Raw genomic sequence first — 56,449 nt, 5'->3', positions numbered from 1 at the left:
TCCTCGGCGGTGTTCGTCCCCCGCGTCAGATTGCCCTCGACGTAGGCGTCCCGGCCGTCGGTCAGCGGGGCGCCGGCCACGAAGTAGCGGCCGGGCGGGACGAGGTCGAGGTGGACGAGGGTGCGTGCGGCGTCCTTGCGCAGGACGGACACGGCGAGGGCGGTCAGCCCCTCGGTCAGGGCTCGTTGCACACCGGCGGGCAGCGCGGGGTCGGTGACGGTGACACGGAAGTACGGCATGGCTCTCCCGGGGAGACGGTGGACGGGGCGGGGCGCCGGGAGCGGCCCCCGACCGCGGGCCCGCCCAGCCTCACCGGCGCGGCATCATGAGGCCAACGCATCCCCGTCATCGCTCCATGAGGCCGCCGCATGTCCGTGAACCTTCCCCAGCTCAGAGCCTTCCTCGCGGTCGTGGAGACGGGCGGGTTCGGCGCCGCCGCGGACGAGTTGGGGGTGAGCCAGTCCGCGGTCTCGCACGCGGTCGCCACCCTGGAGCGGACGCTGGGCGGCCCGCTCCTCGTACGGGCCTCTCCGGCGCGGCCCACCGCCCTCGGCCGGCGGGCGCTGCCGCATGCCCGTGCCGCGCTGGCGGCGGTCGGTTCGCTGGAGCGGATCGGTGACGACGGGGCGCTGCGCGGTACGGTCCGGCTGGCGGCCACCCCCACCGTCCGCCGGGGCCTCCTCCCGGAGCTGCTGCGGCACTGGCGGGCGGAGCTGCCCGGCGTGACGGTGCGGGTCTTCGAGGGCGACAGCAAGGAGCTGGCCGACTGGCTGGCGAACGGCACGGCGGACGCCACGGTCCTCGTCGACCCGCCGCCCGGACCGGGCCTCGCCCTGGCCTCGGACGGCTACCGCGCCCTGCTCCCCCGCGACCACCCCCTGGCCGACGAGCCGCACATCGCCCTCGCGGACCTCGCCGACGACGCGTTCCTGGTCTCGCCGGACGGCTGCGAGGAGCGGGTGCGGAAGCTCCATGCCCCGGCCGGTGCCCGGTTCGCGCCCGCGCGGCGGGTCCGCGACCTCGCCACGCTGATCAGCATGGTGCAGGCGGGACTGGGCGTGACCGTCCTGTCGGAGGTGTCCCGGCCGCTGATCGGGCCGGATCTCGTACTGCTGCCGCTCGATCCGCCCGCCGCGCGCCGCCTGGTGCTCGACGGGCCGCGGTCCGGGCCCTGGCATCCGGCGGTACGCCCGCTGGCGACGGCGGCAGCGGAGCATCTGGCCGGGGACGCAGATCCCGGAAAGGGCGACTGACCCGGGCGGTCACCGCCCCCGCTTCCGTCTGCGGGCCGCCGTGGCGCCCGGTGGCCAGCGGTGGGCGGCCTCGCCGGGGGCGAGGCGGTCGACCACCTCGGCCAGCTCCCGGCAGGCGTCCTCGATCTTCTCCCGGACGGCGTTCTGCTCGGCGACGAGCGCGGCGAGCAGCAGCGCGGTGAGCGCCGCCGCGCCGTTCAGGGCCTGGAGGTTGACCATCACCAGCAGAAAGCTGTGCCCGGCGAACGGGCCCGCCCGGTCGTTGGCCGCCGTGATGGCCAGGAGGGAGACGATCAGCGCGACGGGCGCGGCACCGGCCAGCTGGAACCGTACCGCCGCCCACACGATCAGCGGGAAGACCAGGAACAGCAGCGACAGCGAACTGCGGGTGCACAGCAGCGCGACGCCGACGGCGGCGAGCAGCAGCACCGCCGCCTCCGCGGCACGCGCCGGGCGGACCGCGCGCGGCAGGCGGGCGTGCCACGCCACCAGCAGCAGCGGTGTGACGATCAGTACGCCCATCGCGTCCCCCGCCCACCAGGCGGCCCACGCGGGCCAGAACTGCGCGGCCGGGAGATGGCCGATCAGCACCTGGTTCCCGGCCCCGAACGTCGCACTGACCAGCATTCCGGCCAGCGCGCCGAGCACCACCAGCACCACCCCGTCGCGCAGCCGGTCCAGCTCGGTACGGAACCCGGCCCGGCGCAGCAGCAGTGCGGCGCAGACCGGGGCGAGGGTGTTGCCCACGAGATTGCCCAGGATTCCGGCGTCCACCGGGCCGATGCCCGCGATGACGAAGAACGTGCCGAGCAGGATGCCCGGCCAGATGCGCAGCCCGAAGACGAGCAGGCAGCTCAGCGCGATACCGGTGGGCGGCCACATCGGCGTGACCACCGTCCCGTCGATCACCACCTGCTCCAGCAGACCGATCCGGGCGCCCACGAAGTAGGCGACGGCCAGGGCGAGGATCTTCAGGGCGTCGGCAGCGAGAGGGGGCACTTTCCCGGTGCGCATCCCCCCAGCATCGGGCAACGGTCCCGAGCCCGCGCGGCCACCGCCACGGACGGCGGCACCGTGTTCACCCGTTGTCGCGGTCCGCCCGGTCGTAGCAGAGGACGACGACCGCGGCGTCGTCGGTGTGGCCGGTGAACTCCGCGACGTCCATCACCGCCGCGGCGACATCGGCCGGATCGCCGGTCGGGGAGCGGTCGCGCACCCGCTTCGCCGCCTCCGCGAGACCCGCCTCGATCGGGAACGACGGCCCCTCCACCACGCCGTCGGTCAGCAGCGCGAACGCGCCGCGCGGGGCGAGCCGCCAGTACGTGACCGGGTACGTCTCGCCGGGCAGCACGCCCAGCGGGGCGCCGCCGTTCTCCTCGGCGATGCCGCAGCGGCCGTCGGCGGTGGCCCACACGCCCGGCGGATGCCCGGCGCGGGCGGCGACCACCTCCCAGGCGACCGGGTCGAAGGTGAGGAAGGTGCAGGTGGCGAAGAGGGGGCTGTCCACCGAGAGGAGCAGTTCGTTGGCGCGGGCGAGGACCACGCCGGGGTCGGCGCCGCCGCCCGCCACGGCGCGCAGCCCCATCCGGATCTGCCCCATGAACGCCGCCGCCTCGACGTCGTGGCCCTGGACGTCGCCGATGCAGAACGCCAGCCGGCCGCCGGGCAGCGGGAACCCGTCGTACCAGTCGCCGCCGATGTCCAGGCCGTTGCGGGCCGGGGCGTACGCGGCGGCGGCCCGCACCCCGGGGACGCCGGGCAGGGCGGCCGGGAGCATCTCCCGCTGGAGCGCCTCGGCCAGTTCGACCCGGGCGCGCTGGAGTTCGGCGCCGGCCCGGGCCTGGGCGGTGAGCCGGCCGAGCGTCGTCAGCAGATCGTCGGCGCTCAACTCCCGCGCGGGACGCCGCCGGAACATGGACGCCTCCGTGGTGCGGTTGGTGTCCGCCGCGGGAGGCGCGCGCGGCGTGTCGTGGCCGCCTCCTGTCGCCGTCGCCGCCCGGACGGGCCGACGCACAAGCTTCCGCCAGGATAGGCCGGTACGGACGGTTTCGCCTGGTGGGCGCGGTGGGCCCCGCCCTCACTCCGCCGCCACCGGAGCCGGGGCGGGGACCACCGCCAGGTACCGGACGCCGGACCGTACCGCCCAGGAGAACAGCACCAGGGCCAGGGCGGCGACGGTGAGGGAGTCGTACGGGGCGGGCAGCAGGCCGGTGCCGCCGAAGGAGCCGAGCCGGGAGAGGACGGTCAGTGCGGCGAGGTAGCACACCAGCCAGGCGCCGGTGCGCAGTTCGGCGGCGAGCGGGCGGCGGGGCGGCTCGCCCGGGGCGGGAACGGTGCCGGGGCGCCGCATGAGGAGGAAGAGCAGCAGCCCGCCGAGGACCATCGGCAGCGCCAGCCGCAGCGCCTCCCAGCCCGACCAGTACACGAACTCGCTCGCCACCACGAAGCTCAGCGGCGCCAGCCAGCGCAGGCCCGGGATCCAGCCGGCGGTGGTGGTGGCGGGGTCGGCGCGGAAGACGGCGGCGGCCACCGCCGACGCCGCGTAGATCAGCAGGTACATGTCGCCCATCACGCTCACGATCTGCTGCCAGCCGCCGATCGGCAGCAGGAAGAGGACGATCACGGCGAGGTTGACGACCAGGGCGCGGCGGGGCACACCGGAGCGGGCGTCCACCTTCATGAAGTAGCGCGGGATGGTGCCGTTCTTGGCGAGTGCGTAGGTGTGGCGGGCGTCGAGGGCGACGCCGACGTACGCGGAGCCGCCGGGCGAGAGGACGGCGTCGGCGTAGAGCAGGCTGGAGAGCCAGTGCAGATTGAGGATGAGGGCGAGCTGGCCGAAGGGCGATTCGAAGGAGACGCCGTGCCAGCCGCCGCCGAGCAGCGACTCGGGGACGGTGAAGAGGAACGCCACCTGGAGCGCGAGGTACATCAGCACCGCCAGCCCGATCCCGGCGAGGACGGCGGCGGGCAGGGTGCGGCGCGGGTTGCGGGTCTCGCCGGAGAAGTCCAGCGGCGCCTGGAAGCCGTTGACGGAGTAGACGATGCCGCCGCCGGCGAGGGCGGTCAGACAGGCGGCGTAGCCGTACGGGGCGAAGCCGCCGTGGTCGGTGAGGCGGCCGGAGTGCCAGCCGGAGGCGATGAGGGCGGCCACGGTGATCACCGGGACCACGATCTTGAAGATCGAGACGAGGTTGTTGAGCCGGGCGAACATCCGCACCGCGAACCAGTTCAGCGCGGTCAGCACCACGCTGAGCCCGGCGGCGAGCGCGACGCCGGAGGCGGAGAGCGTCCGGCCGTTGTAGAGGTCGGGCAGATAGTGCGCGGCGTACTGCATGATCGCGCTGATCTCGGCCGCGGTGCCGCCGACGGAGAGCAGCACCGACCAGCCGACGAGGGTGCCGACGAGCGGACCGCCGGCGTGCAGCGGCCAGCGGACGGTGCCGCCGCCCTCGGGCCGGGAGGCGCCCAGTTCGATCATGACGAGGGCGACCAGCGCGCAGAGCAGACCGGCGCCGATCCAGGAGAGCAGGGAGGCCGGTCCCGCGGTCTGCGCGGCGTAGAGCGCGGCGAAGAGCCAGCCGGAGCCGACGATGTTGGAGAAGCCGATCGCGGTCAGGCCCCAGAACCCCAGATCCTTGCGGAGCCGCCGCTCCTGCGCCACCGCCGCCGGTGTCCCCGGCTCCGTCACCTGATGCTCCGCCACGATCCGGCCTCCCGCTCCGCTTCCGGCTGTACGGCGCCGCGCTCACGGGGCCCGGTGGGGATTCTGCCGGTCACCGGCCGGAATGCACCGGGTGTCGGGCGAACGGGATGCCGGGCACGGCGGGTTCGTCAGCGGATGCGGTTTTTCTTCCGGGGTGGCAGGTCAGCCGCAGCACCAGCAGCCGGACCAGCAGGCGGAGCGGGGCGGGTGCCGGTGGCGTTCGGAGTCGTCCGGGGGCACCACCCAGTCGGCGCCGTCGGCCGTGACGGCGACGGCGAGGCGGGCGTAGAGGATCACGGTGATCGCCGCCAGCTCCTCCGGTTCGGCCACCCCGCCCTCGATGCGCAGCCCGATGTCGCGCGGCGCGTCCGGCGAGGCGGTCACGGCCGCACCTCGCGGGTACGGGGCCCCGGCCGGGCGGCCCTAGGGGGGCGGCCCGGCCGGGCCGGGGCTCCGGAGCTGGTCGGCGCGGTCACACGGCCGACACTAGGAGCGCCGGTGGGGGCTGTCGCGTCCGTGCGGACCGATCGGGCGAGGCGTACGGAAGCACGGGGCGCGGGCCGCGAGCGGTCAGCCGCCGGCCGTGCGCGGCGTGCCCCCGGCGCCCAGGAGCGCGTCGGCGACCGGGGTGCGGCGGTAGAGGACCGAGGCCCCGGCCCGGCGGCGGGTCACCAGCCCGGCGTCGAGCAGGACCTTCAGATGGCCGCCGACGGAGCCCAGGCCGAGACCGGTCAGGGCGGCGAGCTGGCTGGTGCTCTTGGGCGGGTCGAGGAGGGTGAGGAGGGTGGCGCGGTTGGTGCCGAGGAGGCGGGCGAGGGAGGCCGGGACGGGTGGCGGCGCGGCCGGGGCCGGACCCGGTCCCCCCACGAGGGCCGTGCCGGACGCCGGGTAGATCAGCGCGTAGCGGTCGGGCAGCTCCCACGCCGCCCAGCCGTGCGGGCCGCCGACAGGGACGAAGAGGAGGTCGGCGCCGGTGAGGTCGCGGGCGGGGCGGTCGGCGCCGTTGATGCGGAGGCGGCCGTTGCCGAGCCAGCGGGTGCGCGGGCCGAGGTCGGCGACGGCGGCGGCCCAGCCGTGCCGGCTCAGCCGGTCCACCCGCCCGATCACATCGGCCTCCAGCACCCGGCTGCGGCGCGGCCAGTCGGGGCGGACGACGCCCTGCCACACCCGTTCGAGCAGGTCGGCGGCGCGGCCCGCCGGGTCGGGGACGTCCAGCCCGCGAGGCAGCCGCCCGCCGCAGGCCGTGGCGAGGTCCGCGCGGGCCTCGGGGGCGGGGGTGGCACGGACCCGGGCCAGCTCCCCGGCGAACGTGGGGGTGTCGTGGCGCGGTGGCCGGGAGAGGAAGTCGGGCGTCCAGTGCACCCCGACCCCGGCCGTCGCCCAGGAGCGGACGAACGGATCGGCGGTGAGCCGCGCGCGGAACGCCGCCGCGGGCGACGGGCGCCGGACGGGGGCCGGGTGCGCGGTCAGCGTCTGCAGCGTGGCGACCGTCTCGATCAGCGGCGAGAGCACGAACCGGCTCCGCGCCAGCACCTCGGCATCGACCAGCCACTCCCCCATGCGCCGCTCCTCCCCGTCCGCCGCCGGCCGGGCCGGGCCGTTTTCCGGCCTGAGCCCCAGGCCCCGCGTCCGCCGTCCGCCGTCCGCCCAGCTCACCGACGTACCGGCGCCTCCGCCCGCCCCGCAGACCTTTCGTACCGGGACGAAACAGTAGGACGCCGGGCCGGGGCGCTCCACCCTGTCCGCCATGCAGCCTTCCGAGAGCCTTCCGCACCAGTTCCTGCGCACCCGCCGCTTCGCGCTGGGCGCCCCCGACCGGTTCACCGTCTCCCCCGACGGCGCCACCGTCCTGTTCCTGCGCAGCACCTCGGGCGACGACCCGGTGCACCGCCTCTGGGCGCTGGACACCGCCTCGGGCCGCGAACGGCTGCTGTTCGACCCGGCCGATCCGGCGCACGGCGCGGGCCCGGTCGGCGACGGCATCACGGCGTACGCCACCGACGCCTCGGGCACCCTCGCCGCCTGTCTGTGCGGCGGGGCGCTGTGGGCGGTGGAGGTGGCGACGGGCCGGGCGCGCCCGCTGCCGGTCGCCGGACGCCCGGCCGATCCGCGGCCCGATCCGGCGGGCCGCCGCATCGCCTATCTCGCGGACGGCGCGCTGCGGGTGATCGGCGCGGACGGCACCGGGGACCGTGCGATCGCCGCGCCGGACGGTCCGGAGGTCCGCTACGGCGCGGCCGAGTACGCGGCGGCCGCCTCGATGGGCCGCGACCGGGGCCACTGGTGGGCGCCGGACGGCTCCGGTCTCCTGGTGGCGCGGGTCGACGAGAGCGCCGTCGAGCGCTGGTACGTGGCCGATCCGGCGCATCCCGCGACGCCACCGCGCGCGGTGCGCTACCCGGCGGCGGGCACCGCCAACGCGGAGGTGACGCTGTGGCTGGTACCGGCCGACGGCGGCGCCCGTACCGAAGTGGCCTGGGACCGGGCGGAGTTCCCGTATCTGACGGCGGCCGGCTGGGATGCCCACGGCCCGTTCGCCGCGGTGCAGAGCCGGGACCAGCAGCGGCTGCGGACGTACGCGGTCGACCCGGCCGACGGGCGGCCGGCGCTCCTGGCCGAGCAGCGCGATCCGTGCTGGGTGACGCTGGTGCCGGGCACCCCGGCGCGTACCGCGTCCGGCGCGCTGGTGGCGCACCGGGACTCCGAAGGGGCCGACGGCACACGGCAATTGACCGTCGGCGGTACGGCCGTCACCCCCGCCGGGCTCCAGGTGCGGGAGGTACTCGGGGTCGGCGGCGAGGAGGTGCTGTTCACCGCGTCCGCGGACGTGGTCGGCCAGGCGCTGTGGTCCTGGCGGCCGGAGACCGGCGCCCGGCCGCTGACCACCGGCCCGGGCGTGCACACCGGGGTGCGCGGCGGCCCCACGCTGGTCCGGATCACCCGGGCGCCGCACCGGCCCGGCGCCACGGCGGTGGTGACGCGCGCCGGACACCCGGACCTGCCGGTGGCCTCGTACGCCGAGCGGCCGGTGCTGGCGCTGTGCGAGCGGCGGCTGACGGTGACGCGGCGGGCGCTGCGCAGCCGGTTGCTGCTGCCGTCGTGGCACCGGCCGGGCGACGGGCGGCTGCCGGTGCTGGTCGATCCGTACGCGGGCCCGGCGCTCCAGCGGGTGACCGACGACCAGGCGCCGATGATGTTCGTCTCGCAGTGGTTCGCCGAGCAGGGCTTCGCGGTGCTGGTGACCGACGGCCGCGGCACGCCGGGCCGCTCCCCGGACTGGGAGCGCACGGTGTACGGCGATGTGGTGTCGGCGGCGCTGGAGGATCAGGCGGCGGCGCTGACGGAGGTGCTGGGGCGGTTCCCGGAGCTGGATCCGGGCCGGGTCGCGGTCCGCGGCTGGTCGTTCTCCGGGATGCTCGCCGTGGCGGCGGTGGTGCGGCGCCCCGATCTCTTCCACGCGGCGGTCGCGGGCGCGGGCCCCTATGACCCACGGCTTTACGACACCCACTGGCGGGAGCGGTTCCTCGGACATCCGGACGCGCACCCCGAGTGGTACGACGCCTGCTCCCTGACGCGGGAGGCGGCGGGGCTGACCCGGCCGCTGCTGCTGATGCACGGGCTGGCGGACGACAACGTCCACGCCGCCCACACGCTGCGGCTCTCCGCCGCGCTGCTGGCCGCCGGACGCCCGCACGAGGTGCTGCCGCTGCCCGGCACGGGCCACGCCCCGACCGATCCGGTGCTCTTCACCCACCTGCTGCGGCATCAGGTGGACTTCCTCCGGCGCCACCTGGGCCGGGCGGACAGCGGTTCCCGGGCGTAGGGGTCCACGCGGGGCGGGCGACGGCGCCGCCCGCCCCGGCGCCTCACTCGATGACCAGCTCGACGTCGATGTTGCCGCGGGTGGCCTTGGAGTACGGGCAGAACGCGTGGGTGGCCTCGACCAGTTCCCGGCCGCGCTCGCCCGCGAGGGTGTCCGGCAGCTCGACGCGCAGCACGACGGCGAGGCCGAAGCCGGTGTCGTCCTTGCCGAGGGAGACCTCGGCGGTGACCGACACCTCCGCGGTGTCGATCTTCAGCTCCCGGCCGACCTGCGCCATCGCGCTGGCGAAGCAGGCGGCGTACCCGGCGGCGAAGAGCTGTTCGGGGTTGGTGCCCGCGCCGCTGCCGCCGAGCGCGGGCGGCATGGCCAGCGCGAGGTCGAGCCGGCCGTCGGAGCTGACGGCGCGGCCGTCCCGGCCGTTGGCGGTGGCGGCGGCGGTGTAGAGCGCGTCCATGAGTGTCCCTCCGGTTCCGGCGGCCGCGTCCCGGCCACCGGAGAGAACAATGACACACAGCTAAGTTGCGCACAACTCAATGACACGCCATTCAATGCCCCGGCGGCTAACCTGGGGACATGGCCGCCTCCCCCAGCCCCTCCGGGTCCCCCGACTCCCCGCTCTCCGACGCCGAGCTGCTCCGCCTCGACCACCAGGTCTGCTTCTCGCTGCACGCCGCCTCGCGCGCCTTCGGCGCGGCCTACCGGGACGCCCTCAAGGACCTCGGGCTGACCTATCCGCAGTACCTGGTGATGCTCGTGCTGTGGGAGGACGGACCGCTCCCCGTCAAGTCCATCGGCGAGCGGCTGCGCCTCGACTCCGGCACCCTCTCCCCGCTCCTCAAGCGCCTGGAGGCGGCGGGCCTGGTGCGCCGGGTACGCAGCGCGGAGGACGAGCGGTCGGTCGGTGTCCACCTCACCGACGCCGGCGCCGCGCTGCGCGAGCGGGCGCTGCCGGTGCCCCGCCGGATGCTCGCCGCCACCGGCCTGGACCTGGCGGAACTGCGCACGCTGCGCGCCCTGTTGAGCCGGGTGACCCGGACCCTCGACGAGGCGTGAGCCGCCCGGCCCGGCCGCCGCACCCACCCCGATCCGGCCACGCCCCGTACCCTCCCGTCGCCCCGCGCCGTTAGACGGGGCGAGTGCCTTCCGCGCCGTGCGGGCAGGGGCGCGCACCGCGCGTGCGCCCCCTGCGTCGCCCCTCACCCCATCGAGCGAACGGCGTTGGGGAGTCTTCCGGACGAAGACGTATAAAGGGTGCCGCCGAACCAGCCGGAGCCGCCGGCGAGCCCCGCCAGGACGCGGTTGGCAACAGCGCCTACGAAAGCGGAGGAGTGCCACGTGAACGCGGCAGAAGTCGTCAACACCCTGCTGGTCCAGCGATTCGGGGTCGACCCGGTCGATGTCAGCGCCGAGACCTCGCTGCAGCATCTGCGGATGGACTCGCTCGCCCTGGAGGAGCTGCGGCTGCTCATCGAGGACCGTCTCGACGTCGACCTCGACGAGGTCACGCTCACCTCCCGGGACACCGTGGGAGCGCTGGTGGCGGCCGTCGACGGCAAAGTCGCCGCGTGACGGCCCGCACGCCGTTCGCCGCGGCCGTGACGGGCGTGGGGCTGATCACCGCGGCGGGCGTCGGCGCCAAGGCCACCTGGCACACCATCACCGGCGAGACCACCCCGGTCGGCGTCCGCCACCGCCCCGAACTCACCGATCTGCCCTGCGACTTCACCTACGGCGTCGACGATCTCGACACCACCGAGGTGCTGGGCGTCGCCACCCAGCGGCTGATGGACCGCTTCGCCCAGCTCGCGGTGATCGCCGCCCGGGAGGCGATGGCCGACGCCGGTCTCGACCCCGAGAGCTGGGACGGCACCCGCGTCGCCGTCGTCATCGGCTCGGCCCACGGCGGGCTGCCGTTCTACGACGAGCAGCACACCGCGCTGCTGGAGCGCGGCGCCCGCCGGGTCTCCCCCAAGCTCGCGCCGCTCGCCGTCGTCAACAGCGCGGCCAGCAGCGTCGCGATGGACCTCGGCGCCCGGGGCCCCAGCCTGGGCGTGGCCACCGCCTGCTCCTCGGGCACCGTCGCGCTGGGCACCGCCCATCAGCTGCTGCGCTCGGGCGCCTGCGACATCGCCGTCGCGGGCGGCGCCGAATCGGTCTGCTCCCGGCTGCTGATCGCCAGCGCCTGCCAGATGAAGGCCGTCTCCACCCGCCGCGACGACCCGGCGGCCGCCTGCCGCCCGTTCGACGCCGACCGGGACGGATTCGTCATCGGCGAGGGCGCCGGGCTCCTCGTCCTGGAGCGCCCCGAGCACGCCCGGGCCCGCGGGGCGACGGTCCGTGCCCACGTCGCGGGGTACGGCGCCTCCAGCGACGCCTACGCCGCGGTCGCCCCCGACCCCGAGGGCCGCGGCATCGAACGCGCGCTGCGCACCGCGCTCGCGGACGCCGGGGTCGGCCCGCGGGACATCGGCCATGTCAACGCACACGGCACCTCCACCGTCGTCAACGACCGGATCGAGGCGGCGGCGCTCCGCCGGGTCCTGGGCGAGGACGCGCTGGTCACCTCCACCAAGGCGATGACCGGGCACACCCTGGGGGCGGCGGGCGGCATCGAGACCGCGCTCACCGTCCTCGCGCTGGAGTCCCAGCTGGTCCCGCCGACCGCCAATCTGGACACGCCCGATCCCCGGATCCCCCTGGAGATCGTGCGCAGCGCGGCCCGGCCCGCGCCCTTCGACTGGGCGGCGAAGACGTCGCTCGGCTTCGGCGGCCACAACGCCGCACTCATCCTGACCCGCGCCTGACGCGCGCCGCCCCCGCGGATCTCCCGAGAAGGAAACGTCATGTCCGAGGAAACGATCCGCTCCCTGTCGGTGGGCGGGGTGTCCTACACCTACCGGCTGCTGCACCATCCGGACGGTGTCACCGAACCCGTCATGGTGCTGGGCGGGGCCCTGCAGGGCATGTTCGGGTGGCCGCAGATGGAAGAACGGCTCAGGCCCGTGGCCGATGTGATCACCGCCGATCTGCCCGGTATGGGCACCGCCGAACCGCTGCCGCCGGGCCCCGCCACCGAGCTGCTGTGCCGCGCGATCGAGCACATCCTCGACGATCTCGGGGTGGCACGGGTCAACCTCTTCGGCTTCTCCTACGGCGCCGGCCTCGCCTTCGGCTGCGCCCGGCGCTTCCCCGCCCGTATCGCACGGCTGGCGCTGGGCGGGGTCCCGTGCCAGATCAGCGACGAGCAGTGCGCCCACTGGGAGCGGGCCGCCGAGGAGCTGCGGCGGGGCGCGGTGGACGCCTTCGCGACGCGCGCCACGGACGGTCTGCTCTGCCTGGACGAGGGGCGGTACGTGACCCGGCGGCGGCTGGCCTACCGCTATGTACGGCGATCGATGCTGCATGCGGCCCGTACCTCCCCGCATGCGCTGGACTCGCTGGTGCGGGCGGTGACCGACCGCCCGGACTTCTCCGGCGGGCTCACCGGCGTGCCGACCCTGGTGTTCAGCGGCGCCCACGACACCGTGACCACCCCGGCCCAGCAACGGCGGTTCGCCGCCACCCTCGACGGCAGCCGTTTCCTGGTGATCCCGGACACCGACCACTGGGTCGTTCTGGAGCGCCCGCAGGCCGTCGCCGACCTCACCGCCCGCTTCTTCACCGACCGCCCGCTCTCCTCGGCCCCGGCGCTGGCACCGGTCGCCCGCGACGACGAGCCGACGGACGGCGCGGCGGCGTACGCCTGAGCCGGTACGGCTCCGGGGGGGGGGGGGGGGGGGAGGGGAAAAACCTCCCCCCCCCCCCCCCCCCACACCACCCCACCCCCCCCCCCCCCCCCCGGGCCCGGACCCGGTAGGAAGGGCCCATGGCTTCTCTCCCGGAGTACGGACCCGAAGGCCCGATCCGCGCGGTGGCGGCGAGGCCGCCGGTGCCGGTCGCCGGGGTGCTCCTCGACTTCTCCGGGACCCTCTTCCAGATGGCGCCGTACGCCGACCGCATCCGGGCGGCCGTCCCCTTCGCCGTCGACGACGCCACGATGGACGCCTGGCTGACCGCCCTGGCGACGGGGCTGACCGACCCCGGGGTGCGCGCCGCGCAGCATGCCCGCGACACCTCCGCCCGGGCCCACCGGCACGCCTTCACCACCTGGTACGCGTCGGTGCCCGCGCTCGCGCCGTATGCGGAGGCGCTGTACGAGCAGCTGCGGACGCCGGAGCACTGGCTGCCGTACGCGGACAGCGCGCGGACCCTCGCGGCGCTGGCGGAGCGCGGGATCGCGGTCGGGGTGGTGAGCGATGTGGGCTGGGATCTGCGGCCGACCTTCGCCCACCACGGGCTCGCGGAGCATGTCGGGGCCTGGGTGCACTCCTTCGAGCACCACACCGAGAAGCCCGATCCGGCCCTCTTCCAGCACGCCTGCACGCTGCTCGGGCCGGCTCCCGGGCAGGCGTTGATGGTCGGCGATCACCCCGCCAAGGACGGCGGCGGTGCGCTCGCCGGGCTGCGCTCCTACGTCCTGCCGAGCGGTGCGGCGCCGGGCGGTATCCGCGGGCTGGACGCGGTGCTGCGCCTGGTGGCGGCGGGCCCGGCCGTCTGAGCCGCGCCGCCCTCTCTTTTCCTTGTGGCGCAGGCCACTTCGGCGCCCTTCCGCGCCGCTTCGCACCCCTGTTTTCGGCCGCCGCGGAGTGAGGGCAGGCACAGGGCGTACGTCACGTACGAGGGCGTCTAGTCGCGGCGGACCCCGTGATAACCCGGGAAAACTCGGTTCATTCCGGACATTTCACCGCAACTCACTATCAACGGTAGTACGTCACACCATTGCCACCGATTCAGGGCCGCGCTAACCATGGATCCAGCAAGCGCCGAGAACGTGCCGGTGAACTCCTCGCCCTGGTGAGTGAGCGCGGCCAGACCCTCGGTTCCACGCGCCGCCGAAGGCCGCATCCCGCACCAGCCCCTGAGAAGAGGTCACCCCCGCATGTCCCGTTTCACCCTGATCCGCAACGCCCGCATCACCCGCACCCAGAAGGTCGCCACCGTCGTGCTGGCCGCCGCCGGCGCCACCACCGCGCTGACCATGACGGCCACCCCGAGCCAGGCCGCGTCCGCCACCGCCGCGCACGCCCCGGCCGCGGTCAAGCCCGTGAGCGCCAACGGTCTGCCCCAGACCGGCGCCGCCAAGAGCGCCGAGACCACCTCGGCCACGGCGTCCGCCGCGGGGCAGCTGAAGGTCACCGCGGTCGCGAAGCAGGGCGACGCCGCCAAGCAGGCCGCCACCCGCTCCGCCGAGAGCGAGACCTCGAAGTCGTACGGGAACAACCTGGACGGCTGGATCCGTCAGTCGCTCGACATCATGAAGGACAAGGGCATACCCGGCTCCTACGAGGGTCTGCACCGCAACATCATGCGCGAGTCCTCCGGCAACCCCGACGCCGTCAACGGCTGGGACGTCAACGCCGTCAACGGCATTCCGTCCAAGGGTCTGCTCCAGGTGATCCAGCCCACCTTCGACTCGTACCACGTCAAGGGCACCGCCGATAAGCTCACCGACCCGGTCGCCAACATCACGGCCGCGGCCAACTACGCCGCCGACCGCTACGGCTCGATCGACAACGTCGACTCCGCCTACTGAGGCAGGAGATGACGGCCGTCACCCCTGACGGCGGCCTCATCGGGCGACCGGCCACCGGTCGGCCGTGACCACAGACGAGGGCCCTGTCCGCTTCCCGCGGGCAGGGCCCTCGTCGTCGTGCGCGGACCCCTACCGGTCGGCGCCGCCGCCCAGCGGCTGGAGACCGAAGAGGGCCCCGACGATCTGGCCGACGACCTCCAGGCCGGCTTTCTCCTTCGGGGTGAGGTCGTGGTCGTCGGCGGGTGCCGCGACGGCCGGACCGGCGGCCAGGGCGCCCGCGGCGCAGAGAGCGGCGACCAGGACGGTCAGACGACGGAACATAGGCGCTTCCTTACGGTGCGAGGGCCGGAACAGGTCTCAGCCTCCGCGAGCCGCGCACCCCGGCCGCCGCGACAGCCCGGACGCTGCGGCGAACGGCCCATGGACTGTGCCGCAACGGGCGCCCCGCACGGCCCCGACGCGGGACAACCGGGCCCGCATCCCGCCCGGATCCGGGCCCGTTCCGGGCGTGACCCGGGCAACACACCAGGCCCCTCACGAGGGGGTGCCAGGTGATGCCGGGCACAGGACGCACGTCACCTACGAGGGCCGGTAGTGCCGCCACAACCCCGTCGACACGGGATAAAAAGCCCGCAACATCGGACATATCGACCTATCTCACTACGAGGGGTAGTACGTCACATCATTGCCACCGCTACGGGACAGCGCTAACCATGAATCCCGTAAGCGCCGAGAACGTGCCGACGGACTCCTCCCGCCAGGTGAGCGAGCACGGCCTGACCCTCGGTTCCACGCGCCGCCACAGGCCGCTCCCCCGCATCCCGCACTCGGAAGAGGTCACCACCGCATGTCCCGTTTCACCCTGCTCCGCAACGCCCGCATCACCCGCACCCACAAGGTCGCCGTCGCCGTGCTGGCCGCCGCGGGCGCCACCGGCGCCCTGACCGCCACCGCGGCCCCGAGCGACGCCCAGCCCGCCGCCGCGCACGCCCCGACCACGGTCAAGCCCGTGAGCGCCAACGGTCTGCCGAAGATGGTGACCGGCGAGGCGACGACCGGCGAGGCCAAGACCGCGGACGTCTCCGCTTCGGTGGCCGACGGTCTGAAGGTCACCGCGGTGGCGAAGCAGGACCGGGCCGCCCAGGACGCCGCGAACCGCTCCATGGAACGCGCCTCCCTCGCCCCGAAGGCCGCCCCCAAGGCCGCGCCGAAGTCGTACGCGAACAACCTCGACGGCTGGATCCGCCAGTCCCTCGACATCATGAAGAACAAGGGCATACCCGGCTCCTACGAGGGTCTGCACCGCAACATCATGCGTGAGTCCTCCGGCAACCCCAACGCCGTCAACGACTGGGACATCAACGCCGTCAACGGCATTCCGTCCAAGGGTCTGCTCCAGGTGATCCAGCCCACCTTCGACACGTACCACGTCAAGGGCACCGCCCATGAGCTGACCGACCCGGTCGCCAACATCACCGCCGCGGCCAACTACGCCGCCCACCGCTACGGCTCGATCGACAACGTCAACTCCGCCTACTGACACGGAGTGACACCGCGCTGACGGGCGCACACTCCGGCACCACGCCGGATGTGCGCCACCGAGACCGCGGACCGGGGCGACTGGCGCGTGCGCCTCGTCCGCAGCCCGCAGCGGGCCCCGTTCATCGGGGCCCGCTGCGGCGTTTGCACACCACGGTGCCTGAACTGTGGCGACACGCCGTCAGATGCGTCCGACCGGGTGAGAACGACCGGCTGAACGGCGGACTGACAGGCCATCGGGTCTTCGACGTGTACGGATTAGCGTATACGTCTTTTTATCGGCAGATATGTTCCATGTTTCGCATCCGCCGATCACGACCTCACCGATGGCTTTCGGAGGCACTCGATGCCCTTGCGCAGTTCCGGTCCCGCCCGCCGTGCGATCCCCGTCACGGCCGGAACCCTTATCGTCCTCACCGCGCTCGCCCTGCCGCTCGCGCTGCCCACCGCCGCGGTGGCCGCCACCGGGAACGGCCGGGAGCCCGCCCACCCCGAGCAGGACTGGATGGGCTCCACCATCGCCGCCCACGAGGGGGGCGAACGGGCCGGCGGCAAGGACACGGACGACCCGGAGACGACGGAGTCCGGCGCGGCCTCGTCGGTCAACGGCGTCGACGTCTCCAGCCACAACGGCAACGTCGGCTGGTCCGCCCTGGAGCAGAGCGGGGTGCGTTTCGCCTACGTGAAGGCGACCGAGGGAACGACCTACAAGAACCCGTACTTCACCCAGCAGTACAAGGGGTCGTACGACGCGGGGATCATCCACGGCGCGTACCACTTCGCGCTGCCCGACCACTCCAGCGGCGCTTCGCAGGCGAAGTACTTCGCGAAGGAGGGCGGCGCCTGGTCGAAGGACGGCAAGACGCTGCCCGGGGCGCTGGACATGGAGTACAACCCCTACGGGTCGACCTGCTACGGCAAGTCGGAGTCCGCGATGATCGACTGGATCGCGGACTTCCTGAAGACGTACCGCGCCGAGACCAAGCGGGACGCCGTCCTCTACACCTCCACCAACTGGTGGAAGCAGTGCACCGGCAACTCCAAGAAGTTCGGGAAGACCAACCCGCTGTGGGTTCCCCGTTACGGCTCGTCCGTGGGTGAGCTGCCGGCGGGCTGGAGCTTCCACACCATCTGGCAGTACACCTCCAGCGGGCAGACGGTCGGTGACCGCAACCGCTTCAACGGCTCCTTCAGCCGGCTGCAGGCACTCGCCAACGGCTGACGCCGCCCCGAACGACGGCCGGTCCCCGGCGCCCGATGCGGCGCCGGGGACCGGCCGTTCGGCGTGCGGCGGCCCGCACCGGGCGGCCCCGGCACCGCCATCCGGCCACCGCTCCCGGTCTCCGCCGCGCCGCGGTGTTTCTCCGTCCTCGATACGGGCCAGGGTGCGGTCATGGGATCCGCGGTCCGGCCCCGTCCGGCCGCGTCCGCCGGTTCGTCCGACCCGCAGGAGCCGCCATGCCCGAGCAGGAGACCGATCGCCGCCCGCCGCGTTTCGGCGTCAACTACACGCCGTCGCAGGGGTGGTTCCACCACTGGCTCGACTTCGACCTGGACGCGGTGCGGGCCGACCTGGACGCCGTCGCGGGCCTCGGCCTCGACCACGTACGCGTCTTCCCGCTGTGGCCGCTGTTCCAGCCCAACCGGACGCTGATCCGGCCGCGCGCCGTGGAGCAGCTGGTGGCGCTGGCGGACGCGGCCGCCGAGCGGGGTCTGGACGTCGCCGTCGACGGCCTCCAGGGGCATCTGTCGAGCTTCGACTTCCTGCCCGCCTGGACGCGGACCTGGCACCGCCGGAGCCTGTTCACCGATCCGGAGGTGCTCGCCGGGCAGCAGGAGTACCTGCGGACGCTGGCCGCCGCCCTCGCCGATCGGCCGGCGTTCCTCGGGATGACGGTCGGCAACGAGTTCAACCAGTTCGCGGACGGTCCGCACCCCGATCCGGACCGGATCGACGCGGCGCAGGCCGGGGCGTGGCTGGAGCTGATGCTGGCCGCGTGTGAGCGCGGGGCGCCGGGGCGGCTGCATCTGCACGCCGCCTACGACGCCGCCTGGTATCAGGACGGTCACCCCTTCACGCCCGCGCACGCCGCCCGGCTGGGCGCGGTGACGGCGGTGCACTCCTGGGTGTTCAACGGGACGGCGCAGCGCCACGGCGCCACGGGTGCCGCGACGGAGCGGCACGCCGCGTATCTGATCGAGTTGTCGAAGGCGTGGGCCGACGATCCGCACCGTCCGGTGTGGCTCCAGGAGGTGGGCGCCCCGGCGCCGCACATCCCGCCGGACGGCACCGCCCGTTTCACCGCGGCCACCGTCGACGCCGCGCTGGACTGCACGGACGTGTGGGGCGTGACGTGGTGGTGTTCGCACGATGTGGACCGGGCGCTGGCGGACTTCCCGGAGCTGGAGTACGGGTTGGGGCTGTTCACCACCGACGGGACGGCCAAACCGGCGGCGCACGCCCTCGCCGAGCGGGCCGCCGCCCGGCCGCCCCGCCCCGCGCCGCGCACCACCGCGCTCGTCGTCGACGTGGGCGCCCCGGAGACGGCTCCGCACCGGTCGGTGTGCGCCCCGGGCGGGCCGGTCTTCGAGGCGTGGGCCCGGCTGGCGGCCGACGGGGTCCGGCCCGCGCTCGTACTGGACCGGCACACCGGCGGTGCGGGCCTTGCCGCGGCCCGCGGCATCACGGAGCTGGTGACGCCGGACGAGGTGCTCGGCGGCGCCGCCGCCCGGCGTCCCGGCTGATCACCGGCCGCCCGCTCCCCGTCCTGTCACCGCAGCTCACCACAGGTATCTCAACGTTACGGAGCACACCTCATGCACGACGACCGTGCCCTGACCGAAGCCCGGCTCGCCCGGGTCCTCGCCGATCGCATCCGGCCCGCGCTCCATCCCGTATCCGTACCGCTGGAGGTCTCCGCCTGGGTCGCCCCGGGGGAGCCGGTTCCGGTGGCGGAGGGGATCGCGGCGCCGCACTCCCCCGTGGCCGTCGGGGACGCCTGGGGCGCGCCCTGGGGAACGACATGGTTCAAGGTGACCGGTGAGGTGCCCCGGGAGTGGGCGGGGCGGACCGTGGAGGCGGTGCTCGACCTCGGGTTCGACGAGCGGCAGCCGGGCTTCCAGTGCGAGGCGCTGGTCCACACGCCGGACGGCGCGCCCGTCAAGGGCCTCAGCCCGCGCAACCAGTGGGTGCGGGTCGGCGCCCCGGTGCGCGGCGGCGAGCGCGTGGAGTGGCATCTGGAGGCGGCGTCGAACCCGGTGATCATGGGCGATCCGCCGTTCCGGCCGACGCCGCTGGGCGACCCGGAGACCGCGGGCGACGCACCGCTGTACCGGCTGGCGCGGATGGATCTGGCCGTGTTCGACCAGGCGGTGTGGGAGCTGATCCAGGACTTGGAGGTGCTGGGCGAGCTGATGGCCGAGCTGCCGGTGGAGGCGGGGCGCCGCTGGGAGATCCTGCGGGCGGTCGGCCGGGCGCTGGACGCGGTGGACCTCCAGGACGTGAACGGTACGGCGACGGCCGCGCGGGAGCGGCTGCGGGAGGTGCTGGCGGCGCCGGCGGGGGCGTCGGCGCACCGGATCAGCGCGGTGGGGCATGCGCACATCGACTCGGCGTGGCTGTGGCCGCTGCGGGAGACGGTGCGGAAGGTGGCGCGTACCGCGTCGAACATGACGGCGCTGCTGGCGGACGAGCCGGAGTTCGTGTTCGCGATGAGCCAGGCGCAGCAGTACGCCTGGCTCAAGGAGCACCGGCCCGCGGTGTACGCGAAGGTCAAGGAGGCGGTGGCGGCGGGCCGGTTCGTCCCGGCGGGCGGGATGTGGGTGGAGTCGGACACCAACATGCCCGGGTCGGAGGCGATGGCGCGGCAGTTCGTGCACGGGCGGCGGTTCTTCCTGGAGGAGTTCGGCGTCGAGAACGACGAGGTGTGGCTGCCGGACACGTTCGGGTTCGCCGCGGGGCTGCCGCAGATCATCAAGGCGGCGGGCGCCCGCTGGCTGCTGACGCAGAAGATCTCCTGGAGCCGGACGAACTCCTTCCCGCACCACACCTTCCGCTGGGAGGGCATCGACGGCACCCGGATCTTCACCCACTTCCCGCCGGTCGACACGTACAACTGCGAGATGTCCGGGGCGCAGCTGGCGCACGCGGCGCGGAACTTCAAGGAGAAGGGGGCGGCGAGGCGGTCGCTGGCGCCGACCGGGTGGGGTGACGGCGGGGGCGGCACCACCCGGGAGATGGTCGCCAAGGCGCGGCGGGTGCGGGATCTGGACGGTTCGCCGGTGGTGGTGTGGGAGAAGCCGGCGGACTTCTTCGCGGCGGCGGAGGCGGAGTATCCCGAGGCGCCGGTCTGGGTGGGTGAGCTGTATCTGGAGCTGCACCGCGGGACGCTGACCAGCCAGGCGCGCACCAAGCGCGGCAACCGCCGCAGCGAGCAGTTGCTGCGGGAGGCGGAACTGTGGTCGGCGACCGCGGCGGTGACGGCCGGTCATCCGTATCCGTACGCGGCGCTGGACCGGTTGTGGAAGACGGTGCTGCTGCACCAGTTCCACGACATCCTGCCCGGTTCGTCGATCGCCTGGGTGCACCGGGAGGCGGCGCGGACGTATGCGGCGGTCGCGGCGGAGCTGGAGGAGATCGTCGCGGAGGCGCTGGCGGCGCTGGCCGGGGACGGGGAGCGGGAGCTGACGGCGAACGCGGCGCCGCACGCCCGTTCCCAGGTCGCTGCCGGCGGGCTGGCCCCGGCGGTGTCCGAGGGCGGTCCGGTGGCCGCCGAGCCGCGCGAGGGCGGCGGGTTCGTGCTGGTCAACGGCGTGCTGCGGGCGGAGGTCGACGGTCGGGGGCTGCTGGTGTCGGTGTACGACCTGGCGGCGGAGCGGGAGTGCGTGGCGCCGGGCGGCGCCGCCAATCTGCTCCAGCTGCACCCGGACTTCCCGAACATGTGGGACGCGTGGGATGTGGACGCGTTCTACCGGAACACCGTCACCGAGCTGACCGACGCGGACGAGGTGGTGCTCGCGGCGGTGTCGGACGAGGCGGCTACAGTGCAGGTCACGCGGCGGTTCGGGGCCTCCCGTGTGGTGCAGACGGTGACGCTCGCCCGGGGCACGGGCCGGGTCGATCTGGCGGCGGAGGTCGACTGGCACGAGACGGAGAAGTTCCTCAAGGCGGCCTTCCCGCTGGATCTGCACACCGACCGGTACGCGGCGGAGACCCAGTTCGGGCATCTGTACCGGCCCACGCACACCAACACCAGCTGGGACGCGGCGAAGTTCGAGGCGTGTGCGCACCGCTTCGTCCATCTCGCGGAGCCCGGCTGGGGTGTGGCGCTGGTGAACGATGCGACGTACGGGCACGACGTGACCCGCACCGTGCGGGAGGCGCCCGGCGAGGCGGGCACCACGACCACGGTGCGGCTCTCCCTGCTGCGCGCCCCGCGCTTCCCGGACCCGGAGACCGACCACGGGGTGCACCGCTTCGGGTACGCGCTGGTGCCCGGCGCGGACATCGGCGGTGCGGTGCGCGAGGGCCACCGCATCAATCTGCCGGAGCGGCGGGTGACGGGTGCGGGCCCGGTGGCGCCGCTGGTCTCGGTCGCCGAGGAGTCGGTGGTGGTGACGGCGGTGAAGCTGGCGGACGACGGCAGCGGCGATGTGGTGGTGCGGCTGCACGAGGCGCACGGTGCGCGCACCACCGCGACGCTCACCCCGTCGTTCGCGCCGTCGGGGGTGGTCGCCACCGACCTGCTGGAGCGCCCTCTGGCCGACGGCCCGCGTCCGGTGCGGGACGGCGCCGCGGTGCGGCTGGCGCTGCGGCCGTTCCAGCTGGTCACGCTGCGGCTGACGCGGGCGGCGGGGTGAGCGTACGGGCAGGGCGGTGGGCGTTCGGGCGCCGCGGTGTCACGGTGGGTGGCCGTCGTCCGGGGATGCGGCGGGCTCGTCCTCCTCGGGGTAGCCGTCGTGGCCCGGGTCGAGGTCGAGCATGTCCAGCAGCAGGGACAGCTCCCCCGCGTCCCGGGCCCGGCCGGCCAGCGCGGACCGGGCCCGCCGACGCTCCTCGTCGCGGCTGATGCGGCGGGGCGCGGGCCCGTCGGGCGTGCGGTGTTCATCGGTCACCGGTGCATTCTGGGCCGGTGCCCGGGCGGCGCGCCCGCCGGACGGGCCGCCGCTGCGCCGCCCAGGCCGTATCCGTGGCCCGGCCGGGTGACGGCGGCGTGGACCGGCGACGCGGGCCGCGGGGATGCGGGGCGCCGGGGCGGGGGCGATGCTGGAGCCGACGGGGATCGTCGTGAGGGAGGATGACCCATGTCCATGCTCGACAAGCTCAAGTCCATGCTCAAGGGCCACGAGACACAGACCGGCAAGGGCATCGACAAGGCCGGCGACTACGTCGACGAGCGGACCCAGGGGAAGTACAGCGGCCAGGTCGACAAGGGCCGGGACCGCCTGAAGGACGAGTTCGGCGGGGGCGACAAGGGCCAGCCGCCGCAGTCCTGACCCCCCGGGCCGCGCCCGCCACCGTGGTCCGCCCTTTCCGTGGCCCCGCGCGGGCGCGCCCCGGCGCTCCCGGACGGGGCCACCGGCCGGCCCGGGACCGGCCGGGACCGGGCGTCACGCCCCGGTGATCTCCAGGCCCCGCAGCGGGCCGGGGTCCAGCACGGCGCCGCCCGCGGCGAGCGCGCGCGGGAGGTCGGCGGCGGTGACTCCGGCCAGATACAGGGCCGCCTCCTCGCCCTCGGCGGCATGGCCGCGCTTGCGGCGGCGGACCTCGATGGCCTCGACCGTCACCTCGCGCGGCCCCGCGGGCAGCGGCAGCAGGCCCCGCTGCCCGGTCCGTATCGCCCCGGAGACCACCTGCCCGGTGAAGACCACCCCGCGCGTCGGTACGACGAAGACATCCGCGACGGTGAAGCGGAACGGCCCTGCGACCGGCGGCGGTTCGGCGCCGCCACGCCTGCTGAAGATCCCCATGCCCGCCATCCTCGCACGCCCGTACGACAACGATCCGGGTTATCCACAACGGTGCAGGTGGGCTGCCTCTTCCGAGCCGATGACGACGCTGTCCGCCGCCTTGGCGCGCGATGTTCGGCGGGCCGGGCGATGCCGTGGCTCCAGAAGATCCTCAACGACCGGGAGCCATGAGCCGGACACACGACGGCGCCCGCCCCGGACGTGCGGGGCGGGCGCCGTGGTGGGCCGTGATCAGACGGCGACGCGGATCTTCTCCGCCTGGGGGCCCTTCTGGCCCTGGGTGATCTCGAACGTCACCTTCTGGCCCTCCTGGAGCTCCCGGAAGCCCTGGGCGTCGATGTTCGAGTAGTGCGCGAAGACGTCGGCGCCGCCGCCGTCCTGCGCGATGAAGCCGAAGCCCTTCTCCGAGTTGAACCACTTCACGGTTCCGCTGGCCATATCCGTCTCCTTCGTTCAAGGGGCTCGTATCGGCTTCCGCGCGGTGCGGCAGCCGGAGGTGATCGCCCTGGTCCGGAGAGGTATCGCACAGAAAGAACGCCCGTGAAGGCGACACGGGCGTCCGGCACTTCGGAACCACGACAGCTGATCGGGACGCTACACCGAGTGCTGCCCGGCAGTCATCACCACCGTGGCAGTCGCGTCACGGGTCCCCTGCCGGAACGCGCCCTCGGTCCACCGAATCCCCGACCGGTCGTACGTCCGTACGGGGCCCGGCCGGGGCGGCGAATCAGCCCTGCCGGCGGCGGAGCACGACCACCGTGGAGCCGGTGACCAGCACCGCTCCCGCGGCGATGAACCACCACACGCCCGGTCCGGAGCCGTCCGGCGTACCGGCGTCGCGGCCCAGCGCGGCGGCGCGCAGTACGGCCGCCCGGTCGGTGGCGCGGCGTCGGTCCCCGCGGTCGGCGGCGGGCTGGTGGGAGGCCGGTGCGTCGGTGTCCGGTTCCGAGGGGGCCGAGGGCAGCGGCCCCACGCGGTCCGGCAGGATCGCGACCGGCTCGATGTCGGGTGCGGCGTCGAAGCCCCAGTCCAGGAGCGAGCGGGCCTCCTCGTAGACCGCGTTGTTCTTGCCGGACTGCGGGTTCATGACGGTGACGAGCAGGGTCCGGCCGTCGTGGCGGGCGGCGGCGACGAGTGTGTTGCCCGCCTGCGAGGTGTAGCCGTTCTTGACGCCGATGAGGCCGGGGTAGGGCTCCACCCCGTGCGAGCCGACCAGCAGCCGGTTGGTGTTCTGGATGCCGAACGAGTCCGGGCCGCCCGACTCGGGGAACTCCGCCTCCTTGGTGCTCGCGAAGCGGGCGAAGTCCTTGTTGGTGAGCCCGGTCTTGGCGAAGAGCGTGAGGTCGTAGGCGGAGGAGTGCTGGCCGGGCGTGTCGTAGCCGTCCGCCGACTCGACATCGGTGTCCCGGGCGCCGAGGCGGTCGGCCATCGCCCGCATGTCGTCCAAGGTCGCCTCCCAGCCGCCGTTCATCGCGGCCAGGGTGCGCACCGCGTCGCTGCCGGAGCTGAGGAAGACGCCACGCCACAGGTCGGCGACGGTGTAGCGGAGGTCTTCCTTGATGCCGACGAGGGAGCTGCCGGGACTGATGCCCGACAGGTCGTCCTCGGAGACGGTGTGCACGGTCTCCTGACCGAATTTCGGCAGCACGGTGACGGCGAAGAGGGTCTTGAGGGTGGAGGCGGGCGGGAGTTCGCGGTGGGCGTCCTTGGCGGCGAGCACCCGGCCGTCGTCGGCGTCGGTGACCATCCAGGACAGGGCGGAGACATCGGGAGGTTCGTCGACGTCGGGTGCGGTGCGCACCTGGACGCCAGGGCGGTCGAGGCGGGCGGCGGCGGAGGTGGCCGGGGCGTCACCGGCCACCAGGGGGCCGTCCCCCGGGGAGCCGGCGGCTGCGGCCGGGAGGGCGGTGACGGCGACGGTCGCGGCGCAAACGGCCGCGGCGGTCCCGGCTTTGACGGTGGGCCATTTCGCTGACGACATGGGGCCACGCTAGGAACGGCCCCGGGCGCGTCGCCGTCTGGAGTGCTCCATACGGTTCATCACCACGACCCGGCACGGCGTGTCGGGTCGACGTGGCGGTCCGGGCCGGGTCGACGCGCGTCGACCCGGCCCGGATCAGGTCACCAGATCTCGTTGACCCACTCGGGGTGGTCGATGAACGGGTTCCTGTTGTGCTGGTACTTGTCGAAGATCACCTGGTTGCGGTGCTGCTCGAAGGCGTCGGGCGGGTCGGCCTGGCTCCACGCCTTGAGGACGGAGAGCTTCCCGATGTTCGGGGCCGAGCCGTTGTCGACCTTGTCGTTGGGCTCCAGGTCGGGGAAGCCGTCGTCGCCGTCGTAGCGGACGGCCATGTAGAGGATCATCCGGGCGACGTCGCCCTTGACCGCGTCGCGTGGCTCGAAGGAGTCGTTGTCGGTGAAGCTGCCGGGCGCCTCGGGGACCGGGGAGCCGCCGTTGTCGAAGTCCTTGTTGCCGCGGTCGCTGTTGACGGAGACGTCCTCGGGCCGCAGGTGGTGCAGGTCGGTGCCGGGGCCGGTGGAGGTACCGAAGTCGCCGTGGGACTTGGCCCAGACGTGCTCGCGGTTCCAGTCGTCCGGGTTCCCGCCGTTGGTGTCCTTGCCCTGGGAGCGGCCGGAGTAGAGGAGGATGACGTTGGACTTGTTGTTCGGGTCCTCGTCGGTGTCCTTGAGGGCGTCCCAGACCTGGCTGTAGGTGAGCTTGCCGGTCTGGGTGGACTTGATGATCTGGTGCAGGCTGGACTTCAGCTCCTGCCCGGTCTTGCCGATCGCGTCCTTGTAGTAGGTGTCGTCGTAGGCGGTGTGTGTCGCCCCGGGTACCGCCGGTCCGCCGGACACATGGGCGGCGGCCGGGTGGGGGGCGACGGGGGTGGCTGTCGCGGTGGCCGGGAGCTGGGTGGCCAGTGCGGCGGACGCGGCCACGGCGGCCACGGCGAGCGCGGTACGGCGGCGACCTCTACGGGTCGCACGGGTGATGTCCACGAAGGTGTCCTCTCCCCGAATGGTGGTACCGGGCCGCGAGTTGTGGGGGTGCGGCCGATACCGGCCGTTGGGTGTACGGCCGGTGGGCAGCCTTCCACCGCAACAAATCCCACAGTGTGAACACCAGGGGGGAGTTGTGTGCGCAGACCGTGAAGGGCGGTCCTTTCCTGCCGGACGGCCCCGATTGTCGGACGGCCGCACCGCCGTTTCCGCGCCACCGGCGGCCGCCTCCCGGACCGTGTGCCGTCCGGGAGGCGGCCGCCCGACGGCCGGTCAGGCGCGCCGCAGCCCCGGCAGCCCGCGCAGTTCGCCGACGCGCAGCAGCCGGGCCAGCGCCCAGAAGGCCGCCGCCATGGTGAGGCCGCCGGCCAGCAGGGTGAGGGCGGGCGCCCCGCTGCGGACGATGCCGGTGGCGGCGAGGTGGCCGAGGAGCGCGGCTGCCGCAGCGGCGGCGGCCAGTTTCCCGTAGGTGCGGCACAGGCGCCGCCCGTCGAGCCTGCCGTGGAGGCGGCGGCGCAGCCGGACGGCGGTGAGCAGCAGCCCGGCGGCGTAGGCGACGGCGTACGCGGCGGCCATGCCGGTCACCGCCCAGCGCGGCGGCAGCAGCAGATGGCAGGCGACGGCGAGGGCGATGTTGACGGCGGCGATCTGGGCGGCGGTCCAGAACGGCGTACGGGTGTCCTCGAAGGCGTAGAAGCCGCGGACCAGCAGGTACTGCGCGGAGAACGGGATCAGGCCGAGGCCCAGCGCCTGGAGCATGTGCCCGGCCGGGGCGGCGGAGGCGGCGTCGACCGCGCCGTGGGCGAAGAGGAGCTGGGCGGTCTGCGGACCGAAGGCGAGGAAGAAGAAGCCGGCCGGGACGATGACGACGCCGCTGGCGCGCAGCGCGCGGGAGAGGTCGCCGCGCAGATCGTCCAGGCGGTGTTCGGCCACCGCGCGGCTCATCCGCGGCAGCAGGGCGGTGACGAGCGAGACGGTGACGAGGGACTGCGGCAGCATCCAGATCGTCTGGGCGTAGGAGTACGCGGTGAACCCGACCCCGGCGGTGGGCAGTTCGCGGTCGGCGGCGCCCGCGAGGTGGGTGACGACGGTCATCACGGCGAGATTGGCGAGCACCAGGAGCAGGGTCCAGCGGGCGGCGGTCAGGCTCTTGCGGAGGCCGGCGCCGCGCCAGTCGAAGCGCGGGCGGAAGCGGAAGCCGGACGCCCGGACGAACGGGATGAGCGCCACGGCCTGGACGACGATGCCCGCGGTGGTGCCGATGCCGAGCAGCCGGACCTGACCCGCGGTGATGTCGGCGACCTCGCGGGGACCGGTCAGCAGGGCGACGTAGAGGCCGAATACGGCGATGAGGACGAGGTTGTTGAGGACCGGCGTCCACATCATCGCGCCGAACTTCTGCCGGGCGTTGAGGAGCTGCCCGAGGATGAAGTACAGGCCGTGGAAGAAGATCTGCGGCAGCAGGAAGCGGGCGAAGACGACGGTGAGGTCGAAGGCGGCGTGGTTCCCGGGGCCGTCGGACGCGTAGACCGCGACGATCTGCGGCGCCGCCCACACCGCGAGCACCGTACCGACCGCCAGCACGCTCAGCACCAGCGTGACCAGCCGCTGTTCGTGGGCGTGGCCGCCGTCCGGATGCTCGGCCCGGGCGCGTACCAGCTGCGGGACGAGGACGGAGTTGAGGGCGCCGCCGATGAGGAGGGTGTAGACGCTCATCGGGACGACATCGGCGGTGGTGTACGTGGTGGCGAGCAGGCCGGTGCCGAGGGCGGCGGCCTGGAGGGTCTGGCGGACCATGCCGGTGGCCCGGGAGACGGCGGTGCCCGCGGCCATCAGCGCCGAGGAGCGCAGCGCTCCGGTGGGTTTCGCCGCGGCGTGTCGGGGGCCTGCGGCGGGCGGCGGGCCGGCCGGGGCCTCGCCGGTGGGCGGTATCCGCAGCGGCAGGGTGTCGTCGGGTTTCTCCTGGGTCATGGGCGTCAACCTTTGCCGGGGCACCGCCGCGGCCGGGCGGATCATGCCCGTACGGGCACGGCCGGTACGCCCTGCGGGTCCGGTCCGGGCGGCCGACCATCGAGGTATGGCGGATTCCACGGGCCCCGGCCGCTCCCCCGGTGGTGCGCCGCCGGTGATCGCGCCGATGCTGGCGGTGCCGGGGCCGCTGCCCGTACCGGACGACGGCTGGGCGTTCGAGGTCAAATGGGACGGTGTGCGGTGCATCCTGGCCGTGACGAGCGACGGGTCCGTACGGCCGGTGTCGCGGGCCGGGAACGATCTGACGGCGGCCTACCCCGAACTGCTGGTCCCGGCGGACGGTGCGCGGGGGCACACGCTCGTCCTCGACGGTGAGGTGGTGGCCCCGGACGCGGCGGGGCGGCCGGACTTCGGGCGGTTGCAGCACCGGATGGGCGTGGCCGATGCGCGGCGGGCGGCCCGGCTGGCGCGTGAGACGCCCGTACGGCTGGTCCTCTTCGACGTGCTGTACCTCGACGGCCGCTCGCTGCTGGCACAGCCGTACCGGGAGCGGCGCCGGGTGCTGACCGGTCTGGAGCTGTCCGCACCGGCCTGGTCGGTGCCGGCGGCGCTGCCCGGGCACTCCGCCGAGGCGTGGGACGCGGTGGTGCGGGCGGGCCTTGAGGGCGTGGTCGCCAAGCGGCTGGATTCCCGGTACACGCCGGGGGCGCGGTCGGCGCACTGGCGGAAGACGAAGCGGGTGGAGACGCTGGATGTGGTCATCGGCGGCTGGACGCCGGGGCTCGGCGGGCTGCGGGGACTGCCGGGGGCGGTGCTGGTCGGCACCGATGCGCCCGAGGGGCTGCGGTTCGCGGGGTCGGTCGGGTCGGGGATGTCGCTGCGGGAGCGGCGGGAGCTGGCCGGATATCTGGAGGTGCTGGCCCGTGCGGAGTCACCGTTCGCCGGGCCGGTCGAGGCGGCGGGGGCCCGCTGGGTGGAGCCGCGGCTGATCGCCGAGGTGACGGCGTCGTCGTGGACGGAGGCCGGGCGGCTGCGGCATCCGGTGTGGCAGCGGCTGCGGCCGGATCTGACGCGGCTGGGCTGAGCATGGGCCGGTCAGACCGTACGGGGCAGCGGACGCGCGCGGTTGGGGTTGAGCAGCGGGGCGAAGACGTCGCCGTGGCGGGTGCGGCGCCCGGCGATCTCGCCGAAGAGGAAGGTGAGTTGGGCCGGGTCGGTGCAGGCGGCGACCTCGTCCCAGGTGACGGGTGTGGAGACGGTGGGCCTGGCGCGGGCCCGCAGGGTGTAGGCGCAGGCGGTGGTCTTGGCGGCGGCGTTCTGCGAGTAGTCGATGAAGACCTTGCCGGGGCGCAGCTCCTTGCGCATCTTCGCGGTGACCAGGTCCGGGAACGCGGCGGCGGCCTCGACGGCGAGGGCGCGGGCGTAGGCGGTGGCGTCGTCGGAGGGGGCGGGTTCGATGGGGGCGAGCAGGTGGAGCCCCTTGGAGCCGCTGGTCTTGACGCAGGCGTACAGCCCGTCGGCGGCCAGCCGCTCACGCAGCCAGAGGGCGACGGCGCAGCATTCGACGAGGGTGGCGGGGGCTCCGGGGTCGAGGTCGAGGACGAGGCGGTCGGCGGTACCCGGAGCCTCGCGGGTCCACTGGGGTGCGTGCAGTTCGACGACGAGGTTGGCGGCCCACACCAGGGAGGCGAGGTCCTGGAGCAGCACCTGCCGGCGGGAGGCCGCGGAGCGGGACGGGACCTCGCAGGTCTTCACCCAGGCGGGCGTACCGGGCGGCACGTTCTTGGTGAAGAAGCGCTCGCCGTCGGGCCCGTCGGGGTAGCGCAGAAAGGAGACCGGCCGGTCGTGGAGGTGGGCGAGCAGGGCGCTCGCCGTGGTGGTGACGTAGTGCAGCACCTCGCCCTTGGTGGTGCCGGTCTCCGGATAGAGGACCTTGTCGAGTCGGGTGAGCGAGAGACGCCGCCCCTCCACGACGGTTATCGGCGACATACGATGAGAATCCCACACAAGGGATGAATGATGCGATCTGTATGGAACGGCGCTATTTCCTTCGGCCTGGTCAGCATCCCCGTGAAGACCTACAGCGCGACGGACCGCAGCACCTCCGTCTCCTTCGTCCGCATCCATGAGAAGGACGGCGGACGCATCCAGTACCGCAAGGTCTGCGAGCTGGACGGCGAGGAGGTCCCCAACGAGGAGATCGGCCGGGGCTACCGGGCCACCGACGACACGATCGTGCAGGTCACCGACGAGGACCTGTCCCATCTGCCGCTGCCCACCACGAAGACGCTGACCATCCTGGCGTTCCTGGACGCCGGTGAGATCGACCCGCTCCAGATGGACCGGGCGTACTACCTGGGCCCCAACGGCCCCACCGCCACCAAGCCGTACACCCTGCTGCGGGAGGCGCTGGAGCACCACGGCAAGGTCGCCGTCGGGAAGGTCGCGATGCACGGCCGGGAGACGCTGGCGATGCTGCGGGCGCACGACGGGGCGATCGTGATGCACGCCCTGCTGTGGCCGGACCAGATCCGTTCGACGGCCGGGGTGGCGCCGGACGACGTCGAGATCCGCGACAGCGAACTGACGCTGGCCGAGACGCTGATGGACTCCCTGGGGGAGCTGGACCCGGACGAGCTGCACGACGACTACCGCGAGGCGGTGGAGAACCTGGTCGCCGCGAAGCTGGAGGGCGGCGAACCGGCCGCCCCGGAGACCGCGGGCGCCTCCGGTGGCCAGGTGATCGACCTGATGGCCGCACTGGAGAGCAGCGTCCGGGAGGCGCGGAAGGGCCGCGGCGAGGAGACCGGGGCGGACGAGGAATCCGGGGAGGAGGCGGACGCGACCGTCACACCGATCCGCGGCCGCAAGAGCGCCAAGAGCGGGACGGGCACGAAGAAGTCGGCGTCCCCGGGCCGGAAGACGGCTGCGGACTCCTCGGGGACGTCGGGACGGAAGCGGACGGCGGCGAAGACGTCGGGCAGCCGGACGAAGTCGGCCACCGGATCCGGCAGTTCGGGCACGGGCACGAAGAAGAGCGCCGCGAAGAAGACGACCGCGAAACGCTCGACGAAGGAGTCCGCATCGAAGAAGACCGCCGGAACCGCCAAGTCGGACGGCACGAAATCGGCGGCCAAGGGGACGTCCAAGCGCACGTCCGCGTGAGCGGGCGGGCGTCCGCCCTGGTCATCGGGTACGGAACGGCCGCCGGGCAGCGGCTCCGCGCCCCGGCCACGGCGCCCGCTGTCACCTCAACGTTCTAGAGTCGGAACATGGCTTCAGACGAGGGGAACACCCGCATCGACAGCTGGATCTGGTCGGTCCGGCTCACCAAGACCCGGTCGCTGGCGGCGTCCGCCTGCCGGGCGGGCCATGTCCGGGTCAACGGCGAGCGGGTGAAGCCCGCGTACACGGTGCGCACCGGCGACGAGGTGCGGCTGCGGCACGCCGGGCGGGAGCGGATCGTGGTGGTCTCGCGGCTGGTGCGCAAGCGGGTGGGTGCGCCCGTCGCCGCGGAGTGCTACGTCGACAACACCCCGCCCGAGCCGCCGCGCGCCCAGGTACCGGTCGTCGCGGTCCGTGACCGGGGCGCGGGCCGCCCCACCAAGCGCGACCGCCGCGAGATCGAGCAGCTGCGCGGCCGCTGAGGCGCGCGGACGGCCGGGGCGGGGGCCCGGTGATTCACGGCCCGTCGAGCGCGTCCACGTACACCCAGGCGCCGTCCTCGCGGACGAAGCGGCTGTTCTCGTGCTGACTGTCGGCGGCGCCGCGCCAGGTGGAGTGGGCGCGGAACTCCACCGTGCCCTCGGTGTGGAAGGCGCTGCCGCCGGTGGTGGCGAGGATGTCCAGGCCGGTCCACCGCCGCTCGGCGTCGAGGTCGAGGGTGGCCGGGCGGGTCGAGGAGTGCCAGGTGCGCAGCAGATAGGCGGGGTCCCCGGCGGCGAAGGCGGCGTAGCGCGAGCGCATCAGCCGCTCGGCGGTCGGGGCGGCGGCGTCGCCCCGGTGGAACGGCGCACAGCAGTCGCCGTAGACCGCGTCCCGGCCGCAGGGGCAGGGGTCGGCGGCGGTGAGGACGGGGCGGGCGACGGGGCGGCGGGGCGCGCTCTTCGGCTTCTTCGACACGGATCGATTGTGCAGGTCGGGCGAGCGGTCCCCAGCGGCGGGTGGGTACCGCACGCGGTTCCGCCCGGACGGCGGCCGGGCCGACATCCGCAGGCCGTATCCGGACATCAGGCCGATTTTCCATGCGCCCATATGAACGGATTCAACGACAAATCACTCTTTTGCGGCTTTTCCTGGCTTGGTACGTCCTGTGAGGTTGGAAGAACTCATGGTGACCGTCCCACTCCTCCCAGGAGAGAACCTCATGATTCTGTCCATTTCCGGTGTGATCCTGCTCGGCGTCATCGTCTTCCTCTTCTTCCGCAAGGACGGCCTCAAGGCCTCGCACGCCCTGGTGTGCGCGCTCTTCGGCTTCTACCTGGCGGGCTCCGCCATCGCCCCGAGCATCAAGGCGGGCGGCGCGAGCCTCGCCAGCCTCCTGGGAGGGCTCCGCATCTAGGTCCTGTCGTCACACTCCCGTCGTCGCCCGAAGGGCGGCCTCGCGGCGTCTGGTGCGTGCGATCGCAAGGCGGAGGGTCGTCCCGGTACCGGGTGTACCGGGATGAGCCCGACAACGCGGCGAGCGTGCGTGCCAGGCGTCGCGCGGCAGGCGGGAGTGTGGCGACAGGGCCTAGCGGCCGTCCGGGCGGGATCCGGCGGACGGCGCTCCCCAGGGCGTGTCCTTCGCCGGGCCCGGCCCGGTGTCCGTAACGTCACCTCCGGCCGCCGGGCGGGACCTTCCGGCTCCCGCCCGGCGCCGCACTCCCCCACCCCGGCACGTGTCCCGCCGCTCCCCGGCCCCGCTCCCCCGCCGGGCCCCCACCGCCGCGTACGACCCCAGGAGACCGATGTGGCCCGGCGACCTCTGCCCCGCATCCTGACCGACCGCGCGCCGCTCACCCGTGGCCGTGAGCTGGCGCGCACCGCAGCCGACGGCGCCGGCGACATCTTCCACCCGCTGATCACTCTCAGCCGCGGGCTGCGCCGCCTCGCCGTCTCCGCCGGGCAGCGCTGGCGCGCCACGCCCCAGGAGCGGCGGGCCCCGATGTCCTTCCTGACCGGCGCCTGCATCCTCGCCGTGGCACTGGCACCGTACGGCCCGCTGCTCGGGCTGCTCGCGGTGATGGGCGCCGCCGCCTGGGCCGGACGGGACCGCACGCCCGCGCCCACCGGCCCGGGCGACGCGGAGTCGGCCCGGCTCCGTGTGCTGTACGAGGCGCTCGTCCCGTACTTCGCCGGGGACGGCGACCCCGAGCCGCTCTACGCGCACGGCGGCGACTGGATGGCGCCGTTCGAGGCGTACGCCTTCGACGACGACGGCCGGATCGAGCAGCTGCATCTGCGCTACCCGGCGTACTTCACCGACGGGGAGCCCGCGGCCCGGGCCCGGATCGAGCAGGTGCTGCACGCGAAGTCGGGGCGCGGCCGGGAGTACCGCTTCGACTGGGACGCGGAGGCGAACACACTGACGCTGACCGTCCTGGAGGCGCTGCCCACCGACATCACGGCACAGCGGTTCGTGACCGCGCCCGGTGAGACGGTGCTCGGCTTCACCGATCCGGAGTCGGTACAGCGGACGCTGCCGGTCACCGACGGCGACGTGACGTGGGACGAGCCGCCGGTGGTCTGGCGCACCGGGGCGCGCTCGACCGAACCGCATCTGCTGATCCTGGGGCAGCCCGGGTCCGGCACCACGACGCTGCTGCGGTCGCTGGCACTCCAGGCGCTGCTCCACGGCGATGTGCTGATCATCGACGGCGGCGGCACCGGCGAGTTCGGGGCGCTGGCCGGGCGCGCCGGGGTGCTGGGCGTGGAGAGCGGGCCGTCGGGTGCGCTGGCGACGCTGGCGTGGGCGGCGCAGGAGACCGAGCGGCGCCTCCTCGCCACCAGCCGGGCCCGTCAGGCGGGCGAACCGGCCCCCGACGACACCCGCCGCCCGCTGTGGATCCTCGCCGACCGGCCCACCGCGCTGACCCATCTGGCCGCCGCCGAGGGCCATGACGATCCGCAGCGGCTGCTCCAGGTGCCGCTGCGGCACGGGCGCGCGGCGCAGGTCACGGTAGTGGTGGCCGAACAGCTCGACAACGCCGACCTGCTGAGCGATCCGGTACGGGTACACACCACCCGCGCCCGGGTGGTGCTCGGGCCCGCGGCGCCGGACGAGCTCCGCATGACGCTGGGCGCCGAGCCGCACACCACTCCGACGCCGGAGGTGCCGCCCGGCCGCGGTTACGCCCGGCTGGGCGCCGGCCCGGTCCTGCGCCTCCAGGTCCCGGCGACGCCGGATCCGCACGACGAGACGGCGGACGAGACCGAGCGGCGGGCGGTGCTGGCACTGCTGCCGGAGCGCACCGTGCCCGCCGGGGAGCGGTCGGCCGGTCGGCCGGTGCGGATGACGAAGGCGCCCGCGCACCCCGCAGAGGCGGCGGAGCCGCCCGGCCGGACGGCCGCCGGGCCGACGGGCGCACCGGGCACGCTCCCGGTCCACGGCACGGTGCGGGCAGCGGGCGCGGAGGGCTGACGGGCGCGCCCGGCGAATCCCCCCAGAGAGCGGAAGCACGGCGGGCGGCACAGGGAAAGGGGGAGGTCATCGCCTTGTGTCGACCGTCGGCAACTGCCCTCGCACCGGCGACAACCTGACCAATTTGTCTAATTTTCACGCAATGCCCTTGTTGGGGCCGAGGGCTCGACGTACCGTCGGAAGTGTCGCGGTAAGACGTCCGTCAGGACGAACCGCAGAGAACGCCCCGACGGGCGCGCCGAATCGCCACCGGAGTACGGTCCGGGAAAGCCGCGGCGGCATCCGATCACTGGAGGCAGAGATGACCTTCAAGGTGTTCTTCCCCCGCATCCGTGACGACCGCGGCGGACACGGTGGCGGCGGTCGCGGAGACCACGGTTACGGCGGCGGCCGGGGCGAAGGCTTCGGCGGACGTGACGGACGTGGCGGATACGGCGGACGTGACGACGGCGGTTACGGTGGATGGGGAGGCGGCCGCGGCGGCTTCCGCAGGTAACCATCTGACCCGTTGTCGCGGATTTCCCGATATCCGTAGACGGTCATGAAATGTGCCTCGGATTCACGAACCTGAGGCACGTGGCGAGGCGGGCTCGCGTACACCGCGCGGGCCGGCCTCGTGCGCTGCCGTCCCCCGTTTGCCGTGGTACCGCACGCGTCCCTCCCGCCTCTGCGCGACGACCGCCGCGGTCACGACCGGCGGAATGGTGACGGCCGTGCGACGAAGGCGCCCAACGGCCGGAAGGCGGAGACCGTCGACGACCGCGGCGAACACCGTCAACGGCCAGGAGCGCCGCATGGCCCACGACCGCCGACCCGAAGCGGACCCGCCCGTCTCCCCCACCGCACCCCACACCCCGCCCCCGGAGGCGCGTCCCCCCTCCTCGCCGCGCACCCAACTCACCGGCGAAACGCCCATTCTGACGCGCCACGTCGGCCCGGTGGAGGCGTTCCACCGCTTCTGGCCGCTGACCCGGGGCGACCGCCGCTGGCTGCTGACGGTCATCGGGTGCGCCGTCGTCACCGCCCTCACCGAGACCGCCGCGATCCTGCTCTTCGCCCAACTCACCGACCAGGCCCTGGCGAAGGGCTCGGTCAGCGCCTTCTGGAGCCCCGCCGGCACCTGGCTCGCGGTGGCCGTCTTCGGCGCCGTCGTCGGCTATCTCGGCAACTCCCTCGCCGCCTGGATCGCGGAACGCTTCCTGCTGCGTCTGCGCGCCCGGGTGTTCTCCCATCTCCAGAAGCTGCCGCCGCACTTCTTCCAACGCAACCGCCGCGGCGACCTGGTGGAACGGCTGACCGGCGACATCGACGCCATCGAACGGCTCGTCGTCAGCGGTGTGGTGGGCGCCTCCGCGGCCCTCTTCGCCGCCCTCTTCTACGGCGCCGCCGCTCTCTGGCTGCGCTGGGAACTGGCCCTCGCCACCTTCATCGCCGCCCCCCTCTTCTACTTCGCCACCCGCCGCTTCACCGGACGGATCCGCCAGGTCACCCGCCGCCAGCGGGCCGCCGACGGCGCCCTCACCTCCGTCGTCGAGGAAACGCTGGTCAATGTCGTCCTCACCCAGGCGTACAACCGCCAGCGGGACGAGGAGGAACGCCTGGTCAGGGAGGCCCGCCGCTGGCTCCGCGCCTCCGTCGCCAGCGCCCGCCTGGGCGCCCTCTACGACCAGTTCATCGAGGTCCTGGAGACGCTCTGCGTGCTGGCCATCATCGGTCTGGGGGCCTGGGAGATCTCGGCGGGCCGGCTGACCCTCGGGCAGCTCCTCGCCTTCGCCGCCTTCATCGGCTACCTCTACCCGCCGATCCGCTCCCTCGGCCACCTCGGCCTGACCGCCACCGCGGCCACCGCCGCCGCCGACCGGCTGCTGGAGATCCTCGACGCCCACCCGGCCGTCACCGACCCGCCCGCGGCCCGTGCCGTCCCCCTCCCGCACCGCGCCCACGGCGAACTCCGCATCGACGACGTCACGTTCCGCTATCCCCACTCCTCCCACCACGACGCCCTCAGCAGTCTCTCCTTCACCGCGCACCCCGGCGAGTTCGTGGTCGTCACCGGCCCCAGCGGCGCCGGCAAGTCCACCCTCGCCGCCCTTCTCCTCCGCTTCTACGACCCGGACACCGGCACCATCCGCCTCGACGGGATCCCGGTCGACCGCCTCCCCCTCACCGACCTCCGCCGCAACATCACGCTGCTCCCCCAGGAGACCCTCGTCCTCCACGACACCATCGAGCGCAACATCGCCTGCGGCCGCGACGACCCCACCCCCACCCGCGACGAGGTCACCCGGGCCGCCCGGGCCGCCGACGCGCACGGCTTCGTCACCGCCCTCCCGGACGGCTACGACACGGTCATCGCCCCGTCCACCGCCGCCCTCTCCGGCGGCCAACTCCAGCGCGTCGCCATCGCCCGCGCCATGCTCCGCGACGCCCCGGTGCTCATCCTCGACGAGCCCACCACCGGGCTCGACACCCTCGCCGCCCAACGCATCCTGGCCCCCCTGCACCGCCTGGCGGCCGACCGCACCACCCTCGTCATCACCCACGACCTCGACCTGGCCACCACCGCCGACCACATCCTCGTCCTCAACGACGGCCACCTCACCGAATCCGGCACCCACCCCCAGCTCCTGGCCCGTGGCGGCCTGTACGCGGAGCTGTTCGAAGGGCGGGCGTGAGCGAGAGCGGACCGGCCGAGGGCCCGCCGCTCAGGCGACCAGCGTCCGCACCGACTCCACGCCGGTGGTGTGGCCACCGGCCACCAACCGGGCCGCGTTCGCCAGCCGGTCGGCGGCCTCCTCGGCGACCGCGCCGCCGACCGTGAACGGCAGCCGTACGTACCCCTCGAAGGCGCCGTCCACACCGAATCGCGGCCCCGACGGCACCCGCACCCCCAGCCGCTCCCCCGCCTCGGCGATCCGGGAGCCGGACAGGCCGCCGGTGCGCACCCAGAGCGTGAGGCCGCCGTGCGGGACGGTGAACTCCCAGTCGGGCAGCGCGCGGCGGAGCGCGCCGACGATCGCGTCGCGGTTGCGGCGGGCCTCCTCGCGGCGGATCGCGACCGCCTCCTCCCAGCCGCCGGACCCCAGCAGCGAGGCGATGGCAAGCTGTTCGAGGACGGGCGAGCCCAGGTCGGAGTAGGCGCGGGCGGCGACCAGGCTGCGGATCAGATCGGGCGCGGCGCGCACCCAGCCGATCCGCATCCCGGCCCAGAACGCCTTGCTGGCCGAGCCGACGGTGATGACGGAGCTGCCCGCCGGGTCGAAGGCGCAGACCGGGCGCGGCGGCTCGGGATCGTCGTCCAACCGCAGTTCGGTCATGGTCTCGTCGACGACGAGGAGCGTGCCGGCCGCGCGGGCCGCATCGACCATACGGCGGCGCTGGTCCTCGGTGGCGAGGGTGCCGGTGGGGTTGTGGAAGTCGGCGACGACGTACGCCATCCGCGGCGCGGCGTCCCGCATCACCTGGCGCCAGGCGGGGATGTCCCAGCCGCCCAGCCGCTCGGTGAGCGCCACCGGCACCAGCCGGGCGCCCGCGTCCCGCATCAGCTGGAGGATGTTGGCGTACGACGGGGAGTCGACGGCGACGCGTTCGCCGGGGCCGGTGCAGAGCTTGCAGATGGCGGCGACGGCGCCCATCGCGCCCGTGGTGACCATGATCTGCTCGGGCATCGTGGGGATGCCGCGGGCGGTGTAGCGGTCGGCGAGCGCCTGGCGCAGGACGGGCAGGCCCGCGGGGTAGTCGCCGTGGGTGTGGGCGTAGAGCGGCAGGTCGGTCATGGCGCCCTGAACGGCGCGGGTCAGCCACGGCTCCGGGGCCGGAAGCGCCGCGCACCCCAGATCGATCATGGATCCGCCGGCCTCCGGCGGCAGCGGCTCCAGCCCGCGGGTGGGCAGCGGGTTCCCGGCCGGTACGGCGGTCCAGCTGCCGGAGCCGCGGCGGGACTCCAGGAAGCCTTCGGCGCGCAGCGCCTCGTAGGCGGCGGCGACGGTGGTGCGGCTGACGCCGAGGGCGCCGGCCAGTTCGCGTTCGGCGGGCAGCCGGGCGGCGACCGCGATGCGCCCCTCCAGGACGAGCAGGCGGACGCCGTCGGCGAGGCTGCGGTAGGCGGGCAACCGGCGTCCGGTGGCGGTCTGTTCGGCGTCCCCGGGGTCCTGCGACCGGAGCAGCCGGGCGAGCTGCGGAGCACCCACCGCCGAAGTCCACTGCGCCATGATTGCAGTCCACCTTTCCCCGATTGGCTCTCGATACCCCGTACCGGCCTGCCACATGGTGGCACGCGTCGGTCCAATCCTGCCAGGAGGGGGAAGTTCGTTGTCCATGGACGAGGCGCACAAGACGCCGGGGGCATTTCTGCCGCGTCGGCTCGTGCAGCTCTACACGGGTCTGGTGCTCTACGGCGTGAGCATGGCGCTCCAGCTGCGCGCCGGGCTCGGTCTGGAGCCGTGGAGCGTGCTCAACCAGGGCATCTCGCTGCACACGGGGCTGTCGATGGGGACGGTCACCATCGTCACCGGTGCGCTGATCCTGCTGCTGTGGATACCGCTGCGGCAGCGCCCCGGGCTCGGCACGGTCTCCAACGTCATCGTGCTGGGCCTGGTCATGGACGCGACGCTGTCGCTGCTCCCCACGCCGCAGGCGCTGGCCGTCCGTATCCCGCTGCTGTTCCTCGCGGTGCTGGTCAACGGCGCGGCGACCGGTCTGTACATCTCGGCGCGGTTCGGTCCGGGGCCGCGCGACGGTCTGATGACCGGGCTGCACCGGCGTACCGGGCGGCCGGTGCGCCTGGTGCGGACCTGCATCGAGGTGGCCGTGCTCGCCGTGGGTTTCCTGCTCGGCGGCTCGGTCGGCGCGGGCACCGTCCTGTACGCGCTGGCGATCGGCCCGCTGGCGCAGTTCTTCCTGCGCCGCTTCGCGGTCAAGGGGCTGCCGCCGGAGCCGTCGCGGGTGGTGGCGGGCGGTGACGCCCCGGCCGCACCGGTGACAATGACCGAGTGACCACTGCGATACGCCCCCGCCACCCGTACCTCGACCACCCCGCACCGCTGCCGTTCGCCCACCGCGGCGGGGCGGCGGACGGGCTGGAGAACACCGCCGCGGCGTTCCGGCGCGCGGTCGCGGGCGGCTACCGCTACCTGGAGACCGATGTGCACGCCACCTCGGACGGGAAGCTGGTGGCCTTCCACGACGCGACGCTGGAGCGGGTCACCGACGGGCGGGGCGCGATCGGGGAGCTGCCGTGGCGGGCGGTGCGCCGCGCCAAGGTCGCCGGGCGGGAGCCGCTGCCGCTCTTCGAGGACCTGCTGGCGGAGTTCCCCGAGGCGCGCTGGAACGTCGATCTGAAGGCGGAGGCGGCACTGGAGCCGCTGGTGGATCTGGTGCGGCGGGCGGACGCCTGGGACCGGGTCTGTGTCGGGTCGTTCTCCGAGGCGCGGGTGGCGCGGGCGCAGCGCCGGGCCGGGGTGCGGCTGGCGACGTCGCTGGGCACCCGCGGCGTGGCCGGGCTGCGGCTGCGCTCGCTGGGTCCGGCGCCGCTGCCGCTGGACCGGCTGCTGGGCGCGGCGGTGCGGCGCAGCGCGGTCTGTGTGCAGGTGCCGGAGCGGCAGGCGGGGATCCCGGTGACGGACCGGCGGTTCGTCCGCGCGGCGCATGGGCTGGGGCTGCAGGTGCATGTGTGGACGGTGAACGATCCCGGCCGGATGGCCGCGCTGTTGGATCTTGGTGTGGATGGCATCATGACCGATCACATCGACACACTGCGTGCGGTGCTGACCGGACGGAACGCCTGGATCTGACCCCTGGGCCCCAGGTCGCGCCGCCAGGGGAAGACGGGGGTGGCCGGTGCACGCACCGACCGTGGAGGAACAACCCGCGCGGCTCGCCGCGCTCCGCCGCGAACAGCGCGGCTGGTACTGGTACGACTGGGCCAACAGCGTCTACTCCACGACCGTGCTGACGGTCTTCCTGGGCCCGTATCTGACCTCGATCGCGCAGGCGGCCGCGGGTCCGGACGGTTTCGTCCACCCCCTCGGGATACCGGTGCGCCCCGGCTCGTTCTTCGCGTACACCGTCTCGGCGTCGCTGCTGCTGTCGGTGCTGGCGATGCCGCTCGCCGGGGCGGTGGCCGACCGGACGGGCCGGAAGAAACCGCTGCTCGGCCTCTGCACGGTGGTCGGGTCGGTGGCGACGGCGGGGATGTTCTGGCTGGCGGGCACGCGCTATCTGCTGGGCGGGGCGCTGCTGATCGTCGCGAACGTCGCGTTCGTGGTGTCGATGATGCTCTACAACTCCTATCTGCCGCAGATCGCCGGGCCCGAGGAGCGCGACGCGGTCTCCACCCGCGGCTGGGCGTTCGGCTATGCGGCGGCCGGTCTGGCGCTCATCGCCCATCTGGTGCTGTACGGCGCGCACGCCTCCTTCGGCCTCACCGAGGGCACCGCGATCCGTATCTGCCTGGCGTCATCCGGCCTGTGGTGGGGGCTGTTCTCGGTCATTCCGCTGCGCAGACTGCGCGACCGCTGGGCGGACCGGGCGCCGGAGCGCCCCGGGCCGGACGGGCCCGCGGTGCTCGGCCAGGGCCTGGCCCAGCTGCGCGCCACCCTCCGCGACATGCGCGCCCACCCGCTCACCCTCGCCTTCCTGCTGGCGTACCTCGTCTACAACGACGGCGTGCAGACGGTCATCACCCAGGCGTCGGTCTACGGTTCGCAGGAGCTGGGCCTCGATCAGACGACGCTGATCATCTCGGTCCTGCTGGTACAGGTACTGGCGGCGGCCGGGGCGCTGGTGATGGGGCGGCTGGCCCGGCGGTACGGCGCACAGCGCACGGTTCTCGGTTCACTGGCGGCGTGGACGGCGACGATCGTGGCGGGGTGTGCGCTGCCGCCCGGGGAGCCGGCGTGGTTCTACGCGCTGGCCGCGGCCATCGGCCTGGTTCTGGGCGGCAGTCAGGCGCTTTCGCGCTCGCTCTTCTCGCATGTGGTGCCGCGCGGCAAGGAGGCGGAGTACTTCTCCGCGTACGAGATCAGCGACCGTGGCGTGAGCTGGCTGGGGCCGTTGGTGTTCGGGGTGGCGTACCAGCTGACGGGGAGCTATCGGCTGGCCATCGCGTCACTGGGGGTGTTCTTCGTGGTGGGATTCGTCCTGCTGGCGCGGGTCCCGATGCGGCGGGCCGTGGCGGCTGCGGGGAATCCCGTACCGGACCGGATTTAGTTTCGGCGTAGGTGGCGCGGTAGTATACGCCTTTGGCTCACCAGGCGGACCGTTACTGCGCGTTCAAGAGAAGTGGGCGTCGGGTGACATCTCCTGTCAGATGTGACAAAACGGGCGCTGGTGGGTACAACAAGGGGCGGCACGAAGGTAGGCAGCGGCGCGCAGCGTCTCCGTCATGGCGGAGACGGGCGAGTGGTGAAGGTGAGCAGCGGCGTACGGCGCCTCCGTCAGGAACGGTGGTCGGTGACGGGCGGGCGCATCCATCCCGGATTCGGGAATCTTCACCGCCGACCGGACGTTGACCAGATGACGACGACAGCGACACCTGTCCTGTGGGCGACAAGCCCGGGAGGCACGATTCATGAGTGAGCGAGCTCTTCGCGGCACGCGACTCGTGGTGACCAGCTACGAGACCGACCGCGGCATCGACCTGGCCCCGCGCCAGGCGGTGGAGTACGCATGCCAGAACGGACATCGATTCGAGATGCCGTTCTCGGTTGAGGCCGAGATTCCGCCGGAGTGGGAGTGCAAGGTGTGTGGTGCACCCTCGCTTCTGGTGGATGGCGACGGCCCGGAGGAAAAGAAGGGTAAGCCCGCGCGTACGCACTGGGACATGCTCATGGAGCGGCGCACCCGCGAGGAGCTGGAGGAGGTGCTGGCCGAACGGCTGGCCGTCCTGCGCTCCGGCACCATGAACATCGCCGTGCATCCGCGCGACAGCAACCGCAAGTCCGCCTGACGACCGGACTTCCCGACGCAGTAGCGCACCACAGCAGCACTTGAGGGCCGGTGCCACCACTTGGTGGCACCGGCCCTCATGCATGTCCGGGCGGCGCGGCCCGGGCCGGTCCCACTCCTCCGCGGACGCGGACCGGCCCGTCGACGGTGCCCGGCCGCCCGCTCAGCGGGGCAGCGGCGGGTCCTGGCGGGGCGGGCGCGGCGGCTCGTCGTCGCGGATGACCTCACCCTGGACGACCTTGCCGTCGGGCCGGTGCATCCGCGCCTGCTGGAAGGCGTCACCGAGGGAGCCGGGCGCCGGACGCGCGGCGCGGTCGGTCAGCAGCTTCTCGGCGCGGCGGCGGATCAGCTTCCCGGTCGGCGGGAAGAGGCAGAGCAGGCCCAGCACGCCGGAGACCATGCCGGGCAGGATCAGCAGCAGCCCGCCGAGCATCGGCAGGGTGTTGCCGCCGTCCTTGGCGGGCTCGGGCGCCGTACCGGACTGCACCGACTCGGCCAGCCGGCGCCAGGCCCGGCGGCCGGCCCGCTTGATCACATAGCTGCCCGCGACGACCCCGGCGATCAGCAGGAAGAAGACCGTCCAGCCGCCGGCCGCCTCGGCCACCAACCGGAGCAGCCAGACCTCCAGGACCAACCAGGCGATCACCGCGAGCGGCAGGAAGCGGCGGGCGGCGGAGTGCCGGGGCGGGCGGGGCGGTGGCGTGGGCGTGGCTCCGAACGTCATGCCTCAAGTGTGCCTGGCCGCCCGCCCGGGCCGCCCCCGAGGGTCGTCGCGACGATCACCTCGAGGCGGCCGGGGTCACTTCTTTCCGCGGATCTTGTCCAGGCGGGAGCCGACGCCCCAGGCGGTGACCCGCCACAGCGCCTCGACGACGATGTCCCGGCTCATCTTGGAGTCGCCGCGCTCCCGCTCGACGAAGGTGATCGGCACCTCGACGACGTGCAGCCCGGCCTTGACCGCGCGGCGGGCCAGGTCGACCTGGAAGCAGTAGCCCTGGGAGGCGACCTCGTCGAGGCCGAGCCGGTCGAGGGCGTCCACGCGGAAGGCGCGGAATCCGCCGGTCACGTCGCGGATCGGCACATCGAGCAGCAGGCGGGAGTAGGTGGAGCCGCCGCGGGAGAGGAATTCGCGGGACTTCGGCCAGTTCACCACCCGGCCGCCGGGCACCCAGCGCGAGCCGAGCACCAGGTCGGCGCCCTTGAGCGCGGTGAGCAGCCGCGGCAGCTCCTCCGGCTGGTGGGAGCCGTCGGCGTCCATCTCGACGAGGACGCCGTAGCCGTGCTCGACGCCCCAGCGGAACCCGGCGAGATAGGCGGCGCCGAGCCCTTCCTTGCCCTTGCGGTGCAGCACATGGACGTGATCGTCCGCGGCCGCGAGTTCGTCGGCGAGCTTGCCGGTGCCGTCCGGGCTGTTGTCGTCCGCGACGAGCACATGCGCCTCGGGGACGGCGGACCGCACCCGCTCGACGATCGGCTTGACGTTCTCCGCCTCGTTGTACGTCGGGATGATCACCAAGGTGGTGCCGAGCGGACCGTACTGCCGCTGACCGCCGTCTGTCACTGCTGCCCCTTCTCGTCCTTCGGTCGCCCGCGCCGGCCGATCAGAGGGGACGCGACGCAGGACAGAAGGCCCACGATAGCGAGCGTCCACTCGGGCGTTGCACCCGCGCGGTCGGCGAGCGTCGTTTCGTCGCGCAGCGGGATGCGCGCGGAGACGACGCCTTGGGTGAATTCGGGAATCTTCCGGACGATCTTTCCGTCCGGTGCGACCACCGCGCTGATTCCGCTGGTCGCGGCGGTGACGACGGCCCGGCCGTGCTCGACGGCGCGCAGCTTGGACATCGCCAGCTGCTGTTCGGGCTGCCCGGTGCGGCCGTAGGTCGCGTTGTTGGTCTGGATCACCAGGGCCCGGGCCCCGGCGCGCACGGTGTCGTGCACGATCTCGTCGTAGGCCACCTCGAAGCAGATGACGTCGCCGAGCCGGGCGGGGCCGACCTTCAGGACGCCGGTGTGGTCGCCGGGGTAGAAGTCCCGGGGCACCCGCTGGAACCGCGTGATGATCTTGCTGAGCTGTTCCCGGAACGGCACGTACTCACCGAACGGCACCGGGTGCTGCTTGGTGTACGAGGCGCCGGGGCCCTTGGCCGGGTCCCAGACGATGCCCTCGTTGAAGACGTACCCGGGCTTGGTCGGGTGGTCGACGAGGGCACCGACGAGCACCGGCACACCGATGGCCCGGACCGCCTCGTCGATCCGGTCGCGGGCCTGCGGGAAGCGGAAGGGGTCGAGGTCGGAGGCGTTCTCCGGCCAGATGACCAGGTCGGGCTTGTGCGCCTTACCTGCCCGGATGTCGGCGGCCAGCTGCTCGGTGGCGCGGGCGTGGTTGTCGAGGACCTGCATCGGGCGGCCGAGGAAGTCCATTCCGGGCCGCGGAACGTTGCCCTGGATGACCGCCACGTCGACGGTGTCGTCGGCCTTGGTCGGTACGGGGACCAGCGTCCCGGCCGCGGTGAGCGCCGCGGCGAGGCCGAACGCCTCCACGGCGGGCAGCGCGCGGCGCAGCGTCCCGCCGGAGCGCAGCCCCCACAGCCCGGCGGCGCAGGCCGCCAGCAGACCGCCGGTCAGCGCGACGGCGAAGGTCACCAGCGGTGCGCCGCCGAGCGCGGCGAGCGGGGTGAACGGCGAGCCGGTGTTCGCGAACGCGAGGCGCCCCCAGGGGAAGCCGCCGAACGGCAGCCGGTCGCGCGCACACTCCTGGGCGACCCACAGACAGGCGCCCCACAGCGGCCACCACGGCAGCCGGGAGACGCGGGCGAGCCCGGCGCCGAGCAGCGCCATGAACAGCGCCTCGGCGAACGACAGCCCCACGACGGCGTCCCAGCCGACCACGTGCAGCCACTTGAGCAGCAGCAGGAAGAACGGCAGGCCGAGGACGAGGCCGAGCCAGGCGCCCTGTGCGGCGCTCCGGCCGCGGACCAGCAGCGCCAGCGCGGCGACCGACAGCAGGGAGAGCGGCCACAGGTCGTACGGCGGGAAGGCGAGGCCGAGGGCGATTCCGGCGCAGACGGCGAGGGCGGTGCGCGGGGCCGTGCGGCGGGCGAGTGCGCCGAGGCGGTGCCACCGGCCGGGGCGTGGCGGTGCCGGAGCCGGCGCGGTCGGCGGCGCGGAACCGTCGGCCGCGTCGCGGCCGGCCGCGGCTTCGGTGGTGTCGGAGGGGCCCGGGGGCACGGTCGCGCCTTCCTGCAGGTCGTGCGGTGGTGAGCAGACCGTACATCGGAAGGCCGGGGCGGCGGGTGCGGGGTGCCGGGGGCGGCAGGCGCTCCGCGGCGCCGCCGGGTGGGACGGTGCGGATAGGGGCCCGGTGCCCTTCGGGCCGACCTGGGGCCCGCTGGCTGCGGGTCGACCGAGAGCCGTTGTCTACTGAGCGTCCGGGCCCCACCCGGGTCGCACCGTCCTCCCGGCTCTCCAGGGAGCCGGGAGGGACCCCTCCGGCCGGAGCGTTTCCGCGTCTCGCGCCGCTGGTGCTGGACCTGGCTCACAGTGACGGCGTCCGGTCCCGGCACACCGCCCGTGGCCCAGCCGCGGCCGACGACGGTACGGAAATTCCCGGCCGGACGTCCTGTGGTGGACTGGGCCGAACCTACCGGCCGCCGACCGCCTGCTGTCAACAGCCGCCACAACCGGGGCCTTTTCACCGTCCCGTCGGACCGGTGGCCGTCGATCCCAGTCGGGGCAGGGGCGTACGGTGCGGCCGCCGCGCACGGCGGCGGCCGCACGAAGTCACTCGTTCGGCCGTGCGAAGACGGTACGTCCGGCGACGACGGTGGCGAGGCAGACCGGCAGCGGGCGGTCCGGGCTGAGGTCGGGCAGGCCCGGGGTGCCGGAGCGGGGGTCGGTCGACCAGCGCTCGACGCGCTCGTCGGGCGCCTGGACGACCAGGTCCCCGGCGCGCCAGACGGCGTAGTCGGCGGGGGCGCCGGGGACCAGCACACCGGCGTCGTCGCGGCCGATGGCGCGCCAGCCGCCGCGGGTGTGGGCGGTGAAGGCGGCACGGGCGGAGATGCCGTGCGCCCGGGTGCGGTGGAAGACCGCGGCGCGGATCGTGCCCCAGGGGTCGAGGGGCGTGACGGGGCTGTCGGAGCCGAGGGCGAGCGGCACCCCGGCCTTGAGCAGCGCCGCGTACGGGTTGAGGGTGCGGGCGCGGTCGGCTCCGAGGCGGGTCGCGTACATGCCCTCGGTGCCGCCCCAGGCCGCGTCGAAGGCGGGCTGGACGGAGGCGGTCAGAGCCAGGTCGGCGAAGGCGGCGAGGGTGCGTTCGGTGAGCATCTCGGCGTGTTCGACGCGGTGGCGGGCGGCGCGGACGCGGGCGAGGCCGACGCGGTCGGCGGCGGCCCGGACGCCGTCGGTGACGGTGGTGAGCGCGGCGTCGCCGATGGCGTGGAAACCCGCCTGGAGTCCGGCCTCGGTGCAGTGCGTGACGTGGGCGGCGACGGCCTCGGCGTCGAGGTGGGCGGTGCCGGTGTGGCCGGCGTCGGCGTAGGGCGCGTGGAGGTGGGCGGTGTGCGAGCCGAGGGAGCCGTCGGCGAAGAGGTCGCCCGCGGCGCCGAGGGCGCCCAGTTCGCGGATCCGGTCGGCTTCCTTTGCGGATGCGACCAGTTCGGCCCAGTAGCCGACGACCCGCGGACCGTTCCCTTCGGCGGCGAGGGCGAGCAGGGCGGTGAAGTCACTCTCGCCGGAGATCTCCGGGCCGGCGCACTCGTGGACGCTGCCGATACCGAGCGAGGCGGCCCGGGCGAGCGCGGCCCGCTGCGCATCGGCGCGCTGGACGGTCGTGAGCGTGGCGTACGCGGCCTGCCGCACGGCGTGGTGGGCGTCGCCGGTCAGCGGGGCGTCGGCATGGAATCCGGCCAGGTCACGCAGGCCGGGGACGAGATCGAGCAGGGCGGTGGTGACGACGGCGGAGTGCACGTCGACGCGGGTGAGATAGAGGGGACGGCCGCCGGTGGCCTCGTCGAGTTCGGCACGGGACGGCGGGCGGCCCTCGGGCCAGGCGGTGGCGTCCCAGCCGTGTCCGAGGAGGACCCGGTCGTGCGGGCGGGCCGCGGCGTGGGCGCGGACGCGGGCGAGCGCGTCGGCGAGATGGGTGGCCGGCGCGAGGTCGAGCCCGGTGAGGGCGAGGCCGGTGGCGGTCGTGTGCACATGTGCGTCCGTGAACGCCGGGGTGACGAGTGCACCGTCGAGATGGACGACCTCGTCGACGCCGTCGGCGAAGGAGTCGGCGGCGCCCTCCTCCCCCACCCACGCGATGCTGTCGCCCTCCACCACCATGGCGGTGGCGAACGGGTCGGCGGGGCTGTGCACCTCACCACCACGCAGCAGGACGGTACGGGGACGGGCCGGATCGGGGATGCGCTCGCTCATACCGGACAGTTTCGCCCCTGCCGGGCCGGGCCCGGTGCGCGGGGTGGGCGAAGGCGCGGCGTGGCGGGAAATGCGCCCCCGGCCGGACGGACGGACGCGGGGGCCGAAGGGCCGCCCGCCCGCGCCCGGTGGGCCCGCCTCAGATACGGGGCGGCCGGGCCTCGTACGGCGTGGACAGGACGACGGTGGTGCGGGTCGAGACGCCGGCCAGGCTGCGGATGCGGCTGAGCAGGTGCTCCAGCTCCAGCGGGGTGGCGACGCGGACCTTGAGGATGTAGTTCTCGTCGCCGGCGACGCTGTGGCACGCCTCCAGCTCGGGGACGTCCGCGAGGCGCTCGGCGATGTCGTCGGGAGCGCTGGGGTCGAAGGGCTTGACCGAGATGAAGGCGGTCAGCGGCAGCCCCACCGCCTCCGGGTCCACGATCGCGGCATAGCCACGGATCACCCCGCGCTGCTCCAGGCGGCGCACCCGCTGGTGCACCGCCGAGGTGGACAGGCCGGTGGCCTTGCCCAGGTCGGTGTAGCTCATCCGCCCGTCCTTGACGAGCAGATCCACGATTCGTCGGTCCAACTCCTCCACGCGTTCAACTTACTGTGCCGATGCGCCCCCGCGCACCGCGCGCCGGGTTGTGGACACCCCCGCGCGCCGTTCATGTGACGAACGCCACAGGCGCGCTCCGCTGTCCGGAGGGTGGCTGCGATTATGCGCGCGGCATGAGGGGAATTGCTGGTGGTGGCCCGGACCGCCCGTCACAGGAGCGGCGGCCGAGCGGCCCACCCGAGGGGGATGGACACCATGCGACGCATCAAGCAGGACACCACTGTGACCCGAGCCGGCAGCACCGACGGCGACAGTCCCGGCTTCGTCGAGGACGACGATCCGGACGAGTTCGGCACGTACGACATCTTCCGGGTCGCCTGCCCGGACTGCGGGCAGGCCATCGCGCTGCTCGCCGAGGAGGACAGCCTTCCCGAGCACGCGCTGTGCCCCTCGCCGTGGAACCCGTTCGGTCTGACGGTCTGCCAGGGCTCGGGGCGGCCGGTGAGCGACGCCGCGCAGACGCCGGACGCGCTGGACGCCCATGAGCAGGACGTGGCAGTGCTGTTGACGCTGCCGGAGAGCCTGGACTGGCGCCGTCAGCCCTTCTCGCACATCGGCGGTGACGGCTCCGGCGCACCTCGGGTGCCGCGGATGCGTCACGCCTGACGACGCCGCACGACGGCGATCGGCGCCCACCCCGACGGCGCCCGGAGCGAGGGGGCCCGACGCTCCCTCCGCTCCTCCTCCCGTGCCCCCGGGCCGGTACGACCGGTCCGGGTTCTTTCATGTCCGCACCCGCACGGCGGCAGAGCCCCCCGCGGGCACGGAAAAGGCCCGCCCCTCTTCCATGAGGCGGGCCCAACCCGATGCGAGGCGGGGGGGGAGTTCACCCCGGGTGGGTCAGCGCGATTCCGGGCCGGCCAGGTGTCGGGCGATGACCATCCGCTGGATCTGGTTGGTGCCCTCGACGATCTGCAGGACCTTCGCCTCGCGCATGTAGCGCTCGGCGGGGAAGTCCTGGGTGTAGCCGTAGCCGCCCAGGAGTTGGACGGCGTCGGTGGTCACCCGCATCGCGGTGTCGGTACAGAAGAGCTTGGCCATCGCCGCCTCCTTGGAGAACGGCCGGCCCGCGTCGCGCAGCCGGGCCGCGGCGAGGTAGAGCGCGCGACCGGCCTCGATCTGGGTGGCCATGTCGGCGAGCAGGAAGCGCAGGCCCTGGAAGTCGGCGATCGGACGGCCGAACTGCCGCCGCTCCACGGTGTATCCAAGCGCGGTGTCCAGCGCGGCCTGGGCGACGCCGATGGCGCAGGCGGCGATACCGAGACGGCCGGAGTCCAGGGCGGCCAGCGCGATGGCGAAGCCCTGACCCTCGTCGCCGAGGCGGCGGTCGTCGCCGACCCGTACGCCGTCGAAGTGCAGCTGGGCGGTGGGCGAGCCCTTCATGCCCATCTTGCGTTCGGGGACTGCGGCGGAGAGGCCCTCGGCGTCGCCGGGGACGAGGAAGGCGGTGATGCCGCGGGGGCCGCTGTCGCCGGTGCGGGCGAGGACGGTGTAGAAGTCGGCCACGCCGCCGTGGGTGATCCACGCCTTGGTGCCGTCGAGGACCCAGTCGTCGCCGTCGCGGACGGCGCGGGTGGTCAGGGAGGCGGCGTCGGAGCCCGAGGAGGGTTCGGAGAGGCAGTAGGCGCCGAGGAGCCCGCCGCCGAGCATGGCGGGCAGGTGCGCGGCGCGCTGCTCCTTGGTCCCGAACCCGGCAAGGGCATGACAGGCCAGAGTGTGGACGCTGACGCCGAGGCCGACGGTGAGGCGGACGGCTGCCAGCTCCTCCAGGACCTGGAGGTAGACCTCGTAGGGCTGCTCGCCGCCGCCGAACTCCTCGGCGTACGGCAGGGAGAGCAGTCCGGATGTGGAGAGCAGGGTGAAGGCCGCGCGCGGGAAGTGTCCGGCCTCCTCTTCCTCGGCGGCGTTCGGGGCGATCTCCCGCTCGGCGAGATCCCTGACGAGCGTCAGCAGGTCACGGGCTTCCTCGGTGGGCAGACTGCGGTCCACCGGGCGGGGGCCGTACTCGGTCATGGCGGCGCTCTCCTCCGTCTCGGGCGCTGGCGGCCCCGCACGCATGGGGTGGGCGGCGGTGCCGTCTTCCGGGTGCCCAGCCGATGATTGCCCTCCGGGTCTCGGAACGCGATGACCTGCGACTGTGGCGCTTGGAGTATGCCCGATCGGCGGCCTGGCGTCACGGGTTGACGGAGGGGGAATGATCTTTGCGCAGGCAGATGAACTGGCCGCGAAATTGGTCCGAACCATTGACGCACTGGTCTAGTCCATCTAGCTTCTCCCCAACGCCCCACGCGTTTTGGACCGTTCGGAACGCAGGTCGCATCCCGTCCCTCGTCCCCCCTCCGAGGAGAAGACATGCTCAGACCGCACCGTGGACGATCACGCCGAGCCCTGGCCGCCACCACCGCCCTGTGTACGGTGGCGCTCTCCGGCTCCCTGCTCGCGGGCCAGGCGCTCGCCGCCTCGCCCGGCGCCCCCACCGCCGCACACCCGGCGGCCGCCACGGCGAAGACGGCGGCGAAGCCTGCCACCGCCGCGGGCGACAAGGTCGTCGGATACTTCACCAACTGGGGTGTCTACGACCGGAATTACCACGTCAAGAACATCGAGACGTCCGGCTCCGCCGCCAAGCTGACGCATATCAACTACGCCTTCGGCAACGTCACCGGCGGCAAGTGCGCCATCGGTGACTCCTACGCCGACTACGACAAGGCGTACACCGCCGACCAGAGCGTCGACGGCAAGGCCGACACCTGGGACGACGGTGCGCTGCGCGGCAACTTCAACCAGCTGCGCAAGCTGAAGAAGCTGCACCCGAACCTCAAGGTGATCTGGTCGTTCGGCGGCTGGACCTGGTCCGGCGGCTTCGGCGAGGCGGCCAAGAACCCGGCGGCGTTCGCCAAGTCCTGCCACGACATGGTCGAGGACTCCCGGTGGGCCGATGTCTTCGACGGTATCGACATCGACTGGGAGTACCCCAACGACTGCGGTCTGACCTGCGACACCAGCGGGAAGGACGCCTTCACCAACGTGATGAAGGCGCTGCGCGCGGAGTTCGGCAAGGACGAGCTGGTGACCGCGGCCATCAGCGCGGACGCCTCCGACGGCGGCAAGCTCGACAAGGCGGACTACGCCGGCGCCGCCCAGTACGTCGACTGGTACAACCCGATGACGTACGACTACTTCGGCGCATGGGACGACAAGGGGCCGACCGCTCCGCACTCCCCGCTGACCGCGTACGACGGCATCCCGCGGGACGGTTTCAACACGACCGACACCACCGCCAAGCTGAAGAAGCTCGGTGTTCCGGCGGACAAGCTGCTGCTGGGCATCGGTTTCTACGGCCGCGGCTGGCAGGGCGTGAGCGACGACAAGCCGGGCGGCACCGCCACCGGCGCGGCCCCGGGCAAGTACGAGGCCGGGATCGACGACTACAAGGTCCTCAAGGACCGGTGCCCGGCCACCGGCAAGATCGCCGGCACCGCGTACGCCAAGTGCGGGGACCAGTGGTGGAGTTACGACACCCCGGAGACCATCGCCGGGAAGATGGCCTTCAAGAACGAGCAGGGCATGGGCGGCACGTTCTTCTGGGAGCTGAGCGGTGACACCTCGAACGGCGAGCTGATCAAGGCGATCAAGTAATACCTCGCGGGGTTGCGCACGAGGGCGGGAGGCAGCGGCCTCCCGCCCTTCGCGCGTGGACGCCGGGCTCAGCCGGCCGGCGGCGCCGGGCAGTCCGGTTCGTGCTCCGCGATCAGGCGCAGGGTGTCCCCCAGCCCGCGCACCAGAAGGTCGCAGACGGTTTCGCGGGGCAGCCGCTGCTCCTCGATCCAGTGCAGGGTGACGCCCTCGACGCCGCTCAGCCAGCCGATCAGCAGCGTACGGGCGAGTTCGGGCAGGTCGTCGCGGCCCCAGGCGCCGCGCGCGAGGGTGGTGAGCATCCGGGCGCGGACCGCGTCGCGCATCGCCTGGACCTCCGCGTCGAAGCCGACGCCGCCGGTGACGATGGCCCGGTAGGCGGCCTGGTGGTGCTGGGCGTAGCGGAGATAGCCGTCGACGGTGTGGCGCACCCGGTCGTAGGGCGGCAGGTCCTGGGCGGCGCCGGCCCGCTCGGCGAGCTGGGCGACGGCGTCCTCGACGATCGCGAGGTAGTAGCCGCGCTTGTTGGTGAAGTAGTAGTAGATCAGGCCCTTGGCGACCCCCGCGTGCCGGGCGATGTCGTCCATGGAGAGGGCGTCGTACGACGTGTCGGCGAACAGCTTCCGTCCGACGGCTATGAGGTCCCGCCGACGCGCCTGCGAACGGTCGGTGGTGCAGGCGCTCCGTCCACGCTGTTGGGTCTTGGTCACAATCCGCTCTCATCTGCAACTGCCGTAAATTCTCGGCAGTATGACAGAGCGTCATGTTCGGCGCCGGGAGTGCGTCGGGCGCGGTCGCGGCCTGCTTCCCCGGTCCGCGCCCGGCGCCGTTGTCCCCCGCATGGGGGTTTACGGCGCCGCCGCGTTCCCGGGACGATCGGCGTACGGGGCGGCGCCGCACGGAGAGGTGGTACGTGGTCAATCCTTGGCTGGCGTTGGAGGCGGGCGCGGATCCCGCGGCACGGATCGCCTCCCTGCGGCGGGCGCACGAGACATTCCTCGCGGGCGGGCCGGTGGCGCCGCCGGTGCGCCCGGTGGTCGCCGACTCCTGGCGGCGCTCGGCCGACGCCCGCGCGGCGCCCGACGGCACGGTCCCGGTGGAGCTGGAAGGCGAGACGCTGCGCGCCCACCGCGACAGCCATCCGCTGGCCCGCGCGCTGCCCGTCTTCCGGGAACTGCTGGGCGCCACCGCGCAGGACGGGGCGCATCTGATGGCCGTCTGCGACGCACAGGGCCGGATGCTGTGGGTCGAGGGCCACCCCGGCGTGCGGCGGGGCGCGGAGCGCATGAACTTCGTGGTCGGGGCGCGCTGGGACGAGCGGCACGCCGGAACCAACGCGCCCGGCACCGCGCTCGCCGCGGGTCACCCCGTACAGATCTTCGCGGCGGAGCACTACAACCGGCGGGTGCAGCGCTGGACGTGCGCGGCGGCACCGCTGCGCGACCGGCGCACCGGGCGGCTGCTGGGCGCGGTCGACATCACCGGCGGCGACCATCTCGCCCATCCCCACAGCCTCGCCCTCGTCCAGGCCACCGCCCGCGCCGCCGAGGCGCATCTCGCCGCGTACACGCCGGAACCCTGCGTGTTTCTGACGGCGTTGGGCCGCGACGAGGCGCTGCTGGTGGTGGACGGCCGGCGGCTGCGGCTGGGGCGGCGGCACAGCGAGATCATGGTGCTGCTCGCCCACCACCCCGACGGCCTGACGGGTGATCAGCTGGCGTTGCTGCTGTACGGCGAGCGGGAGGTGCGCCCGGTGACGCTCCGGGCCGAACTCTCCCGGCTGCGGCACCTCGTGGGTCCGCTGCTCGACTCCCGCCCGTACCGGCTGCGGCGCCCCGTCGACACCGACGCCGCCGCGGTCGGCGCCGCCCTGACCTCCGGCGACCCGTCGGCGGCACTCGACGGCTACCCGGGCCCGCTGCTCCCGCTCTCCGACGCCCCCGGCGTACGGCGGCTGCGGGACGCCCTGGAGGCGCGGCTCCGGCGCACCCTGCTGACCTGCAGCGATCCGGAGGTACTGCGGCAGTGGACCGGGACGCCCTGGGGCGAGGACGACCTGGAGGTCTGGGAGGCGCTGGCCGCCGCACTCCCGCCGCACGCCCCGGGACACGCACGGGCCCGGACCGCGGTGCGGCGGCTGCGGGAGGTGTACGGGGTGGTGGGTCTGTAGGGCGAGGGGTGCGCGATGGGGCGGGCACGGGACCCGCCCGCCGGACGCGGTCCCGCGCAACGTTGCGGCAACCTCCCCCGCCCTACCGTGCGCGCACCGTCCTCCGCAGAGAAGCGGAGGGCACCGCGCCGAGCGATTGGGAGGCCGTGCCATGGCCCGCTTTGCCCACCCCGGTTCCGCCGATGCCGTGATGTCGTACCAGAGCCGGTACGACCACTGGATCGGCGGTGAGTACGTCGCGCCCGCACAGGGCCGGTACTTCGAGAACCCGACGCCGGTGAACGGCCAACCCTTCACCGAGGTGGCGCGCGGCACCGCCGAGGACGTCGAACGCGCCCTGGACGCGGCGCACGCGGCCGCGCCCGCCTGGGGCCGTACCGCGCCCGCCGAACGTGCCGTGGTCCTCAACCGCATCGCGGACCGGATGGAGGCCCACCTCCAGGAGCTGGCGGTCGCCGAGAGCTGGGAGAACGGCAAGCCGGTCCGGGAGACGCTGGCCGCCGACATCCCGCTGGCCATCGACCACTTCCGCTACTTCGCCGGTGCGCTGCGCGCCCAGGAGGGCACCCTCTCCGAGATCGACGCGGACACCGTCGCGTACCACTTCCACGAACCGCTGGGCGTCGTCGCGCAGATCATCCCGTGGAACTTCCCGATCCTGATGGCGACCTGGAAGCTGGCACCCGCGCTCGCCGCGGGCAACGCCGTGGTCCTGAAGCCCGCCGAGCAGACGCCCGCCTCGGTGCACTTCCTGATGAGCCTGATCGCGGACCTGCTGCCGCCGGGCGTCGTCAACATCGTCAACGGCTTCGGCGCCGAGGCGGGCAAACCTCTCGCCTCCAGCCCCCGGGTGGCGAAGGTCGCGTTCACCGGCGAGACCACGACCGGCCGCCTGATCATGCAGTACGCCTCGGAGAACCTGCGGCCGGTCACCCTCGAACTGGGCGGCAAGAGCCCCAACATCTTCTTCGACGACGTCTCGTCGGCCACCGACGACTTCCTCGACAAGGCGCTGGAGGGCTTCACGATGTTCGCCCTCAACCAGGGCGAGGTCTGCACCTGCCCCTCCCGCGCCCTGATCCAGCGCGGCCACTACCAGGACTTCCTCGCCGCTGGTGTGGCCCGCACCGAGAAGATCGTCCAGGGCCATCCGCTGGACACCGACACCATGGTCGGCGCACAGGCGTCCAACGACCAGCTGGAGAAGATCCTCTCCTACCTGGACATCGGACGTCAGGAGGGCGCCCGCGTCCTCACCGGCGGCGCCCGCGCCGAACTCGGCGGCGAGCTGGAAGGCGGCTACTACGTCCGCCCGACCGTCTTCGAGGGCAACAACGCCATGCGCGTCTTCCAGGAGGAGATCTTCGGCCCCGTCGTGGCCGTCGCCCCCTTCGCCGACTTCGACGACGCCATCACCCTCGCCAACGACACCCTCTACGGCCTCGGCGCCGGCGTCTGGACCCGCGACGGCTCCACCGCCTACCGCGCCGGCCGCGCCATCCAGGCGGGCCGCGTGTGGACCAACTGCTACCACGCCTACCCGGCCCACGCCGCCTTCGGCGGCTACAAGCAGTCCGGCATCGGCCGCGAGAACCACAAGATGATGCTGGATCACTATCAGCAGACGAAGAACCTGCTCGTCTCGTACTCGCCGAAGAAGCTGGGGTTCTTCTAGAGGTTCTCTAGAACCTAGGGGAAGGCGCCTGACCTGGCATTTTGCCGGTCGGGCGCCAGGGCGTCTTTCCGTGCCCGCGCCCACGTCGTCCCATACGCGGAAGCATGGACATAGTTGCCGGCCTGGTTCCGGAACAGCCGTCCGTCAGGCGCCACGCCGAACCGTTCGATGTGCAAGCACACGAGCTCACGAACTGCCGCAGGATGGGCACAGGCCAGGTCGCGGTAGCCGCGCGGCACCTGAGCGAGTGCACCTCGTGCACCGCTCCGTCGCCCGTCCACTCTCTGCTGCGGTAATGACGCCGTCTGACAGGTTGCGGATTCTCCGCGAAGTAGCCTTTTCCACTCCGGTGTTGAGCACTTCGTTGCAGGCGGTCCGTTTGCGCTGTGCCGCCTTAGAACTCCTATCGGAATGACTTCAGGCGTCGCCAGCAGATGAGCGCGCATCCGAGGGTGAGGAAGGCTTCGTGGATGTCGTCGCGTATCTC

Annotated in this window: 51 protein-coding genes (1 of these 51 cut by a window edge); 27 read left to right on the top strand and 24 right to left on the bottom strand. The window is 73.5% G+C overall.

The window, feature by feature from the left end:
* On the bottom strand, positions 1-239 hold the 5' portion of the coding sequence (locus ACZ4U4_RS26150; protein WP_467878915.1) for a tautomerase family protein. The gene continues 169 nt to the left of window position 1, outside the view; the window shows 239 of its 408 coding nt (coding positions 1-239); its start codon is at positions 237-239; its stop codon lies off the left edge, out of view.
* A gap of 129 nt (positions 240-368) precedes the next feature.
* Here ACZ4U4_RS26150 and ACZ4U4_RS26145 point away from each other — a divergent pair, with 129 nt between their 5' ends.
* A complete protein-coding gene (locus ACZ4U4_RS26145; RefSeq protein ID WP_467878913.1) occupies positions 369-1,253 on the top strand; it encodes a LysR family transcriptional regulator in 885 nt (294 codons plus the stop codon).
* 9 nt (positions 1,254-1,262) lie between these two features.
* Here the strand turns inward: ACZ4U4_RS26145 and ACZ4U4_RS26140 are convergent, their stop codons facing one another.
* The 5 genes from ACZ4U4_RS26140 to ACZ4U4_RS26120 form a co-directional block, all read right to left on the bottom strand.
* Positions 1,263-2,267, bottom strand: a complete 1,005-nt coding sequence (locus ACZ4U4_RS26140) for an MASE1 domain-containing protein (RefSeq protein WP_467878910.1) — start codon at positions 2,265-2,267, stop codon at positions 1,263-1,265.
* Positions 2,268-2,331: 64 nt separating this feature from the next.
* The gene (locus ACZ4U4_RS26135) at positions 2,332-3,168 is read right to left on the bottom strand and encodes a PP2C family protein-serine/threonine phosphatase (protein WP_467878907.1); all 837 of its coding nucleotides are present in this window, start codon (positions 3,166-3,168) and stop codon (positions 2,332-2,334) included.
* Positions 3,169-3,330: 162 nt separating this feature from the next.
* Positions 3,331-4,956 carry an APC family permease gene (locus ACZ4U4_RS26130; RefSeq protein WP_467878905.1) on the bottom strand — a complete coding sequence of 542 codons (1,626 nt, stop codon included), beginning with the start codon at positions 4,954-4,956 and terminating at the stop codon, positions 3,331-3,333.
* Between the two features lie 162 nt (positions 4,957-5,118).
* A complete protein-coding gene (locus ACZ4U4_RS26125; protein WP_467878902.1) occupies positions 5,119-5,340 on the bottom strand; it encodes an acyl-CoA carboxylase subunit epsilon in 222 nt (73 codons plus the stop codon).
* A gap of 186 nt (positions 5,341-5,526) precedes the next feature.
* Positions 5,527-6,516, bottom strand: a complete 990-nt coding sequence (locus ACZ4U4_RS26120; RefSeq protein WP_467878899.1) for a helix-turn-helix domain-containing protein — start codon at positions 6,514-6,516, stop codon at positions 5,527-5,529.
* Between the two features lie 187 nt (positions 6,517-6,703).
* Here ACZ4U4_RS26120 and ACZ4U4_RS26115 point away from each other — a divergent pair, with 187 nt between their 5' ends.
* Positions 6,704-8,779, top strand: coding sequence for a S9 family peptidase (locus tag ACZ4U4_RS26115; RefSeq protein WP_467878896.1), 2,076 nt, complete (start codon positions 6,704-6,706; stop codon positions 8,777-8,779).
* A 43-nt stretch (positions 8,780-8,822) separates the two neighbouring features.
* Here ACZ4U4_RS26115 and ACZ4U4_RS26110 read toward each other — a convergent pair whose 3' ends face one another.
* Positions 8,823-9,233: an organic hydroperoxide resistance protein gene (locus tag ACZ4U4_RS26110; protein ID WP_467878893.1), complete on the bottom strand. Its 411-nt coding sequence runs from the start codon at positions 9,231-9,233 to the stop codon at positions 8,823-8,825.
* 119 nt (positions 9,234-9,352) lie between these two features.
* Here ACZ4U4_RS26110 and ACZ4U4_RS26105 point away from each other — a divergent pair, with 119 nt between their 5' ends.
* The 6 genes from ACZ4U4_RS26105 to ACZ4U4_RS26080 all read left to right on the top strand — a co-directional run bounded on the left by ACZ4U4_RS26105 (position 9,353) and on the right by ACZ4U4_RS26080 (position 14,411).
* Positions 9,353-9,832 carry a MarR family winged helix-turn-helix transcriptional regulator gene (locus tag ACZ4U4_RS26105; RefSeq protein WP_467878890.1) on the top strand — a complete coding sequence of 160 codons (480 nt, stop codon included), beginning with the start codon at positions 9,353-9,355 and terminating at the stop codon, positions 9,830-9,832.
* Positions 9,833-10,114: 282 nt separating this feature from the next.
* Positions 10,115-10,348, top strand: coding sequence for an acyl carrier protein (locus ACZ4U4_RS26100; RefSeq protein ID WP_467878888.1), 234 nt, complete (start codon positions 10,115-10,117; stop codon positions 10,346-10,348).
* Entirely contained in the window at positions 10,345-11,583 is a 1,239-nt protein-coding gene (locus ACZ4U4_RS26095; protein ID WP_467878884.1) for a beta-ketoacyl-[acyl-carrier-protein] synthase family protein, read from the top strand. The genes ACZ4U4_RS26100 and ACZ4U4_RS26095 overlap by 4 nt, the downstream gene beginning before the upstream one ends.
* A 39-nt stretch (positions 11,584-11,622) precedes the next feature.
* Complete coding sequence (locus tag ACZ4U4_RS26090; protein WP_467878881.1) at positions 11,623-12,525, top strand: alpha/beta fold hydrolase; 903 nt, start codon at positions 11,623-11,625, stop codon at positions 12,523-12,525.
* Positions 12,526-12,644: 119 nt separating this feature from the next.
* Positions 12,645-13,376: an HAD family hydrolase gene (locus tag ACZ4U4_RS26085; RefSeq protein ID WP_467878878.1), complete on the top strand. Its 732-nt coding sequence runs from the start codon at positions 12,645-12,647 to the stop codon at positions 13,374-13,376.
* 381 nt (positions 13,377-13,757) lie between these two features.
* Positions 13,758-14,411: a transglycosylase SLT domain-containing protein gene (locus ACZ4U4_RS26080; RefSeq protein ID WP_467878874.1), complete on the top strand. Its 654-nt coding sequence runs from the start codon at positions 13,758-13,760 to the stop codon at positions 14,409-14,411.
* A gap of 129 nt (positions 14,412-14,540) precedes the next feature.
* Here ACZ4U4_RS26080 and ACZ4U4_RS26075 read toward each other — a convergent pair whose 3' ends face one another.
* Positions 14,541-14,732 carry a hypothetical protein gene (locus ACZ4U4_RS26075; protein WP_467878871.1) on the bottom strand — a complete coding sequence of 64 codons (192 nt, stop codon included), beginning with the start codon at positions 14,730-14,732 and terminating at the stop codon, positions 14,541-14,543.
* A 526-nt stretch (positions 14,733-15,258) separates the two neighbouring features.
* Between ACZ4U4_RS26075 and ACZ4U4_RS26070 the strand changes: the two genes are divergently transcribed.
* From ACZ4U4_RS26070 to ACZ4U4_RS26055, 4 genes are all read left to right on the top strand, one after another.
* Positions 15,259-15,951 carry a transglycosylase SLT domain-containing protein gene (locus tag ACZ4U4_RS26070; RefSeq protein WP_467878868.1) on the top strand — a complete coding sequence of 231 codons (693 nt, stop codon included), beginning with the start codon at positions 15,259-15,261 and terminating at the stop codon, positions 15,949-15,951.
* 345 nt (positions 15,952-16,296) lie between these two features.
* Complete coding sequence (locus tag ACZ4U4_RS26065) at positions 16,297-17,172, top strand: lysozyme (RefSeq protein ID WP_467878866.1); 876 nt, start codon at positions 16,297-16,299, stop codon at positions 17,170-17,172.
* Between the two features lie 236 nt (positions 17,173-17,408).
* Entirely contained in the window at positions 17,409-18,695 is a 1,287-nt protein-coding gene (locus ACZ4U4_RS26060) for a glycoside hydrolase 5 family protein (protein ID WP_467878863.1), read from the top strand.
* Between the two features lie 72 nt (positions 18,696-18,767).
* Positions 18,768-21,809, top strand: coding sequence for an alpha-mannosidase (locus ACZ4U4_RS26055; protein WP_467878861.1), 3,042 nt, complete (start codon positions 18,768-18,770; stop codon positions 21,807-21,809).
* Positions 21,810-21,848: 39 nt separating this feature from the next.
* Here ACZ4U4_RS26055 and ACZ4U4_RS26050 read toward each other — a convergent pair whose 3' ends face one another.
* Positions 21,849-22,064: a hypothetical protein gene (locus tag ACZ4U4_RS26050; protein ID WP_467878858.1), complete on the bottom strand. Its 216-nt coding sequence runs from the start codon at positions 22,062-22,064 to the stop codon at positions 21,849-21,851.
* A 189-nt stretch (positions 22,065-22,253) separates the two neighbouring features.
* On the opposite strand from ACZ4U4_RS26050, the gene ACZ4U4_RS26045 reads away from it, so the two are divergent.
* Positions 22,254-22,445: an antitoxin gene (locus ACZ4U4_RS26045; RefSeq protein WP_467878855.1), complete on the top strand. Its 192-nt coding sequence runs from the start codon at positions 22,254-22,256 to the stop codon at positions 22,443-22,445.
* 114 nt (positions 22,446-22,559) lie between these two features.
* Here ACZ4U4_RS26045 and ACZ4U4_RS26040 read toward each other — a convergent pair whose 3' ends face one another.
* From ACZ4U4_RS26040 to murJ, 5 genes are all read right to left on the bottom strand, one after another.
* Complete coding sequence (locus ACZ4U4_RS26040) at positions 22,560-22,919, bottom strand: hypothetical protein (protein ID WP_467878851.1); 360 nt, start codon at positions 22,917-22,919, stop codon at positions 22,560-22,562.
* A 231-nt stretch (positions 22,920-23,150) separates the two neighbouring features.
* On the bottom strand, positions 23,151-23,357 hold the full coding sequence (locus ACZ4U4_RS26035) for a cold-shock protein (protein ID WP_467878848.1): 207 nt from the start codon (positions 23,355-23,357) through the stop codon (positions 23,151-23,153).
* A 289-nt stretch (positions 23,358-23,646) separates the two neighbouring features.
* Entirely contained in the window at positions 23,647-24,900 is a 1,254-nt protein-coding gene (locus ACZ4U4_RS26030; protein WP_467878845.1) for a D-alanyl-D-alanine carboxypeptidase family protein, read from the bottom strand.
* A gap of 140 nt (positions 24,901-25,040) precedes the next feature.
* Complete coding sequence (locus ACZ4U4_RS26025; protein ID WP_467878842.1) at positions 25,041-25,919, bottom strand: endonuclease I family protein; 879 nt, start codon at positions 25,917-25,919, stop codon at positions 25,041-25,043.
* A 273-nt stretch (positions 25,920-26,192) separates the two neighbouring features.
* Entirely contained in the window at positions 26,193-27,752 is a 1,560-nt protein-coding gene (gene murJ, locus ACZ4U4_RS26020) for a murein biosynthesis integral membrane protein MurJ (protein WP_467879194.1), read from the bottom strand.
* A gap of 244 nt (positions 27,753-27,996) precedes the next feature.
* Between murJ and ligD (ACZ4U4_RS26015) the strand changes: the two genes are divergently transcribed.
* Positions 27,997-28,974 carry a non-homologous end-joining DNA ligase gene (gene ligD, locus ACZ4U4_RS26015; protein WP_467878840.1) on the top strand — a complete coding sequence of 326 codons (978 nt, stop codon included), beginning with the start codon at positions 27,997-27,999 and terminating at the stop codon, positions 28,972-28,974.
* 11 nt (positions 28,975-28,985) lie between these two features.
* Here the strand turns inward: ligD (ACZ4U4_RS26015) and ligD (ACZ4U4_RS26010) are convergent, their stop codons facing one another.
* Positions 28,986-29,879: a non-homologous end-joining DNA ligase gene (ligD, locus tag ACZ4U4_RS26010; RefSeq protein ID WP_467878838.1), complete on the bottom strand. Its 894-nt coding sequence runs from the start codon at positions 29,877-29,879 to the stop codon at positions 28,986-28,988.
* Between the two features lie 30 nt (positions 29,880-29,909).
* Here ligD (ACZ4U4_RS26010) and ku point away from each other — a divergent pair, with 30 nt between their 5' ends.
* Both ku and ACZ4U4_RS26000 read left to right on the top strand, forming a co-directional pair.
* Positions 29,910-31,055, top strand: coding sequence for a non-homologous end joining protein Ku (gene ku, locus ACZ4U4_RS26005; protein ID WP_467879192.1), 1,146 nt, complete (start codon positions 29,910-29,912; stop codon positions 31,053-31,055).
* Between the two features lie 107 nt (positions 31,056-31,162).
* On the top strand, positions 31,163-31,537 hold the full coding sequence (locus ACZ4U4_RS26000; RefSeq protein ID WP_467878835.1) for an RNA-binding S4 domain-containing protein: 375 nt from the start codon (positions 31,163-31,165) through the stop codon (positions 31,535-31,537).
* A gap of 34 nt (positions 31,538-31,571) precedes the next feature.
* On the opposite strand, the gene ACZ4U4_RS25995 is transcribed toward ACZ4U4_RS26000, so the two are convergent.
* Positions 31,572-32,012, bottom strand: coding sequence for a YchJ family protein (locus ACZ4U4_RS25995; protein WP_467878832.1), 441 nt, complete (start codon positions 32,010-32,012; stop codon positions 31,572-31,574).
* A 244-nt stretch (positions 32,013-32,256) separates the two neighbouring features.
* Here ACZ4U4_RS25995 and ACZ4U4_RS25990 point away from each other — a divergent pair, with 244 nt between their 5' ends.
* From ACZ4U4_RS25990 to ACZ4U4_RS25980, 3 genes are all read left to right on the top strand, one after another.
* Entirely contained in the window at positions 32,257-32,451 is a 195-nt protein-coding gene (locus ACZ4U4_RS25990; protein ID WP_345081089.1) for a hypothetical protein, read from the top strand.
* Between the two features lie 390 nt (positions 32,452-32,841).
* Positions 32,842-34,512, top strand: coding sequence for an FtsK/SpoIIIE domain-containing protein (locus tag ACZ4U4_RS25985; protein ID WP_467878829.1), 1,671 nt, complete (start codon positions 32,842-32,844; stop codon positions 34,510-34,512).
* A 794-nt stretch (positions 34,513-35,306) separates the two neighbouring features.
* Positions 35,307-37,187, top strand: coding sequence for an ABC transporter ATP-binding protein (locus ACZ4U4_RS25980; RefSeq protein WP_467878827.1), 1,881 nt, complete (start codon positions 35,307-35,309; stop codon positions 37,185-37,187).
* 30 nt (positions 37,188-37,217) lie between these two features.
* Here the strand turns inward: ACZ4U4_RS25980 and ACZ4U4_RS25975 are convergent, their stop codons facing one another.
* Positions 37,218-38,723 (bottom strand): SCO1417 family PLP biosynthesis transcription factor, encoded by a 1,506-nt coding sequence (locus tag ACZ4U4_RS25975; protein ID WP_467878825.1) that lies wholly within the window; start codon positions 38,721-38,723, stop codon positions 37,218-37,220.
* Positions 38,724-38,829: 106 nt separating this feature from the next.
* On the opposite strand from ACZ4U4_RS25975, the gene yczE reads away from it, so the two are divergent.
* The 4 genes from yczE to ACZ4U4_RS25955 all read left to right on the top strand — a co-directional run bounded on the left by yczE (position 38,830) and on the right by ACZ4U4_RS25955 (position 42,460).
* Positions 38,830-39,507, top strand: a complete 678-nt coding sequence (gene yczE / locus ACZ4U4_RS25970; RefSeq protein ID WP_467879190.1) for a membrane protein YczE — start codon at positions 38,830-38,832, stop codon at positions 39,505-39,507.
* Positions 39,504-40,304, top strand: coding sequence for a glycerophosphodiester phosphodiesterase (locus ACZ4U4_RS25965; protein WP_467878823.1), 801 nt, complete (start codon positions 39,504-39,506; stop codon positions 40,302-40,304). The genes yczE and ACZ4U4_RS25965 overlap by 4 nt, the downstream gene beginning before the upstream one ends.
* Positions 40,305-40,365: 61 nt before the next feature.
* Positions 40,366-41,721 (top strand): MFS transporter, encoded by a 1,356-nt coding sequence (locus ACZ4U4_RS25960; RefSeq protein WP_467878820.1) that lies wholly within the window; start codon positions 40,366-40,368, stop codon positions 41,719-41,721.
* Positions 41,722-42,082: 361 nt separating this feature from the next.
* Complete coding sequence (locus ACZ4U4_RS25955) at positions 42,083-42,460, top strand: RNA polymerase-binding protein RbpA (RefSeq protein ID WP_026170122.1); 378 nt, start codon at positions 42,083-42,085, stop codon at positions 42,458-42,460.
* Between the two features lie 162 nt (positions 42,461-42,622).
* Here the strand turns inward: ACZ4U4_RS25955 and fxsA are convergent, their stop codons facing one another.
* From fxsA to ACZ4U4_RS25930, 5 genes are all read right to left on the bottom strand, one after another.
* Entirely contained in the window at positions 42,623-43,183 is a 561-nt protein-coding gene (gene fxsA, locus ACZ4U4_RS25950) for an FxsA family membrane protein (protein ID WP_467878818.1), read from the bottom strand.
* A gap of 75 nt (positions 43,184-43,258) precedes the next feature.
* Positions 43,259-44,020 (bottom strand): polyprenol monophosphomannose synthase, encoded by a 762-nt coding sequence (locus ACZ4U4_RS25945; RefSeq protein ID WP_467878815.1) that lies wholly within the window; start codon positions 44,018-44,020, stop codon positions 43,259-43,261.
* Positions 44,017-45,687, bottom strand: coding sequence for an apolipoprotein N-acyltransferase (gene lnt, locus ACZ4U4_RS25940; RefSeq protein WP_467878812.1), 1,671 nt, complete (start codon positions 45,685-45,687; stop codon positions 44,017-44,019). Before lnt ends, ACZ4U4_RS25945 begins: the two co-directional genes overlap by 4 nt.
* Positions 45,688-46,239: 552 nt before the next feature.
* Positions 46,240-47,880: an amidohydrolase gene (locus ACZ4U4_RS25935; RefSeq protein ID WP_467878810.1), complete on the bottom strand. Its 1,641-nt coding sequence runs from the start codon at positions 47,878-47,880 to the stop codon at positions 46,240-46,242.
* Positions 47,881-48,019: 139 nt separating this feature from the next.
* On the bottom strand, positions 48,020-48,460 hold the full coding sequence (locus tag ACZ4U4_RS25930) for an Lrp/AsnC family transcriptional regulator (RefSeq protein WP_030288641.1): 441 nt from the start codon (positions 48,458-48,460) through the stop codon (positions 48,020-48,022).
* 207 nt (positions 48,461-48,667) lie between these two features.
* On the opposite strand from ACZ4U4_RS25930, the gene ACZ4U4_RS25925 reads away from it, so the two are divergent.
* Positions 48,668-49,087 carry a hypothetical protein gene (locus tag ACZ4U4_RS25925; protein WP_467878807.1) on the top strand — a complete coding sequence of 140 codons (420 nt, stop codon included), beginning with the start codon at positions 48,668-48,670 and terminating at the stop codon, positions 49,085-49,087.
* A gap of 234 nt (positions 49,088-49,321) precedes the next feature.
* Here ACZ4U4_RS25925 and ACZ4U4_RS25920 read toward each other — a convergent pair whose 3' ends face one another.
* Complete coding sequence (locus ACZ4U4_RS25920) at positions 49,322-50,494, bottom strand: acyl-CoA dehydrogenase family protein (RefSeq protein ID WP_467878804.1); 1,173 nt, start codon at positions 50,492-50,494, stop codon at positions 49,322-49,324.
* A 339-nt stretch (positions 50,495-50,833) separates the two neighbouring features.
* Between ACZ4U4_RS25920 and ACZ4U4_RS25915 the strand changes: the two genes are divergently transcribed.
* Positions 50,834-52,120 carry a glycoside hydrolase family 18 protein gene (locus tag ACZ4U4_RS25915; protein ID WP_467878801.1) on the top strand — a complete coding sequence of 429 codons (1,287 nt, stop codon included), beginning with the start codon at positions 50,834-50,836 and terminating at the stop codon, positions 52,118-52,120.
* Positions 52,121-52,188: 68 nt separating this feature from the next.
* On the opposite strand, the gene ACZ4U4_RS25910 is transcribed toward ACZ4U4_RS25915, so the two are convergent.
* Positions 52,189-52,827, bottom strand: a complete 639-nt coding sequence (locus ACZ4U4_RS25910) for a TetR/AcrR family transcriptional regulator (protein WP_467878798.1) — start codon at positions 52,825-52,827, stop codon at positions 52,189-52,191.
* Positions 52,828-53,030: 203 nt separating this feature from the next.
* Here ACZ4U4_RS25910 and ACZ4U4_RS25905 point away from each other — a divergent pair, with 203 nt between their 5' ends.
* Positions 53,031-54,287 carry a GAF domain-containing protein gene (locus tag ACZ4U4_RS25905; protein WP_467878795.1) on the top strand — a complete coding sequence of 419 codons (1,257 nt, stop codon included), beginning with the start codon at positions 53,031-53,033 and terminating at the stop codon, positions 54,285-54,287.
* 151 nt (positions 54,288-54,438) lie between these two features.
* A complete protein-coding gene (gene exaC, locus ACZ4U4_RS25900; protein ID WP_467878793.1) occupies positions 54,439-55,962 on the top strand; it encodes an acetaldehyde dehydrogenase ExaC in 1,524 nt (507 codons plus the stop codon).
* Positions 55,963-56,449 lie beyond the last annotated feature (487 nt).

This window comes from Streptomyces sp. NPDC029159, assembly GCF_055564055.1.
Note: the sequence above shows the minus strand (reverse complement) of the source record. Positions and strands in the feature narration are given on the sequence as shown.

Coding starts and splice junctions, on each gene's coding strand:
- ACZ4U4_RS25935 (WP_467878810.1), bottom strand. CDS start 47,880: ATGAGCGAGCGCATCCCCGATCCGGCCCGTCCCCGTACCGTCCTGCTG.
- ACZ4U4_RS26065 (WP_467878866.1), top strand. CDS start 16,297: ATGCCCTTGCGCAGTTCCGGTCCCGCCCGCCGTGCGATCCCCGTCACG.
- ACZ4U4_RS26000 (WP_467878835.1), top strand. CDS start 31,163: ATGGCTTCAGACGAGGGGAACACCCGCATCGACAGCTGGATCTGGTCG.
- ACZ4U4_RS26030 (WP_467878845.1), bottom strand. CDS start 24,900: ATGTCGTCAGCGAAATGGCCCACCGTCAAAGCCGGGACCGCCGCGGCC.
- ACZ4U4_RS26045 (WP_467878855.1), top strand. CDS start 22,254: ATGTCCATGCTCGACAAGCTCAAGTCCATGCTCAAGGGCCACGAGACA.
- ACZ4U4_RS26055 (WP_467878861.1), top strand. CDS start 18,768: ATGCACGACGACCGTGCCCTGACCGAAGCCCGGCTCGCCCGGGTCCTC.
- ACZ4U4_RS26135 (WP_467878907.1), bottom strand. CDS start 3,168: ATGTTCCGGCGGCGTCCCGCGCGGGAGTTGAGCGCCGACGATCTGCTG.
- ACZ4U4_RS26115 (WP_467878896.1), top strand. CDS start 6,704: ATGCAGCCTTCCGAGAGCCTTCCGCACCAGTTCCTGCGCACCCGCCGC.
- ACZ4U4_RS25920 (WP_467878804.1), bottom strand. CDS start 50,494: ATGACCGAGTACGGCCCCCGCCCGGTGGACCGCAGTCTGCCCACCGAG.
- ACZ4U4_RS26070 (WP_467878868.1), top strand. CDS start 15,259: ATGTCCCGTTTCACCCTGCTCCGCAACGCCCGCATCACCCGCACCCAC.
- ACZ4U4_RS26090 (WP_467878881.1), top strand. CDS start 11,623: ATGTCCGAGGAAACGATCCGCTCCCTGTCGGTGGGCGGGGTGTCCTAC.
- ACZ4U4_RS26140 (WP_467878910.1), bottom strand. CDS start 2,267: ATGCGCACCGGGAAAGTGCCCCCTCTCGCTGCCGACGCCCTGAAGATC.
- ACZ4U4_RS26105 (WP_467878890.1), top strand. CDS start 9,353: ATGGCCGCCTCCCCCAGCCCCTCCGGGTCCCCCGACTCCCCGCTCTCC.
- yczE (WP_467879190.1), top strand. CDS start 38,830: ATGGACGAGGCGCACAAGACGCCGGGGGCATTTCTGCCGCGTCGGCTC.
- ACZ4U4_RS25990 (WP_345081089.1), top strand. CDS start 32,257: ATGATTCTGTCCATTTCCGGTGTGATCCTGCTCGGCGTCATCGTCTTC.
- ku (WP_467879192.1), top strand. CDS start 29,910: ATGCGATCTGTATGGAACGGCGCTATTTCCTTCGGCCTGGTCAGCATC.
- ACZ4U4_RS26060 (WP_467878863.1), top strand. CDS start 17,409: ATGCCCGAGCAGGAGACCGATCGCCGCCCGCCGCGTTTCGGCGTCAAC.
- ACZ4U4_RS26120 (WP_467878899.1), bottom strand. CDS start 6,516: ATGGGGGAGTGGCTGGTCGATGCCGAGGTGCTGGCGCGGAGCCGGTTC.
- ACZ4U4_RS26040 (WP_467878851.1), bottom strand. CDS start 22,919: ATGGGGATCTTCAGCAGGCGTGGCGGCGCCGAACCGCCGCCGGTCGCA.
- exaC (WP_467878793.1), top strand. CDS start 54,439: ATGGCCCGCTTTGCCCACCCCGGTTCCGCCGATGCCGTGATGTCGTAC.
- ACZ4U4_RS26080 (WP_467878874.1), top strand. CDS start 13,758: ATGTCCCGTTTCACCCTGATCCGCAACGCCCGCATCACCCGCACCCAG.
- ACZ4U4_RS26110 (WP_467878893.1), bottom strand. CDS start 9,233: ATGGACGCGCTCTACACCGCCGCCGCCACCGCCAACGGCCGGGACGGC.
- murJ (WP_467879194.1), bottom strand. CDS start 27,752: ATGGCCGCGGGCACCGCCGTCTCCCGGGCCACCGGCATGGTCCGCCAG.
- ACZ4U4_RS26145 (WP_467878913.1), top strand. CDS start 369: ATGTCCGTGAACCTTCCCCAGCTCAGAGCCTTCCTCGCGGTCGTGGAG.
- ligD (WP_467878838.1), bottom strand. CDS start 29,879: ATGTCGCCGATAACCGTCGTGGAGGGGCGGCGTCTCTCGCTCACCCGA.
- ACZ4U4_RS26035 (WP_467878848.1), bottom strand. CDS start 23,357: ATGGCCAGCGGAACCGTGAAGTGGTTCAACTCGGAGAAGGGCTTCGGC.
- ACZ4U4_RS26085 (WP_467878878.1), top strand. CDS start 12,645: ATGGCTTCTCTCCCGGAGTACGGACCCGAAGGCCCGATCCGCGCGGTG.
- ACZ4U4_RS25925 (WP_467878807.1), top strand. CDS start 48,668: ATGGACACCATGCGACGCATCAAGCAGGACACCACTGTGACCCGAGCC.
- fxsA (WP_467878818.1), bottom strand. CDS start 43,183: ATGACGTTCGGAGCCACGCCCACGCCACCGCCCCGCCCGCCCCGGCAC.
- ACZ4U4_RS25915 (WP_467878801.1), top strand. CDS start 50,834: ATGCTCAGACCGCACCGTGGACGATCACGCCGAGCCCTGGCCGCCACC.
- ACZ4U4_RS25955 (WP_026170122.1), top strand. CDS start 42,083: ATGAGTGAGCGAGCTCTTCGCGGCACGCGACTCGTGGTGACCAGCTAC.
- ligD (WP_467878840.1), top strand. CDS start 27,997: ATGGCGGATTCCACGGGCCCCGGCCGCTCCCCCGGTGGTGCGCCGCCG.
- ACZ4U4_RS26075 (WP_467878871.1), bottom strand. CDS start 14,732: ATGTTCCGTCGTCTGACCGTCCTGGTCGCCGCTCTCTGCGCCGCGGGC.
- ACZ4U4_RS25975 (WP_467878825.1), bottom strand. CDS start 38,723: ATGGCGCAGTGGACTTCGGCGGTGGGTGCTCCGCAGCTCGCCCGGCTG.
- ACZ4U4_RS25980 (WP_467878827.1), top strand. CDS start 35,307: ATGGCCCACGACCGCCGACCCGAAGCGGACCCGCCCGTCTCCCCCACC.